The organism is Anoxybacillus sp. ST70, from assembly GCF_019553625.1.
Taxonomy (GTDB): domain Bacteria; phylum Bacillota; class Bacilli; order Bacillales; family Anoxybacillaceae; genus Anoxybacillus; species Anoxybacillus gonensis.
The window spans coordinates 114,895-172,565 of sequence record NZ_JAHZOF010000006.1; the positions used below are offsets into that span (position 1 = coordinate 114,895).

The window sequence follows — 57,671 nt, forward strand, 5'->3', positions numbered from 1 at the left end:
GGATATGTTGTGCTAATGAATGAATCTTCTTGGAATAATTTAACAAAAAACCAACAACAAATCATTATTGAAGCATTGAACGAAACAACAGACTGGATGAAAACTCACGCAAAAATTATTAACGAAAAGCAACTCAACGAAATTATTCACTCAAAACGCATAAACATTCATTGGCTCACTGACAAACAAAAGAAAGAGTGGCTTAATCATCTTCAACCACTTTATGATCGTACTCGTCCTCAAATTGGAGAGCAGTTGATGAAAGAAGTGTTGCGCATTCAACAAAAATATTTGCAATAAAAAATAAGACTGGCACATCGCCAGTCTTTTATTCCACTTCTCCTTCCCAACTCATCATGCCGCCGACCATGTTTTTTACATGGAAACCGCGTTCTGCTAGCCATTCGCACGCTAATGCACTTCGACCACCGGAATGGCAAACGACGATGTACGTTTTGTCCGGATCAAGTTCGTTTAAGCGAGCAAACAGCTGGCCGAGCGGAATATGGCGTGCGTTTGGAATTTTTCCTGCCGCTACTTCATGTGCTTCACGAACGTCTAGCACTTCAACATTTGCTTCATGACGCAATACGTCCGCTTGTGTTGGTAAAATATTTTCAAACATGTAAATCCCCCTTATTTTACACTTGAATACAGTTTATAACCACCGTCTAAATTTTTTGCTTGAAAACCATGTTCTTGTAAAATGCGCGTTGCTAAATATCCACGTAAACCGACTTGACATGTGACATAAATCGTTTGATCTTTCGGCAATTCATGAAGACGGTCGCGCAAATCATCAAGTGGAATGTTGATGCTTCCTGGAATCATCCCTCTTGTCTCTAATTCTTTCGGTGTGCGAACGTCAATAAGCACCCCACCGTTAGCGACAATGTCATCAATTTCATGCCATTGTACCGTCTCAACCATGCCATCTAGCACGTTTGACGCTACATATCCAGCCATATTGACTGGATCTTTTGCTGATGAGAATGGAGGCGCATAGGCTAACTCTAAATCAGGCAAATCGTATACAGTTAATCCTCCTTTTATCGCCGTTGCAATGACATCAATGCGCTTGTCGACTCCATCTTGTCCAACTGCTTGTGCTCCATAAATTCGACCTTGACGATCGAAAATTAACTTTAATGTCATTTGCGTTGCACCTGGATAATAGCTTGCATGGCTCATTGGATGAACGTGAACGACTTCGTAATCAACACCGTGATGTTTTAATATTTTTTCGTTCAATCCTGTTGCCGCTACTGTCATATGAAAAATTTTAGCAATCGACGTACCGAGCGTTCCGTTGTACTTTACATCGCGACCGTTAATGTAGTCGGCGACTAGTCGACCTTGACGGTTCGCTGGCCATGCAAGCGGAATAAACGTTTCAAATCCGTGAATAAAGCTTTTTACTTCAATTGCATCACCGATTGCAAAAATATTTGGATCAGACGTTTGTAAATGTTCATTTACTTTAATGGCACCACGAAAACCAAGTTCCAATCCTGCTTCTTTCGCCAACTGACTTTCCGGCTGAACACCAATGGCTAAAATGATCATATCTGTTTCGATCGTACGACCGCTTTTTAATACGACGCGTCGACCTTCGTTTTCAAACGATTGCACACCGTCTTCTAAAATTAAATCGACACCGTGTTCTTTCATATGTGTATGCACAATTGCTGCCATCTCGTAATCAATCGGTGCCATCACTTGATTTGCCATTTCTACAAGCGTCACATGTACACCGCGCTCTGTCAAATTTTCAGCCATTTCTACACCAATAAATCCCCCACCGATGACGACAGCACGTTTCGGTTTTTCGTTATCAACAAACGATCGAATACGGTCTGTATCCGGTACATTGCGCAACGTAAAAAGTGCTTTTGCCTCATCAATTCCCGGAATTGGTGGTACGATCGGCTTGGCACCTGGCGACAAAATAAGAACATCATACGGTTGTTCATACTGTTCATTTGTTCGTAAATTGGTGACAGTGACCGTTTTCCGTTCACGATTAATGCTTGTGACTTCACTTAAATTGCGCACATCAATGCGAAATCGTTTGGACATGCCATCAACCGTCTGTACAAGTAGCTTGCTTCGCTCTTGAATGACATCCCCAATATAGTACGGAAGCCCACAGTTTGCAAATGAAATATATTCACCTCGTTCAAACATAATGATTTCATCTTTTTCGCTTAACCGACGCAAACGTGCTGCGGCAGAAGCTCCTCCAGCTACACCGCCAACAATAACAATTTTTCTCATCATCTATCCCCTCCATATACAAGTACGTGTAACCGTATTATACCAAACAATCATTTCATAAAGTTTGAACAGTTAGTGACATTTTACCATCTTTAACGCATTTGCATGCTCATGTTCTTTTATATAATATCCTTGTACAGAAAAACGATAACGTCTAAGCAATCGAATCGCGACATTTTTCTCTAAATGGCTTTTTGCAATAATGATCACTTGACGATTTGGAATGGCTTGATAATGACGTTTTAAGTACGCAACCGGAATCCGGAGCGCTCCATTTATCTCATCTTTCTCATTGTAGTCACGCACATCAAGCAACGTCACATGTTCATATGATGATAAAGATGTCAACTCTTTGACACCACGAACAGGTACATAACGATAATACAAAGCATGTAGTACGAACAAAACAATGACTGTATAAATCATATTGTCTTACCTCCCTTACACATCATACCCTAACAGGTATATAAAATCAATAAAAAAGAGCTGATTTTATTATTCAGCCCTTTTTAACGTAAGTAGTCGTTGTTTTAATTGTTCTTCCATGTCGATAAGCTCTTGCTCTACTCGCTGACGCTTCATGCGACCTTCTTGTTGAATTTTTAACGTTTCTTCGAGTGTTTCTAATAAATTTTCTTGCGTCTTCTTTAACGTTTCGATGCTGACAAGCCCTTCTTCATTTTCTTTTGCCGCTTCAATTGTATTCATTTTTAACATTTCTGAGTTGCGCAACAACAGCTCATTCGTCGTTTTTGTTACCGCTTTTTGCGCTTCTACCGCTTTCTTTTGTCGAAGGAGTGTTAGTGCGATAACAAGCTGATTTTTCCAAAGCGGAATGGCTGTCAAAATGGACGATTGAATGCGCTCGACTAACGTTTGATTGACATGTTGAATGAGCCGAATTTGTGGTGCCGTTTGAATCGTAATTTGCCGACTTAATTTTAAATCATGAATGCGTTTTTCAAGTCGGTCAGCAAATTGAATCATATCATTTACTTCTTGCACATCCATTTGATTTTGTGACTGTAACGCTTTTTTCTCTAGCTCTGGAATCGTTTTTGTTCGCAGTTGTTCGAGCTTCAACTCAGCTGCGGCGATGTAAATGTTTAAGGCATCAAAGTACTCTTTATTTTTTTCATACAATGTTTCTAACATCATGATGTCACGAAATAACATTTGGCGATGTTTTTCAAGTTGATCAGCAATCCGATCAATGTCGACACCTAATTTTTGATATTTAGATAAAATATGTTGCACAGACTGTGTGACAGATTGAAACATGCGCGCGAAAAAGCTTTTTTTGTTCATTGCAAAATCTTCAACGTTTACTTCTTTCATTTTTGTCATTAGCTCTTGAATGACTTCTCCAACAGGTCCAACATCTTTTTTCTGCACATGGTTTAAAATCGAATGTGAGAAGCGTGACAACTCCGCTTGTGCTGCTACTCCATATTGTAAAATAGCTTGATGATTGCGGGGATCAATTTGTTCTGCAAGTGCTAACGCTTTTTGACGATGTTCTTCTTTTAATTGGTCAATGAACCGCGAAGATGATGGCTTGTCCGTTACTTCTGTCACTTCACCAAATGGATTAGCAAGCAACGAATCGATCGAACTTGTCCAAAGCATTTCATCGTTTTTGCTCATGCTTTTTCTCCTCCGTTATTGTTACTGTATGTTTTGTTGGTAAAGAAAGGGGATCCTCTGATGCAATCGTATGTTTCACAAGTTTTACTTCCGTCTTTAAATCAAACAAATCTTCTTCAAGCATGTCCAACAGTTCGTTTTCTGCTTTCGTTAGCGCAAGGCTAAGCGCTTCCTCTGCTTCATGAATTGCTTGACGAATCTCCTCGCTTTTTACGGGTTGTTTTGTTAAATAAATATATTTATCAATAATTGTAACAATGGAGTCCAATGTTGTGTTAAAAAACGGTTGCGCGACAGCGAGACGATCCGGTTGTTTTTCGACAATTTCAATTATTTTTTGACAGATGGAGTACAAACGGGAAAGTTTAGAAAACATCGCAACTGAACGAATTCTCCACAAACTTTTTCCGATTTTCCGAACCTTTTTTTTCGCATCTTTCAATCGCTCATCCTTAAAATCATATAATAGATTTTTCTTTTCTTTTTTCTTCATATACAGTGAATACATCACCCCTATGCTTGCACCGATCAAAAATGAAATAAAAAACGGCAAACGAAATGCAAGCAACGAAATGAGAGCACTAAATAATCCCACGTTCCATGACACAAACCATCGCCATATCGTTCGAATGAATCGTTTCATCGTTTTCCTCCAATCGTCTATGATCCTTTATTTTACTATGATTTTTTACTAAATGGAAACGCTGACTGTATTACGTACGAGCGAGAAGATATGTTTCAATTGTTCATAAAAAAAGACGCAACGTATCGCTGCATCCTTTTAATTGAAATCAAGACGGATCATCCGAATGCGTTCACCGCCGAAAAGTGATATTGTTTCCGTTCGTTCGTGTTCATCCGTAGCGATCTTCACTTCGTATAAGCCAGGAACATATGTCCCGACTTTCGTTAGCGGCACATTCGTTTCTCCAACATAATCGTTGTTAATAAAAATACGCGCCCCTTTCTCATTCGTTTGTACATAGACGTGATATAACGCGGGCTCAAATTTGTATGTTCCTTGCGACAATTTCATTAAAAAAATCGGCGGAGTTGACGTTAATCCTTTTATGTAAACTCGATCATCTTTTTGCCGCTCTAACTCTTTTCTTATTCGGTCATAGCCTTCTGGGTGTTGGCGCAAATACGCAAAAAGCGGTGAGAGCGACTTATGATTTAATGGTACATCAATAAATTGACGCAACGTATGTACATCTTCTTGACGCAACGCGATGATGAATTGCTCGATTACTTTTTGCTCATTCGTCTCTCGTTTCACCATTCCCCATGCCCCGACGACACACGCGCTTACAACGAATAATAAACACACAAAAACAAATTGTCGTTTTCGTTTTCGTCGTTCGCTTCGTGTCATCGCTTCTTTTTGTAATCCCCCTTGTTCATTCACACGTATTTCCCCTCTTTTTCTCATATTTACATCATCATATGTATGAGAAGAAAAGGGAAAATATGAGAAAAAGAAGGGGCTACACATCATATATGTACATCACGGTGTGCGCCTTGTCAACGACAACGTCACAGCTTCCCAATACGCCCATTTTTTCTTTTTTGCAAGCCAACCATATCGTCTGAGTTGCCGACTAACAAGCAAATGAAACCAACCATGTCCAATGACGACAACGGTTCCCGTTCGAGCATAGTGGACGAGCTGTTGTGCCGCTTTCATCGCTCGCTGCTTTGTTTTGGTATAAGGCTCCTCTCCATATCCACAAAACCATAGCAAGCGCAACAAAATAAGCCACATCCATAGCGGATATACACCTTTCATCCACTTTGGCGGTTGAGGGAGTGGGGCTTCATTTAGCCATTTGTGCTCCTCAATTGGACTTGCTGGTTGCAATAAAGACGCTGAATGGCGAGCGCGAGCAAGCGAACTAACAAGGACGACAGATGCGCATTTTATTTTTTCTTTTGCTTCCGCATACGATAGAGGCTCGTCATAAACGATCGCCTCATCGTATGCTTTTAACCAGTTGATTAATTGTTCTCTCGTCATCCATCCGCCTCTTTTACAAACAGGCTTTCCGTGCCGAATGAGAATAATCATGCTTGCTTTTCCTCCATCGCTCGAAACATGATCGCATACAGCCAAGCACTACATACGGCAAGTAACGTTAAGATAAAAAACGTCCAATGATACGCAAACGGCAACGTCAAAGCGAGTGGTGCCATCATGCGCCCAAGCGTAAAACGTAAGCTCGCTGCAGCAAAATATTGTCCGCGCATATGTTCAGGTGCTAATTTAGCAACAAACGTTTGTTGTAAGCCGACTGTCATCAGTTCTGCTAACGTAAATAAAGCAATTAAAAAGACCATCATCCATAGCGATGTGGTTTGGCCAAAAAGAAAAATGGCGATTCCGTAAAAGAGTGAAGAAAAGACAAACACCCATTTTTCTTTATAGTTTTCCATCCACTTCGTCACAGCTACCGTAAATAAAGCGACAAGCAATCCGTTTTCAGCAATTAGGACACTAAACGCTTTCTCCCCGCTCAACGAAAGTGACCATGAACCAACAGAAAATAATGTTTGTTTCGAAACAACTTCCTTTATGTAAACAGGAAGTAAAATGTCGAGTTGCATAAACGTTTGTGCCACAAGAATACCAGCAACAATAAATAAAAGGAACGTCCGATCTTTTGCAATGAGACGATAATTGTTGAATTGCTCAACAAAAAACATATACCACGTCCCTGTTGTTTTTCTCCATATCGGTGCTGTTTCCTCTAAATAAATGGAAAGAACAATCGCGACGATAGCACAAAACGTTCCCCCGATTAAAAATAGGAAAAAACGATGCTCAGGATAAAATATTCCACCGAGCAGCGGACCGATGACAACCATGACGTTATTCATCGTGTAAAACACGGCAAAAACGCGACTTTGATCTTTTTCCGAAACAACATCAGCCACCATCGCTTGGCTAGCAGGCCAATAAAGTGAACCACATACCCCTACAAGAGCAAAACAAATAAAACTCATGAACGGCGATGAAAATAACGGAGAATTGACCAATGCAAATAACAAAAAAGCAAGCGCTTGTCCACAAGCAGCAAACACCATCATTTTTTTTCTTCCGAATCGATCAGCCAAATACCCGCCAAGCAAATTAGCAATCACGGAAAATAATTGCGAAATAACAAGTAATATACCTGTTTTTTCTTTACCAAACATCTCTGAAAAATAAATAGCGATAAAAGGAAATATCATCCAAAATGTAACCCCGACCAATGACTCTCCAATTAAACGAATGCGTAAATTCCGATCCCAATCTCGTATTCGCACCGTATCCCCCCCTTTCAAACAACTATTTTTTTATTATACCATTTTCTTATAAACATTTTGCTTATAAAAAGAAGTTGACAAAATGACAGAAAAATAAGAAAATAAATTCAAAAGGAAGTGAGCACAGTGAAAATAGTGAAAAATATTATTGTCTCTTATGCGACGGTTGTGACAATTATTGCATTACTTCCTGCTTTTCTTATTACAAATGATGTAAGCATCGTGGATGCGTTTCTTTCCTCAATAAAAGATTAATCTCCTGCCTAGGCAGGAGATTTTTTTAACCACTTTCGTAATAGTCCGTGTTTCGGAGCGATCCATAAAGAGAGAAAAAAGATGACACCTGTTGATACAGCAATCGCTCCGGAAATAGATACATTGAATACCGTTGCAATCATGTAACCGATCATCGACGCTAACACACCAATGAGCGCACTGCATATAAGCATCACACTTAGCCGATCCGTCCATAAGTATGCCGTCGCACTCGGTACAATAAGCATCGCTACTACTAAAATGGCACCAACACTATCAAATGATGCAACGGTCGTTAATGACAACATTCCCATTAATACATAATGAATCAATACAACCGGAATGCCGAGCGTGACTGCCATTTCATAATCAAATGAGCTAATTTTTAATTCTTTGTAAGCAAAAACGATGCAAAATATATTGATAGCTAAAACAAATCCAAGCAACCAAATCGCTTTCGGACCGATGCTTTTGCCTCCGACTTCAAGCACATCCCAAGGCACAAATGCAATCTCTCCCATTAATGCATGTTCAACATCTAAATGGACACGATCTGCAAAGAGAGAAATGAGAACAACACCGATAGCAAACAAACATGTAAACACAACTCCGATTGCTGCATCATTTTGAACCCCTTTTTGATGCAGCCATTGAACGAGAAATGTCGTGAGCAATCCAACAATTAATGCACCAACGAGCATAGACACACCTTGCAGATGATGACTGACCATATACGCTCCAACAATGCCGAGCAACACACTATGGCTAATGGCATCGGACAGCATTGACATTTTTCGCAACACAAGAAATGTACCGACTAATCCGCAGTTGATGCCGACAAGAGATGCAGTGAGTAAAATCCACATCGTATAACTCATAGTTGCTCTCCTCGCTTATACATCAGTTGTTGAGATTGCAATTTTTTTCTTTCTATATGGCGCCGAATCATTTTGCTACATAAACCACGTTTCGGAGCGAATAGAAATGAAAAAATAAACAGCACCGTCGCAAAAATAATAACAAGTGGACCAGTGGGTGCATAGGCGATTAAACTAATATATGCCCCGGCCACCCCTGATAAAGCACCGAATCCCCCGGCTAATAACGTCATCCATTCAAGTTTTTCTGTCCAATATCTCGCAGCTAATGCGGGGGTAATAAGTAGTGCGGACATTAACACAACGCCTACTGCTTGTAAACCAATAACAACAACAGAAACGATTAAAAACATAAGCACACCATTTAACAGCGATACGGGTATACCAATTCCTTGCGCAAACGCTCGGTCAAATGTAATGATTTTAAACTCTTTAAAGAAAATGAGAATCATAATAATGACCGTTACAGCTGTTACAGTTAACACATTGACATCACTTCCAGTCAATGACGCTGCCTTTCCAAACAAAAAGTCATGAATTCCACTTTGATTTCCGCCTTCATGTTGATTAATCCATGTCAATAGCACAATGCCTAAACCAAAAAATACAGACAACACAATACCGATCGCGGCATCTTCTTTTACACGCGTATGTTTCACAATAAACTGAATGCATATCGTCGCAATATATCCCGAACAAGCAGCGCCAATGAGAAAAAGAAGTAGCGATTTTTGTCCATATAAAAGAAAAGCGATACAAATACCAGGAAGAGCAGCGTGCGCCATCGCATCTCCTATTAAACTTTGTTTTTTTAGCAAGGCAAACGTTCCGATCATCCCGCTGGCTAATCCAAGCAAAGCCATGCTTGTAAATACCCATTGAACATTAATATCCATCCTATTCACCCCACAATATGTGTGGAAGAAAGAAAAGTCACTTTTCCACCATACGTTTTTTGAATATGGTCATACGTAAATACACTTTCTGTCTCTCCAAATGCAACGACACGTTTATTTAGCAGTAAAACGTAATCAAAATAATCCCGTACCGTTTGCAAATCATGATGAACGACTAATACTGTTTTTCCACGCGTTTTTAATTCATTTAACAGTTGGACAATCGCTTTTTCTGTGGCTGCATCTACCCCAACAAACGGTTCATCCATAAAATAAATGGAAGCGTCTTGTGCTAGCGCACGCGCCAAAAATACACGTTGTTGTTGCCCACCAGATAATTGGCTAATTTGTCGCTTTGCATACGGCAACATGCCAACTTTATCTAAACATTGCATAGCCATATCTATGTCTTCTTTTCTCGGTCGTTTCCATAATCCGATATGACCGTATCTCCCCATTAATACGACGTCAAGCGCATTCGTCGGAAAATCCCAATCGACCGAATTTCGTTGTGGAACATATCCAACAAGATGGCGTTGCTTTTCATATGGTTGACCGTATACGAAAACATGTCCGTGCATGCGCGGAATAAAATTTAACATTGCTTTCATTAACGTTGATTTTCCCGCTCCGTTTGGGCCGATCACCCCGACTAACTTTCCTTCAGGAACAGAAAACGACACATTCTCCAATACAAGCTGCCGGTCATATGCAACTGTCATTTGTTCTACAACTAACGGATTCATCTTCATTCCCCTTTCAACGCTTGTGTAATCGTTTTGACATTGTAACGATACATACCAATGAATGTTCCTTCTTCTGTCCCTTTTCGCCCGAGCGCATCTGAAAAGAGCTCCCCACCAATCGAGACATGATGTCCACGCTGTTTCGCTCCCTCGACAACTGCTTCGATCGCTTTTTTCGATACACTACTTTCCACAAACACCGCTTGAATATTTCGAGACACGATTAAATCAACAAGTTGTTGCACATCTTTTAGTCCATATTCTGCATCCGTACTTAATCCTTGCAATCCAACTACTTCAATATCATATGCACGCCCAAAATAATGAAAGGCATCGTGCGCTGTAATTAAAACACGCTGCTGCTTTGGAATAGAGCTGATTTCTCGTTTTGCTTCTTCTTTTAATTTCATCAGTTGGGAGATATATTCTTCTGCTCGTTCTTCGTAAGTTTGTTTATGTTTCGGATCGATCGCACTTAACTCATCCTTTACTGTTCGAACAGCATAGCTCCATAAATCAAGGTCAAACCATATATGCGGATCATATACTCCATCTACGTCAATTAATTTTTCTTTTGGAATTGCTTCACTGATTGGGACAACCTTTTTCGTTTTTGACATTTTAGAAAATATTTCCCCTAGTTTCCCTTCTAAATGAAGACCGTTATAAAAAATGACGTCTGCTTGACTTAGCTTTTGAATATCTCCTTGTGTCGCTTTATACAAATGCGGATCTACCCCTGGCCCCATTAATGCTTCTACATGAACATGCTCTCCTCCGACACGTTCAACTAGATCAGCAATTTGCCCTGTCGTAGCGACAATATAGATGACGTCTTTTTTATGTTCTTTCGTTTCACACCCAAACAACAATAATAAAGCAGTCCACACAACTATCCACTTTTTCATATGCATCCTCCTCGAAAGTTGTATAAAGGTATAAAAGTTTCCTTAATGCAAAATAAAGTCAAAAAAATTTGTTTGCCGCCCATCATATGCATAAGCAAAAAATGTTGTGACATGTGGAACAAGCAAACAATGATGATTAAGGTTAAAAAAGTTTCTTTAAACCAACTTTAATTTTATCTTATTCGTTTCCTTCTATCGTGTCAATGTTTTAATTTTCAAAAAAAGAATTTTTTCTTCATCTCATGCTATAATAGCGATTGTTCGACACAAAAAAACATTTGTCCTTTAGAGGTGAACAACATGATGAACACAGAATTAAAACGCAGCATCGGCTTTATGACAGCTACAACCATTGTCATCGGCACAGTCATTGGTTCAGGCATTTTTATGAAACCAGCGATCGTCATCGACTCAACTGGAAATTCTACACTTGCTCTTCTCGCATGGATCATCGGCGGCATCATTACTTTAGCAAGTGGGTTAACGATTGCAGAAGTAAGTTCAAAAATTCCTGAAACAGGTGGATTGTATGTGTATATCGAAAAAGTGTATGGACGGTTTTGGGGATTTTTATGTGGATGGATGCAAACAATCATTTACGGTCCTGCCGTCATCGGTGCACTAGGGTTGTATTTTGGTGCATTGTTTGCAGGTGTTTTTGCTCTACCAAAAGAAAGTGAGCTTTGGATTGGAATCATTGCGGTCTTGTTTTTATCCGTTGTGAATATGCTTGGTTCGCAGTTTGGTGGAATGGTTCAAAGTGTGTTAACTGCGGCGAAACTATTGCCTATTTTTCTTATTATTATTTTTGGAGTAGTAAAGGGGAATGTACCTATTTTCAACATGGATAGTGGAAACAGCCAAACGATCAGTATGGGAGCTGCTGTTCTAGCAACATTGTGGGCGTATGACGGATGGATGAACGTTGGATTTGTTGCTGGTGAAATGAAAAATCCAGCAAAAACGTTACCAAAAGCGATTATCACTGGTATTCTTATCGTCATGTTTGCCTACGTGGCTGTGAATGTAGCATTGCTTCATGTGCTTCGTGCCGATGAAATTGTTGCACTTGGACCGAATGCAGCAAGCGAAGCGGCGACCATTTTATTTGGGGCATTCGGTGGGAAATTTATTGCTATTGGTATTTTAATTTCTATTTTCGGCTGTTTAAATGGAAAAATACTTACATTTCCACGTATGCCATTTGCTATGGCAACAGATGGTTTGTTTCCTTTTTCTAAATATTTGGCTCATATTCATCCAACATGGCGTACACCTGTCTTTGCGACACTTGCACAAATGGCAATTGCCATTGTCATGATGTTGCTTGGAAATGCGGATCGCTTAACGGATATTGCTATTTTTAGCGTCTTTTTATTTTATGGTTTTGCCTTTTATGCGGTATTTTTATTACGGAAATCATCCTTATTTAACAAACCATTATCTAACGAACCATTATATCGAGTGCCACTTTATCCATTTACTCCAATCGTCGCGATTGTCGGCACAGCATATATTATTATGAGTACAGTACTTCATGCACCGTTAGATACGTTTTTATCGATTGTTGTGACGTTATCTGGTATCCCAGTGTATTATGCTATGACGAAAAAGCGACAAGGATAATCCTTTGTCGCTTTTTTCAATAGTCTCTCCCTTTTCCAGAGTCCGTCACATCAAGCAATGGTTCTGGATAAGGCTGAAAATATCGTTGTTTCAGTAAATATTTATTTTGATAACGAATGGCCCACGAACGAATGACCGTTGTCACACTACTTAGCGGTAACTTGCCCGCGCGATATTTTTGTAACAACTCATGGACATAACGTTTTTCATCGCCGCTTAATTCATGTTTAAAATAACCGATCATATGTTCACAAACATTTATGTTTGAATTCCGGCGTGAGCGACGGGCAAACAGTTCATATAATGTTTGTTCATAATGTAAAAATACTTCTTCCATCGGTAAACGATCTCGATTCGCAACAATGTTTCCTAATTGTTTCAATTTTTGTTGATGATACGCCATAAATAAATATTTATGCTCCGCATGAAACTCAACGAGACGATGATGTGATTTTGACTCTTTGACCTCTCGAAACAAAGCAAGTGTAAATAACTTCGTCAAAAAATGTTCTCGAATAACAAAGTTCGTCAATCTCCCTTCTTCTTCCACAGCTTTATGTGCAAACATTTGTAACACATGTTTCGCAAACATCCCGCTTCCCTTTCCTGATGCAGGTCCTTTTTGTTCACTACGATATATTTTGACATCTTTCATTCCACACGATGGCGACCGACTTTTTAAAATAAAACCGTCTACATTCGTTAATTGCGTTAAAAACGAAGCAGAAAACTCGTTCATTCGCTCGGTTATATCCATTTCGGTCGATGGTTGGACAAGCCGCACTTGTTCTCCGTCTTGAACGAGCCGAATCGTCTCACGTGGCGTACCAAGCCCAATGCGAACTTCGGGACAAACAGGAATAAATTGCACAAATGGCGCGAGCTTATGTACTACTTCATCGTTTAGTTGATCACCGTTATACCGACAAGGAGAAAAACCGAGACATTCACTAACAACGACGATTGGTTTTGCATAATGCCACATCTGTTATTCCTCCTTTGCTTGTTTTTGCTTATCATATCGCACAAACAAAAAAAATACACGCATCGATGTGCTTACAAAAACAAAAAATTTCGAATTTGAACGTTTATACAAAAAAATGATTGATTATATGTTTATTTTGTTTTATTATGCTTTATGTTGCTTATTTTGCAATATTAAAATCGTTATTAATTCATAATTTTGTATGTATATAAGTGTACACTTTTATATTTATACATCCATGCAAAATAATTTATATTTCTGAATCATTTTGTTATATTGACTATTTTTATTTTTATATTACGATAGTAGTAATGTTATGTATCCGCTTTCAAAATATGTAGTGGAAAGGTGGTTTTTAAAAATGAATCATACTCAATCACACAAGCTTACTGACATACTAAAATTTCTCGTTCCATCACTTATTGGTGTATTTCTTTTTATGATTCCTGTCCCTTATAAAAGTGAAATGACTATTCCTGTAGCCATTTTAGCGAAGTGGGTCGAAGGGAATTTTGTTTCTGTCATCCCAGCCATCTCTGTTTTATTTATGTTTATCGCAACGATTGGCACAATTATCACAAAAATAGCACAGCCTTCTTTTATAATGAATAGCTCGTTTCTTCGTCGACTATTTGATGTTAATGGTTTGTTTGTCGTTGCCCGTATCGTTGGTACAATTTTAGGGGCAATGACATTATGGAAAATTGGTCCAGAATGGGTATGGTCAGAAAATACAGGTGCTTTGTTGTTATATAGTTTAATTCCAATTTTGTTTTCTGTCTTTTTATTTGCAGGATTATTTTTGCCGTTACTTTTAGATTTCGGCTTACTCGAATTGTGTGGTGCACTTTTAACAAAAATTATGCGTCCCGTATTTAAATTACCTGGTCGTTCATCTATCGACTGTATCGCTTCTTGGTTAGGAGATGGAACAATTGGCGTGTTGTTAACGAATAAGCAATATGAAGACGGCTTTTATACGAAGCGAGAGGCAGCAGTGATCGGAACAACCTTCTCTGTCGTTTCAATTACATTTAGCATTGTCGTCATTACGTATATGAAGCTTGAACATATGTTTGGAGCGTACTATTTTACTATCGTCGTTGCCGGTCTCGTAGCAGCGATCATTATGCCGCGTATCCCGCCATTATCTAAAAAGCCAGATACGTATTATCATGAACATCACGTACCAGTCGATGAAACAGTACCAGCTGGGTACACACCTTTTCAATGGGGACTAAAACAAGCAACAGACGTTGCTAAGCGCAATAGCGATATGGGCAAACTGTTAAAAAACGGCATCCAAACAGTCATTGATATGTGGTTAGGTGTATTACCTGTCGTCATGGCGATTGGAACAGTTGCATTAATTATTGCCGAAACAACACCGGTGTTTGAATGGCTCGGTAAACCGTTTGTACCACTTTTGACACTCCTACAAGTACCAGAAGCATCAGCTGCTGCACAAACGATGGTTGTTGGCTTTGCAGACATGTTTTTACCTGCCATTATCGGTAGCGGCATTGAAAGTGAATTTACTCGCTTCGTTATTGCTTGCGTTTCCGTAACACAGCTGATTTATATGTCTGAAGTAGGTGGATTGCTGCTCGCATCTAAACTACCAATTACGTTTAAAGATTTAGTTGTTATTTTCTTGCTTCGCACACTCATTACATTGCCAATTATCGTTTTTATAGCGCATTTCATCTTTTAAAGTAAAAGGGCGATCGTCTCGCCCTTTTTTATTTTTCCCTCATTTGTCCAACCCAATAGCACGATTGTTTCATAATATACAGAGAGGTGACAATATATGTTTAAGAAACATATGGGAAAAACAATCGGTTTATTCATTAGTCAACTTGTATTATTTTCGGAAGCGATCGCTATGAGTGATACGATTGATGTAACACAATTACATGGAACGGAATTATATGTTGTCGTCGGTTTTTATGTATTCCAAACCATTGTAGGTATTTATTTTGGTAATCGTTATGATCGAAAAACTTGCGTCAAAGATTTAATATATCAGCTAAAAAGCAAAGACTTTGCTACAAGTACATTTGAAAAAATCGCAGCACTCGTTGATCGTGATCCGGATAGTCGGTTAACCATTTATTTACTCCGTACGAAACAAAATAGCCAACCACAACAAAAAGCAGCATTTGAACAACTTTTAGTCGAAGAAACACGAAAAAGTGACATCATCGCTAAATGGTCAAATGATGAATACTTGATCATTGCTGTCGAAAATGCTGTGAAACCGTCTACAATGATTGAACGAATCAAACAAAATAGCCCCGTATCTTTTCTTGTCGGTTATGCGACATATCCGGTCGAAGGAGAGCAATTGCAGCAGCTTTTACAAGTCGCAAAAGAGCGCATGTATGCTACACGGACGACAAAATAAGCGGTTCAACATATATAAAAAATAGTTTGTCCATTTCGACAAATTATGATAAGATGACGACAAAGGCATTTCACCACATTCCTCTTCATATTCCTCGCCAGAAATGCCATATACCCCTAAGATGAAAGGTAGGTGAATCAGGCGTGCAAGAACAACTTCTCCTTCAACTTGTTAACCTCGTTCAAAACTTAGCAGAAGACATGCAATGGATGAAACAAGAGATTCAGACAATGAAGCAAGAGATTCAGACAATGAAACAAGAAATTGGTGAATTAAAAGCAATCGTTCATAGACATGACGAAGATATTCGTTGGTTGAAAGAGCAAATGAAGGAAAATACAGCAATGATTAAAGCCATCCGAGACAACCAGCTAGAGCAACGTAGCATTCAAGATGCAATGCGCCATGAAATTGCTCACATCCGAGGAGAAATGGCCACAAAACAGGACATCGCTTACATTCACGAACGACTCGACTATCAGCTTGGTCGTATTGCACGCACAGAAGAAGAATTGCACATGTTAAAAAAGGCAAATTAACAAAAAAACGTCGTTCCTATCACGCGGAACGACGTTTTTTTGGCTAACTTCTCAACATATGAAACACTTGCTCGACATCTTTATCGCCACGCCCCGATAAGTTGACGATCATGATTTGATCAGAATTAAGCGTCGGAGCCAATTTCATTGCATATGCAACGGCATGAGCACTCTCTAAAGCCGGTATAATTCCTTCTGTTTTTGAAAGCGTTTGAAATGCTTCTAATACTTCCTCGTTCGTGACCGTATAATATTCCGCCCGACTTGATGTTTTTAAAAAACTATGTTCTGGTCCGATTCCCGGATAATCAAGTCCCGCGGCAATAGAATATGTTGGTTGTGGATTTCCTTCTTCATCAAGCAAGACGAGACATTTAAAACCATGAATGACCGCAGGAACGCCTTTTGTGAGCGTAGCGGCCCGCTCAGGTTCGACACCGATTAAGCGCACACTCGGTTCATCGATATAATGAGCAAAAGCACCAATGGCATTACTGCCACCACCTACACAAGCGATCACGACATCGGGCAAACGTCCTTCTTTCTCGATCATTTGCCGCTTACTTTCTTCACTAATAATAGACTGGAAATGCTTCACGATCGTCGGATACGGATGTGGTCCAACCGCTGAGCCAAGCAAATAAAATGTATGTTCATAGTTTTGGACATAGTCGTTTAACGCCTCATCAACTGCATCTTTCAATCTTCCTTGTCCCTTTGATACAGAAACGACTTTCGCCCCTAACAGCTCCATCCGAAAAACGTTTAATGCTTGCCGTCTCGTATCTTCTTCCCCCATATAAATCACACAATCCATCCCAAACATTGCACAAGCTGTCGCTGTCGCCACACCGTGCTGTCCTGCTCCTGTTTCAGCAATAATACGCTTAGCACCCATTCGTCTCGCTAATAAAATTTGCCCGATGACATTGTTAATTTTATGGGAACCGGTATGATTTAAATCTTCTCGTTTTAAATAAATTTTCGCTCCACCAAGTTTTTCAGTTAACCTTGAAGCAAACGTGAGCGGATTTTCTCGTCCGACGTACTCTTTTAAATAAAACGTAAATTCCTCATGAAATGTAGGATCGTCCTTGTATCTTAAAAACTGTGTCTCTAAATAGTCTAACACTTCCTGTAACGCCGGTGGTACAAAACTTCCACCAAATTCTCCGAAATACCCTCTTCTCTGCTCAACTACGCTCATCTTCTTTCCCCTCTCTATTTTCAAATTTACTACAAGCATACCTATCTTTTTATCAGAAGTCAATGAATATTCAGAATTTTATTCTTTCACTTTTTCTAAAAATGTTAACATATGCTGAATATATTCATCTTTATACATCGCAAAACTTTTCACATGTTTCGCTTTGTCGGTGAGCCAAAGTTCAAATACGTCTGGATGTTTGTTATACATTTTTACACTTTCTTCATGTGGGATGGACGGGTCAGCTTTGCTATGAATGAATAAAATGGGACGCGGCGCAATCGCATCGACCGCTTGAATCGGAACGGATTCCGCTGGATCTAAATCAGTAATCATCGGAATAAGGGTAATGATTAAGTACGTAAACGGCACGTTTGGTAAGTTCGTCCATACAGGCATATATGTCCGCAAATATCCTTCTAAATCGCTAAACGCACTGTCGGCAATAACCGCTTGCACATCTTCATCCATACTTGCGGCTAAAATCGACGTTGCTGCCCCCATGGACACTCCGTAAAGCACAATTGGTTCGGAATAATGTTTTTTCGCGTAATCGATAACACCGAGCAAATCGTATTTTTCTTTCGCGCCAATCGTTGTCATCTCCCCTTCCGATTCGCCGCTGGCACGAAAATCAAACATGATGACGCGATACCCTTCGTCCATTAGTGCTTTAGCAATTGGGAAAAACGGCACGTTTGGTTCATAGCGATTGCCGCCATAACCGTGCGAAAAAATAACGGTCATTTTCGCTTGTTTCGTCGGTTCTATGACCCAGCCTTTCAGCTTCAAACCTTCGTCTTTACTTGTAAATGTCACATCTTGATAAGCCATTCCGTAGTCTTTTGGTGTCTCAACAACCGCTTTTCGCTCTTTGTGCGTCAAATTCCAGCCGACATAAATCGAAATGGCAACGCAAGCTACAGCCACAAGCAACAAGACACTGATCAACGACGGAACGAGCCATTTTTTTGTATTTCGTTGCCTTTCCACCTGTATTTGCATCGTCCTCACCCCTCTCTTTTTTCCCATTATATCGCGAACGAAAACAACAATGAACAAAAATGTCTTTCGATGTGATACAATAAACAAAATGTCTTTCGCGAAAGGAATGAGACTGTTGGCTTTTACACATACATTTACGAAAGAAGAAGAAATCGTTCATGCAATTACGCATGGGATCGGTGCACTATTTAGTATCGCAGCGCTCGTCGTGCTTACCGTTTTTGCTTCACTGCACGGAAATGCGTGGCACATTGTCAGTTTTACGTTATTTGGAACCACGATGTTGATTTTGTATTTATCATCGACAATCGTGCACGCCTTGCCAGAAGGACGATGGAAACGGATATTCGAAATTTTCGACCACTCGGCCATTTACTTTTTTATTGCAGGCACGTATACACCGTTTTTATTTTTAGCAGTGAAAGGAGCAATCGGTTGGACGCTGTTTGGCATCGTCTGGGGGTTGGCACTCATCGGAACAGTATTTAAATGCTTTTTCGTCAATCGCTTTTTATACACTTCAACGATGATTTATGTTGTGATGGGCTGGTTAATTGTGTTTGCATGGCAACCGCTCGTTTCCGGTCTTTCCCGAGAAGGAGTTGTGTATTTAGTGAGCGGTGGCATTTTATATACGATCGGTGCGCTTTTTTACGTATGGCGAGGGTTTAAATTTCATCATGCCGTTTGGCATATGTTTGTGTTAGGAGGATCTGTCGCGCACTTTTTCGCGGTGTTTGTATTGCTATAAGGCAAGGAACCGACTTGGCTCCTTGCCTTTTTCTTTATACTTCGACTTCCCTCGTTTCATTCATTACTAAATCAAAATGACGAGCCGGTAACATCTCGTCATCGAATAAATCGCTTCCCCAAATATGCTGTAGGAAAAGGCGGGCGATGATTTGTTTTCGTTCGCTTTCTTGTGCTTCTTTTAACGCGACGGCGCTTACATACAAGTCGCAAAGGCGGTTGGCGATTTTTTTAGCGTGATACGTTTGCACGTCTTCTCGTTGTCCGTGCAGTTTTTGGAGCGACTGAACCAATTCACGCAGCCCGCTTTCGACCGGTTTGGCAAATGGGCGTATTTCGCTAGGAAGTGCAGCTAGTTGTTCACTTATTGTTTGAATAAATGTTTCATGAATATGATATTTGCGAATAAGACGCAACACTTCCAGTCCTAAAATGTTTGCTGTTCCTTCCCACACCGTCAACACTTGGGCATCTCGAAGCAAACGCGGCGCAACAAAATCCTCGATATAGCCGTTGCCACCGTGCATTTCAATCGCTTCATGGGCAAATGCAATCGCTTCTTCGGCTGTACGCATTTTTAAAAGCGCAATTAATAAGCGATTCCATGCTTTCTCTTGCTCAGACGCTTGATCTGGCGCACGCATCACACGGTCAAAAAAGGAAATTAACTCAAAGCAAGCGCTCGTTTGTACTTCTTGACGCGCCGTTAAGTTCGCTAGCGTTTCTTTCACCATCGGATACGATGTAAGTGTATGCCCAAATGCTTGTCGATTTAGCGCATATTGCTTCGCTTCTTCTAGCGCTCGCTTCATGATGCCAATCGAGGCGACGGCATTGCAGACACGCGATAAGTTGAGCGCTTCCATCATATAATAAAACCCTTTTTTCCCATCGCCAATTAAATAAGCTTTTGCCCCTTCAAATACGACTTCCGCTGACGGCACAGCACGAACGCCAAGTTTATCTTTGAGGCGGCGAATGTGAATGCCATTTAATGTGCCGTCATCATTACGCCACGGCACTAAAAATAAACTAAGTCCTTTCGTCCCCGGCTCGCTTCCGTCGATGCGGGCAAGCACTAAGGCTACACCACACATGCCAGCGTTGCTCGCAAAATATTTTTCTCCATAAATTTTATAGTGGTCGCCGCATAAAACGGCGCGCACTTCATTGGCGCCAACATCAGAACCACCTTGCCGTTCCGTTAAAAACGTCGCTCCTTCATACAACTCAACTTCTCCTGTCGAAATGACGTGCGGCAAATATTTCGCTTTGATTCGTTCGTCAGCAAAATGCTCTAACACGTATGCCGTTGCCATCGTGAGCGTCACCGGGCAATAAAAGCCTGGTTCGACTTGTGATAACAAATAGCCTTGGGCATAGGAATAAATATAGTTTCCAACGCGACCAAGCGCGGGGATTGGCTTATGAACATAGCCGACAATGCCTGTTTCATACGTTTCTTTCACCGTTTGCTTATATCCTTCGTTCACCCATATTTCAGAAATATCGTTGCCAAAACGGTCATATTTGATAAGCCGTGGCTGGCCTTCGCGGTCTGTATGTACCGCGCGTCGGTCGATATCGGTCATGCAACGTTGCCAAAACTTCTCTAACTCTTCTTCCGCATACGCAAAAAATTCTTCGTCTAAATATTTTTTTAAATTAGCAAGTAAGTTCGGATCAACTTCTTGTAGCCGTTTCATGATCGATCCCCCCTTAACACTTGTTTTAATATTTTCCCTGTCGCATTGCGCGGCAGTTCATGAATGGCTTCGTATAGTTTTGGAATTTTATAGTCTGCAAGTTTATCCGAAAGAAAACGTTTACATTCTTCCGCAAGCTGCTCAATTGGCTCTTTTGTTACAACAAACGCTTTCACCGTTTCACCCCATTCACGATGCGGCACACCAACAACCGCCACATCGACAATCGCTGGATGCAGTTTTAGCGCATCTTCCACTTCTTTTGGGCAAATGTTCACCCCGCCGGAAATGATCATATCTTTTTTTCTGTCAACGATCCAAATGTACCCATCTTCGTCACGGCGCGCTAAATCGCCTGTATATAGCCAGCCGTTTTTCACCGTTTCCGCTGTTTTTTCTTCGTCTTTATAATAGCCTTTCATAATGCCTTCTCCAGCTAAGACGACTTCACCGATTTCGCCAGGTGGAACTTCTTTGCCGTGTTCATCGACAATTTTCACTTCGCAATGAAGGGCAGCATCTTTGCCCACGCTCCCTGCCTTTGTCGCATGTTCTTCTGGCGATAAATACGTCCCGTTCGGACCGGCTTCCGTTAGTCCATACAAACACATGAGTCGATCGGTGCGAAACTGTTTGGCGACAAATTGCACTTCCTTTGCCGATAGCGGTGCGCCGCCATACGTCCAATATTGGACGGACGATAAATCGTATTCGTGAAGGCGTGGATGTTGTGCCGTGAGTAAATAAGCGACTGGTGCTCCGAAAAAGTGGGTAATTTCGTGTTTCGTAATCAGTTGTAGCAATGCTTCTGGGGAAAACGTTGCTGATAACACATGGGTGGCCCCGACGTACATGCCGCCGATAAAAAATAAATGAAGTGGTGCGGAATGGCTAAGCGGCATCATATGCAATAGGCGGCTATGTTTATCCATTTTCGTTTCGAGCGCCATCATCGTTGCGACAGCTAAAATATTGCGGTACGTGAACAAGACCCCTTTTGGGCGGCCTGTCGTTCCTGACGTGTATAAAATCGTTGCTTCGTCATCTTCGTTCAGCGGACAAACGATGGGGGACGTATAGCCGTTTGCAATGAGTTGCGTGAGCGAACGCCAACCGTCTGTCGCTTCCCCTGTTTTCACCCAAATGACGTCAACCGTATGCACAAGCGAGGCAAGTTCTTCATAAATCCAATCGTGCGCAATGACAGCTTTTGCTTCACTATGTTCGATAATATATTGCACTTCTTGGGCAGTTAGTCGCGCATGGACGGGCACGATAATCGCGCCAAGTCGCAAGACAGCAAAATATGCATATACAAACTCTTTCGTGTTCGGCATATACAATACGACTTTATCACCTTGTGTGATGCCTAGCGAAGCGAGCGAAGAGGCGAGACGATTAACTGTATCATCTACTTCTTGATAAGAAAACGATACATCGCCATCAATTATTGCTATTTTATTCGGAAACTTTCGCGCATTGCGCGCTAACAACTCAGAAATGTTCATTCGCTTCCCTCCAGTTTTTGTAATCGTTCACGAAAGTCCGTCAAAATCGACTCCATTTCTTGTTTTAACTGCATTAAATCCTCAATCCGTTCCGTCACCTCCTTTAACTTTTGCTCGCCATATGCGATTGTTTTTTCAAGCTGTTTTCGACCGGTGCGATCGTTATCAAACAAGCTAATCATTTCATGAATTTCATCTAATGAAAAACCGAACCGTTTCCCACGTAAAATAAGCTTTAAGACAGCGCGATCCTTTTTTGTATACAGCCGCTGGCCTGACTCATTGCGAATGGGTGAAATGAGCCCACGCTCTTCATAATAGCGAATCGTTCGTGTGCTAACATCAAACTGCTCTGCAAGTTGGGAGATCGTATAATAGTCCATCCTCTTCACCTTTATTTTTAATTTTCTGAATTTTATTTTAGTTTACGTTTACGTAAAAGTCAACGAAAAAAAGAGGCGCCTTTCACAAATGGCGCCTCTTGACTAGACATTTGAATGTTCCCATTGCTTTGCAAGTTCAACAAAGAAAGAAAGTGCTTCAGGGTTTGCCATTGAGCCGACGTTCACCGCTTTTTCGAGGGGGAAGCCTAATAAAATTTTACGAATAGGAATCTCCATTTTCTTTCCGTTTAACGTTTTTGGGATTTGGTCGACTTGGTAAATCGCATCCGGAATAAAGCGCGGCGATACGTGCGCTTTAATAGCTTCTTTCACTCGTTGTTTTAACGCATCGTCTAGCTCTACCCCTGGCTGAAGGACGACAAACAATGGCATAAACGATTTCCGCCCCATCACTTCTAAGTCAATGACTAAGCTGTCGAGAATTCCTTCAACCGTTTCAACAGCACGATAAATCTCGCTCGTGCCCATCCGCACGCCCGCACGGTTAATCGTCGAATCGGAACGGCCGTAAATGACGCAGCTTCCTTCGTCGTCAATTTTAATCCAGTCCCCATGTTTCCACACGCCTGGATACGTATCAAAATAGCTTTCGAGATAGCGGCGGTCGTTTTCGTCGTTCCAGAAAAAGAGCGGCATCGACGGCATCGGTTCCGTGATAACTAATTCCCCGACTTCGTTGATCAACGAATGGCCGTGTTCATCAAACGCCTGTACGTTAGCCCCAAGCGAACGACATTGCAGCATGCCGGCACGAACGGGTAGCATCGGCGACCCACCGACAAATGCGGTGCATACATCCGTTCCGCCACTGCATGAAACGAGCCAAACATCTTTCACATGTTCATATACCCAAAGAAACCCTTCGGTCGTCAGCGGCGATCCGGTCGACAGAACCGCTTGCAACGGAGAAAGATCGTAAGTGTCTTTCGGCTTGATGCCTTGTTTCATGCAGACGTTAATAAACGCTGCGCTTGTGCCAAAATGGGTGATTTTTGCTTTTTCGACAAGTTCCCATAACACGTTCGCATCTGGAAACGTCGGGCTTCCGTCGTAAAGCACGACTGTTGCCCCGACTAACAGCCCGCCAACTAAAAAGTTCCACATCATCCAACCAGTCGTCGTAAACCAAAAAAACGTGCTATCGCGTGTAAGATTACATTCAATGGATAAAATTTTTACATGCTCTAATAAAATGCCACCATGTCCTTGTACAATCGGTTTTGGCAATCCCGTCGTACCGGAAGAATATAAAATCCAAAGCGGATGAGCAAACGGCACTTGTTCATACACAAGTTCGCCTTCTTCTTGCAACATATCCGTCCATAATAAAACAGACTCGTCCCACGCTTTCACATCGTCACGCAAATACGGAACGACAATCGTCTTTTTTAACGATGGCAATTTTTCTTGTAATTCCTTAACAGTAGGCACTTTGTCGAACGTTTTTCCGTTATATTGGCAACCGTCCACCGCAAATAAAATGGTCGGTTCAATTTGTTGGAAGCGGTCGATGACGCTATTGGCGCCAAAATCTGGCGAACAACTAGACCAAATGGCGCCAATGCTCGCGCACGCCAAAAACGCAACGACTGTCTCGGGAATGTTCGGCATATAAGCAACAACGCGATCGCCTTGTTTTACGCCAAGTTTTTTTAGTGCCGAAGCGACCGCCGCCGTTTGTTGTTTTAACTCTTCCCACGTCACTTCACGCAGTGAAACGCGCTCAGAACGAAACAAAAGTGCTGGCTTCTTCTGCATGTTACGAAAAATATGTTCCGCATAGTTTAACCGTGCTCCTGGAAACCAGTTTGCTCTCGGCATTTTACGCTCCTCAAGGACGCACGTATAAGGCGCGGACGATTGAATCTCCCCATATTCCCACACCGTTTCCCAAAATTGCTCAAGTTTCTCGACTGACCATTTCCATAGCTCCGCATGCGACTCAAACGTCAACCCTTTATTCGCTTCTAACCAATTCATATACTTTTTTACACTTGATTGTTCGATTTGTTCTTTCGTTGGTGTCCATAAAACATCCCCATCCGTAACCGCTTTCATTTTCCAACCTCCCCTTTTTAAAAAGAAAGAAAATTAAGAACATTTTTATTATACTATATGTATAGATGAAAAAATATATAAAAAGACGCATGGCGTTTATTGCCACTGCGCCTTTTTATCCAAATACAATTTCTTGACGTTCATCGTCCCATTTCATTTCAACATATTTTTTTTCTTCATAAAACGTATACGTCCTTTTACCGAATTGCACAACAGTTCCTTCCCGTGCGTGTTCAATATAAATGATCTCCCCTTTTGGCACAGCCAATACGGTCTTAACACCGAGTGAAGATCCGACTTCTTTCACTTTCATTCCTTTTTGAGCATACGCTTCTCCACCGCGCACTACCCCATGAACTATCAATGTCCCACCCGCATAAATATTGCAATTGTAACATCCTTTTCCTGTCACAATTACATCACCACTTCCATGAATGACGCTATTCAAGGCATAAGAAAGCTCAATCGCATCATTCTCTTCACGGTCATATTGTCCGATAAACGTATTAAGTTCACGCAATAAATTTGCCATCCCTTCTAAACAATGAAAATGATTCGGACGATCCGCAAGCAAACAGCTGTCCAACTGTGAACCGATATCAAACCATTGTTCGCCGATTTGTTCCCGCTTTTGCTCACACATTGTTTTATACTGTTTCATCGCCTCCATCATTGTTTTAAATTTACTTTCCATCAACTTTTTCGTAATTGGATAAATATCTTGTTCACGAATTTTAGACATGACCATGAGTTGTTGAATAGCAACAATCATTCGCTCGAGTGAATGGCGAATTTGTTGTAATAAACCAACAAGCTGTGTAACAAGCATTTTATTTTCGCCTGATGTCACTGTACCGCCAATGACGTTTTGTTGAATAAAAATCGATTGTTGTGCACGAATTTTTGCTCGATTGACATTTTGTAAAATCATAATGCTACCAAGTGCCTCAACAACCATTTCTTCTTGAACACTTCCTGTAATTTCAACATCACCTTTAAAATGAATGTTTCCTATTGATAAATCCACATCCCCTTGATGAACGAGCTTTGGAATAATGGAAACGATAACCGTTTTTCCTTTTTTTGCAATTTGCGGTCGTCCCCCCTGTATAGCTAAAATGCGATTCTCATCCATTGTTACCCCTTTACCAAGTTTAATCGTTACCGGATGCACTTCTTTCACAGGAATGACTTCGTTTGTCACTGTTAACCCTGGTTTCCCTTGTTGCGGTGGATGAACAACAGCAATTAAATCTCCTTCACCGACAGTCGCAATCGTTTCTATCTCCCTGTAATCAACCGTCCCGTCTTCACGAACTTTTGGCTTTTTTTTTCCCTCCCCTACTTTCACTTCCACCCAACCGTCTTTTCCTTCGATTGGTTCAATTCCTTTTGCGATCACAGCCGTTATTTTTTTCTCTGCCTGCAACGCCTCTCGAATAGCTTCTTCATTCACACCATACACAATGCCTAATTCTTGGAGTTTCGCCACCACTTCCTCATATGATACATCGTAGATGAGTTCTGTGTCCATTTTCGCTTGTATATGTAATTTGCTAGCTGGTTGCTGATCTTCAAGTACATATCGGCGCCTTACACCTGGCGCAAACGTCAACGTTGCCTCTAGCTTTTTAGCATCTATGTGAATTTTCCAAACAGATTGTGCGACGCTTTCTTCTTTTGGATAAATGCGAACGTCGTCTCCTTCTTGTAGCGTTATACTTCCTTCGATGGCTTTTCCGTTATGTAAACAGATGACTCCTTCACCAACAATAATCGTTGGACCTACATGCACACATTCATAATGTAAAACACCGTCTTTTATCCACGCTTTACCTTCTATTTTTTGGATAACTGATTCGGTTTGTTGTTTTTTTGTTAATCGGACAATAGCAGGTTGCGAAACGATACCAAACAACTTTTTACGCTCTTGTTGCACGATTTCGATGACAACATCTTCGCGCGTGACTTGAAGTTGTTTTAGCCCTTCTTCAATCGCTTCTTCTACCGTTTGTCCTTTTACTTCGATGCCATCCATTTTTTCCCCACCTTTTCCCTTATCATTTCCTATTATTTTTATTATAATAGTAAAAAGATAAAAGAAATAGTGAAAAAAGTCGGACAAAACGATGATTGTTGAAAAGGATGGTTCCATATGAGAAAACGATTTATGTTTAGTTCCATACTTTCCGTCAGTTTATTGTTCAGTGGTTGTGCACAAAAGGAAAATGATCATGTCGCTGAACATCAGACAGGCGATATTCGAGAAGAAACGGCCTCAGTTCATGAACTTCCGTCGTTTTTAGCATCTTACAATGAGTCGATGGCCCATTTATACGAACAAGTAGCAGCACGTCGAGCATTGTTAGAAAACATTCCTTGTTATTGCGGTTGTGGCGAATCGGCAGGCCATGAAAATAATTATGATTGTTTTGTATATGAAAACAAAAGCAACGGTGCAATCGTCTGGGACGATCATGCGACAAAATGTGGCGTTTGTTTAGAAATCGCATCCATTTCAATCGAACAATATGAAAAAGGAATGTCAATCAAAGATATTCGACATTTCATTGATGAAACATATAAAGAGGGATATGCGAAACCAACACCAACACCAACAAAACCAATGTAAAAAACCGAGCCAACCGCTCGGTTTTCATCTTTTCGTTAATTGCCACGCTCGTTTAAGGTCTTTCCATGAAGACGCTTGATTGTACATCAGCACACCGCCACGGTATATTTTTGATCCGAACACGAATAAAAAGGCAATGGTTCCAACGAGCAAAATGAGACTAAGGACAATTTCCCAAATTGGAACATTTAACATTCCAATTCTTAAAAACATAATCATCGGAGTAAAAAACGGGACAAAAGACATTACAGTAATAAACGGAGATTCTGGTACATTCAAACCAAACATCGCCATAATAAACGCGGCAACAACGAGCATCGTCACAGGACCGGCCATTTGTTGCACTTCTTCTACTCGGCTAACAATCGAGCCGAGCACAGCAAATAACATCGCATATAACAAATAACCGAGCAAGAAAAAGATCATTCCGTATACAAGTAAAGAAAGCGGTAGTTTTTCCATTCCAAGTAACTGACTTAACATATCGCTATTTTGCAGCGATGTATAACCGACAGTGAAAATCACAACAAACTGCGTCAAACTCAACAAAGCAATCCCTAAAATTTTCCCGAATAATTGTTGAACGGGTGAAATGCTTGAAATTAAAATTTCCATAATGCGTGATGACTTTTCTGTTGCTACTTCCATCATAATCATACTTCCGTACATTAACACGAACATATACATCGCAAACAGCAAAACGTACACGATCGTTCTAGCTTGATCTAATTGTTCTTCTGTTTTTGCGTGTTTTTCAAGCGCCACTTTCTCTATCGTAATTGGCGCATACAGCGCATTGATTTGGTCATATGTTAACCCGATTTGTTTCGCCATCATCACAATTTTTACTTGTTGTAGTGCTTGCTCCATTTCATGCGTGACATCACTATCTGCAATATTTTTTGCATAATATGCCACTTTTAGTTGTCCGTTCTGTACATGAAGTACAATATACGCATACCACTTTTCTGCTTGAACATATTTTTTCGCTTGTTCTTCATTTTCATTGTGGCGAACAAGTTTTATTTCTTTATTTGACTGCATTTGTGCTTGCAATGCTTCATACCATCCGTTCGTTTGATCGATCACACCAATTGTTTTTTGACCATTATCGCTAAACGCTTCAATGATGCGATCTAACTGACCAATACCAAATATAATGAGAGCAGTAATCATGGTTGAAATGAAAAAAGACTTTGATTTTAATTTCGTCATATACGTATGAGCAAAAACAATCCAAAATTTATTGTTCATACGCCGCACCTACTTTCTCAATAAAAATGTCGTTAAGCGACGGTTCTTCTAACGAAAACGTACGAATGAATCCTTTTGCATAAATGTGTTCAAGAATGTGCTGTGATACGTGTTCATCAGCTATTTGCAAACGAACTCCTTCAACCGTTTTCTCCATTTTCAATACGCCTGGAATTTTCCCTAACGTTTCAAACGGTAACTCTCCATGAATGATCACATTTTTTTTACCGAAAGATCTCTTTAACTCTTTTATTGATCCATGCACAATCGGTTTTCCTTTATGCATAATGCATATATGTTCACATAGTTGTTCGACATGTTCCATCCGATGACTGGAAAAGACAATGGTTGTTCCTTTTTGCTGTAAGTCAATCACTGCTTCTTTTAACATTTCTACATTTACTGGATCTAATCCGCTAAACGGTTCGTCTAAAATAAGCAGTGACGGACGATGTAACACCGCTGCGATAAATTGAATTTTTTGTTGATTGCCCTTTGATAATTGTTCTACTTTTTGATGTTCGTATTGTGGTATTTTAAAACGCTCAAGCCAATGACGCATTTCTTTTACAATGTCTTCTTTATGTAACCCTCGCAATCTTCCTAAATAAATGAGTTGTTCTCTTACTTTTAACTTTGGGTACAATCCTCTTTCTTCCGGCAGATATCCAATGAGATGGCTATGCTTATATGTGATGCGTTCACCGTTCCATGTAATCTCCCCTTTCGTCGGCTCAAGCAACCCTAAAATCATTCGAAATGTTGTCGTTTTTCCTGCTCCATTCGCTCCAAGAAACCCAAACATACGCTGTTCTGGAATAGATAATGTTACGTCATCCACTGCTACAAACGAACCAAACTGTTTTGTCACATGTTGTAAAACTAAACCCATGTTTCTCACTCCTCCTTTATTTCATTATAACGTATAAACCTAGGTAAAAGTTTCATATATTTACTTTTTATGTTCAAAAAATGATGAGAAACATACTTCTTTCTTGTCCTTCATTCATTTATAATGAAAAATAAAGAGGAGGTGAATCAAAGTGGAGAAAGAAACAATGGTAAAAGAAATTGTGAAAGCGCTCGAACTATTTTCAGACAAAATTCATGCTGAAATGCAAGAGATGGGCAATCAACTCCGGATGGAAATGCAGGAGATGGGTAACCAACTCCGAGCGGAAATGCAGGAAATGGGCAACCAGCTCCGGACAGAAATGCAAGAAATGGGCAACCAGCTCCGGACGGAAATGCAGGAAATGGGCAACCAGCTCCGGACCGAAATACAAGAAATGGGCAATCAGCTCCGGACGGAAATGTATGCGGTGGAAAGCAAATTAGAAGCAAAAATTGATGAATTGAAGCAAGAGACGAACGAACAATTTAAACAACTCAACGAAAAAATCGATCACTTACGAGACGAGCTATCAGATACACAAGAAACCGTTGATCTGCTTTCTTCCAAAACACTCCAACACGAGCGAAAACTTCGTCTTTTATCCAAACAGTCGTAAAATCCGTTGACATCTTCGCTTTTTTGTTTCATAATTCTAAAAAATATAATAAGCGAAAAAGGCACGGGACAAGTAAACCGATGGAATGTGCAAGAGAGTGGAACTCATAGGCTGGAAGGTTCCTCACAGGAAGTCGGTTGAACCTACCCTACATGGCCGCTTATGCAAACATAAGTCGTCTCCCCGCGTTACGGGGCAAGAGGTGGGCGCTTTGCGCCAAAAAAGGTGGTACCGCGGAAACAACGCTTTTCCGTCCTTTTCTATATAAGGGCGGAGAAGCGTTTTTATTTTAAGAAAGGAGAGAAATCGTGAAAAAGAAGCGAATTGTCGTTAAAATCGGGAGTAGCTCATTAGCAGAAAAAAACGGGACACTCTCAGAACAAAAACTACGCGGACATGTCGAAGCGCTTGCGTATATGAAACAACTCGGACATGATGTCATTCTCATTTCCTCTGGCGCGGTCGCCGCTGGGTTTGGGTTGCTTGGGTATCGTTCGCGGCCGAAAACGATTGCTGGAAAACAAGCAGCCGCCTCAGTCGGTCAAGGGGTGCTTATGCAAAGCTACATTTCAGCCTTTCGTTCATTTGGCATCGTCACTGGACAATTGTTGTTAACGCGCGCCGATTTTTACGACCGCGAGCGATTTCGTAACTTATTTGCGACGATTTCTACACTGTTAGAACGAGGCGTGCTTCCGATTATTAACGAAAACGACTCTGTTTCCGTTGAAGAGTTGACGTTTGGGGATAACGATTTATTGTCGGCGCTTGTCAGTGGATTTTTACATGCAGATGCCCTCGTCATTTTAACAGACATTAACGGGTTATACGACCAAAATCCAAAACATCCTGAAGCAAAAAAATATCATTTTCTATCAGAAATCACCGACGAACTCATTTCCCAAGCAGGTGGAAGCGGCTCAACGGTTGGAACTGGGGGAATGAAATCAAAACTTCTTGCGGCGCAAAAGGCTCTTTCTTTCGGTGTTAGCGTTTTTATCGGCACAGGGGCTGGCAAAGAAAAATTGCAACATATTTTAGAAGGAAAAGGCGACGGGACGTATATCGGCTCCCCTTTTCAAGAACATATGCAAATGCGTAAACAATGGATCGCGTACCATTCCGAAGTCGCAGGAGCAATTGAAATTGATGAAGGAGCAGAAACAGCCCTTTTGCATAAAGGAAAAAGTTTATTACCAGCCGGTGTAACAAACGTATTTGGCTCATTTCAAGCGCTTGATGTCGTCAATGTCGTCAATCAAAAAGGCGATGTAATTGCTAGAGGGCAAGTATATTATGCGGCGGGCGATTTAGCGAAAGTAAAAGGTCTTTCAAGCGAGGAAGCGAAACGATATTCTTTCCACCATCGCCCAGAAGTTATTCATCGCGACAACTTAGTATGCTTCAAAAAGACATCTGTCTGCTAAAAACGAAAGGAGCGAAAACGAATGAGTGAATTAATCATCAAAGCGAAAAAATTAAAGCAATCGGCCAGTCAATTAGCAATGTTATCAACAGAAGAAAAAAACAACGCGCTCGCGATGATTGCAGAAGCGTTAATTGCACAAACGGGGTACATTTTACAAGAAAACGAAAAAGACATGGCAATCGGAAAAGAAAACGGGCTCTCTCCTTCCTTGCTTGATCGGCTGCAACTCACGGAAGAACGCATTCAGCAAATCGCTGATGGTGTCCGCCAAGTCGTTGATCTGCCAGATCCGGTTGGGGAAACAATTGAACAATGGACGCGACCAAATGGGCTCATCTTAAAACAAATTCGTGTACCATTTGGCGTCGTTGGGATGGTGTACGAAGCGCGGCCAAACGTCACCGTCGATGCGGCTAGCCTTTGTTTAAAAACGGGAAATGCCGTCTTGTTGCGGGGCAGTTCTTCCGCCATTCACTCAAATAAAGCACTTGTTTCCGTGATGCAACAAGCATTAAAACAGTCGAAAATTCCGACAGACGCCATTCAACTGTTAGAAGATACAAGCCGTGAAACCGCTCAACAAATGTTTCGTCTAAAAGAATATGTAGATGTCCTCATTCCACGTGGCGGTGCAGGACTTATTCAGTCAGTCGTCGAAAACGCAACGATTCCTGTATTAGAAACAGGTGTCGGTAATTGCCATATTTTTATCGACGATTCCGCGGAAAAAGAAATGGCGATCGATATCGTCATCAATGCGAAACTGCAACGTCCATCTGTCTGCAATGCAGTCGAAACGGTGATTGTTCATAAACAATGGCCGTATATAAAAGAATTGCTTGAAACGTTGCACGAAAAAGGAGTCGAATTGCGTGCGGACAAACAACTTGCCGATACATATCCGTTTGTCCGTGAGGCAAAAGAAGAAGATTGGGCAACCGAATTTCTAGCACCCATTTTGGCGGTGAAGCTCGTTGAAGCGGTGGACGAAGCGATTGAACACATCGAACGATACGGAACGAAACATTCTGAAGCGATTATTTCCGAATGCAACGAACATGTAGAACAATTTTTTGCTCGCGTCGATGCCGCTGTATTGTACCATAACGCCTCCACTCGCTTTACCGACGGCGAACAGTTCGGATACGGCGCCGAAATCGGCATTAGCACGCAAAAACTGCACGCCCGTGGACCGATGGGCTTACGCGCCATCACAACAACGAAAACGCTCGTGTATGGGAGTGGACAAGTGCGAAAATAACAACCAGCCTCCGCGTGGGGCTGGTTTCTCTATTTCATTTTATCTAATGGGACATATTTTACAATGAGATTGCTTAGTTGTTTGATAAAAAAGACAACACGTTGTCCTTTGAATACGACTTTCTCCTTTCCAAAAACGATATAACGGATTTTGAGAATATGGACCGAACAACTTGCCATCTGCTTTTTGCACAACAAATAGAAAATCGTCATAAATTTGTTGACGTACATCGCAGCACTCGTTTTCCCCTATTAATGTTTCATATAGCCAGATTATATAAATCGAGACGTTTTCCCATAGGATTAACGGTGAAATATGCGTAGTTTTCCGCAACTGTTCAATTAACAAAGCAAGATGCCCTGCAAAAAGATGCTCAATGATTTGCGTACGCCATTTGTCACGATTTTCACTAACTGTTGTATATGTAAGAGACTCAAAGCGAAAAGTAGGCATCCACATTTTTGATTCAATATCTGTTTCCATCCATATTTGCTGAAAAGACGATGAAAGACGTTTATTCCATACAGACATTGCATATAAAACGATGGCTATAAAAAAGCTATATCTTTTCATGAATATAGAAGCAGAAACCATTTGATTTCGAGCACCAATTTTTTGCTGCACAAGTTGTAAATATATAGCGAGTTCCCTTTCATCATGCAGTTGATCAAGCCGAATAGATAAAGGAGAAATCATACGTTTTTTTGAAAAACGAAATCTCTCTAACTGTTTCACTTCATTTTCAGAAAGATTCATCATGATACTCCTTCCCTATCCAAAAGGTATCTACCTCTTCCATATGGAATACAAAGAGGTGTTCCAAATAAAGGGTCGTAAATTACTTCACAGTCAAGCTGAAAAACATCTTTGACAAGTTGACGTGAAATAATTTTCTCCGGTTTCCCTTGTGCATATACGGTTTTGTCGCGGATGGCAACGATATGATGGGCATAACGGCACGCCAAGTTTAAGTCATGAAGCACCATGACAATCGTTCGCTTTTCTTGTTCATGTAATGTAAACAATAAATCAAGAATTTCGATTTGATGTGCCACATCTAAATAAGTTGTCGGTTCATCTAGCAAAATGACTTCTGTATGTTGCGCCAATGTCATCGCAATCCATGCACGTTGGCGCTGTCCTCCTGAGAGAGAGTCAACCGAACGCTCTGCGAACTGTATCATGCCAGTTGCTTGAAGTGCGTGCTTAACCGCATCTTCATCCTCTTTTGACCATTGTTTTAACCATGTTTGGTGTGGATAACGACCTTGCTTAACAAGTTGCAAAACGGTCAAACTTTCTGGAACGGCTGGCGACTGCGGTAAAATGGCCATCTTTTTTGCTACTTCTTTTGTGGGCATTTTTGTGATCTCTTTTCCTTCCAGCAATACCGTTCCACCAATCGGTTTTAGTAATCTAGCTAACGACCGTAATAACGTTGATTTTCCACATCCATTTGCACCAATTAAAACAGTAATTTCCCCTTTTGGAATGCTCATATTTAGCTCATCAATGACGATTGAGTTTCCATAAGAAAGTGTAAGTGACTTTGTTTGTAAAATGGTCATATTTTCACCTCACTACGCATTTCGATTTTTATACAATAAATAAATAAAATAAGGGGCCCCAATTGCTGCGGTAAATACACCAGCTGGAATTTCTAGTGGAGCAAACAGTGTCCGTCCCGATAAATCCGCAAGCAATACGAGAATGCCGCCTAACAAAGCTGCTATTGGCAGCATCCCTCCAAAAGAAGATCCTACTAATCTTCGTGCCATATGCGGAGCCATCAATCCAACAAAGCCAACCCCTCCAACAAATGCTACAGCTCCCCCTGTTAGCGCCGTGCTTAATAAAAGGAGAAACAAGCGCTGTTTTTGCAAAGAAACACCTGCGCTAACCGCAAGCTCCTCACCTAATTCTTGAATATTTACTTGTCGAGCGGAAATGAAACTAATAAGTAACAACAAAAGAGCCCAAGGCATGAAAATCATCACTTGTTTCCAAGAAACCCCATATACACTTCCAGTAATCCAAATATTTGCTTGACTCGCCCGATAAATCGGTCCAATGAGCATGAGCATAGTAGTAAAAGCTTGCATGAGCGCAGATATCCCTATCCCGATCAAGACGAGACGAATCGGGGACACCCCGTTTTTCCAAGCTAGCATATACACAAGAAAAACGGCGATCGTGGCCCCTATAAAAGCACCTAAAGGCAACCAGTGAATACTAATGATAAGCGATCCATTTTTATCACTAAATATCGTTAAAAATAAAACAACGACTACGGCTGCGCCACTTGTCATCCCAAGTACATCTGGAGAAGCAAGCGGATTGCGAATCATTCCTTGAAGAATAGCACCAGCTACAGCTAAAGACATTCCCGCAAAAAAGGCGATAATCATTCGAGGTAGACGAAATGAATAAATTACAATCTCATCCATTTCACTTCCACTACCTAATAGCGTGTTTATAACATTTACTGGGGAAATATACATTTCTCCAATTCCTGTACTAAGAAGAAACAAAAAAATAGAAATCATTAGTAGCACTAAGCAAGTCGTCATCGCTTTTTTGTCAATTAAAAATGAAATATTGTTTCCCACTCGAAATGGTATGTACTTTCTCATTTTAAAATCCCCCTACGGGCAACATAAATAAAAAATGGAACCCCGATAAATGCCGTCATAATTCCGACAGGCACTTCTTGCGGCATCAATATATACCGAGCTCCAATGTCTGCAAAGTTTAAGAGACTTCCCCCAATGAAAGCACAATACGGAAGTAGCCAACGGTGATCATTCCCGACAAATGCTCGAGCAATATGAGGAACAATAATTCCTATAAAACCTATTGGCCCAGCTACTGCCACAGAACTTCCTGCTAACAAAACAATAAAAATAGCCATAATTAACTTGACAAAGTTCGTACGTTGTCCCAATCCTTTTGCTACATCATCTCCTAGCATGATAATGTTAATCTTTGAAGCTAATAAAAAAGAACCAATCCACGCAATGAGAAAGTAAGGAAGAACAGAAGTTAACATCTCTAACTTTCGTCCTGAAACAGATCCCGCCAACCAAAACAACACCTCTTCTAACGCTTTTTCATTTACAACTAACAATCCTTGTGTAAGAGAAGCAAAAAGTGTCGCTACAGCTGTTCCTGCTAACGTTAATTTAATCGGTGTCATCCCTTCTTTTCCAACTGAACTGATGATAAATACAATGATTGCTGCGAGTGTAGCACCAATTAAAGCGAGCGATGCGAACATGTGAAGCGAACTAACTTGAAAGAAGGTTACACATAACACAATTAGAAACCCCGCCCCTGCATTAATTCCAAAAATCCCAGGCGAAGCGAGGGGATTTTTAGTTAAAGCCTGCATAAGTGCCCCTGCCATGGCTAAACTTGCCCCAACAGCCGCGCCAATGAGGGCACGTGGCAAACGAACCGTATTAATAACAAGATGTTCGTTAGAAATACCTTTATTCATCAGCGCCTCGATTGCCGCTCGATAGCTTGTATCTGTGTAACCATAAATGATACTCATCCACATACTAATAAAAAATATAAGTACAAATAAAAGCAGTCCAACCAACCGTTTTGTACTGTTTTCTAACATTGTAGATAATCTCCTTACTATGATTTGTAGCCTCATATAAAGTCTATTTGATATCGAATATCAGTGTCAATGAATTTATTAGATTATTTGAAATCTCGGCAAGTAAATTATAATTCAATTATATAATTTAATTGACAATGATTATCATTCATATTATTATTTTATTCGTTAACGAAAATCATTTTCAAATAGGAGGCGTACATATGAAAAAACTTTCTTTTATGCTGATGATTGTTCTTCTTTTCGTTCTTAGCGCTTGCAACGGTTCGAACGAAGAAACAACGACAAAGCAAGATGAAGAAAAACCTGTAACTTATACAGTCGAGCATGCGATGGGCACAACTGAAATAAAAGGTGCACCTAAACGCGTTGTTATTTTAACGAACGAAGGAACAGAAGCTTTATTAGCATTAGGTGTAAAACCAGTCGGTGCTGTTAAATCGTGGCTTGGAGATCCTTGGTATGATCATATCAAAGATCAAATGGATGGCGTAAAAGAGATTGGAACGGAAAGTGAGCCAAATTTAGAAGCAATCGCTTCATTAAAACCAGACCTAATTATTGGTAACAAACTACGTCAAGAAAAAATTTATGAGCAATTAAACGCTATTGCTCCAACTGTTTTTTCTGAAACGTTAAAAGGGAACTGGAAAGAAAACTTCATGCTCTATGCAAAAGCAGTCAATAAAGAAGAAAAAGGAAAAGAGATCATGGCCGCGTACGACCAACGTATTGAAGATTTGAAAGCGAAGTTAGGAGACAAGCTACAGATGAAAGTTTCCATCGTCCGCTTTATGGCTGGAGATGTACGCATCTATCACAAAGACTCCTTCTCTGGCGTTATTTTAGATCAATTAGGATTTGCACGCCCTGAGTCACAAAATATCAACGATTTTGCGGAAAAAGGTGTAACGAAAGAACGAATTCCAGCAATGGATGGCGATATTCTCTTTTATTTCACATATGAAGAAGGAGATGGAGCAGCGACAAAAGTAGAAGATGAATGGATTAACGATCCGCTTTTCAAAAATTTAAACGTAGCGAAACAAGGAAAAGTGTACAAAGTGAGTGACGCCATTTGGAATACAGCCGGTGGGGTTCTGGCGGCGAACGATATGCTTGATGATATTGAAAAGTATTTCCTAAACCAATAGCACATATACAAAAGCCAGCCTCCGCGTGGGGCTGGTTAAAATCTCTTTTGAAAGAAAAGGAGCAATCAGACAATAGGCCATGCGATGAAGAAAGTAACGATAATAAGAAAAACACCTGTTACTAAAAATGAAAAAACAGCCTGCAATCCTCCAGTTCTCCATCTTAAGTATAATAAGGAGAGCAACTCGCCACCATTTTATGCGAAATCCACTACGCTTCATCCCCGCACAAATCCACCTTCCGAATGGATGATCTGTCCAGTAATCCATTCTGCTTCGTCGCTTGCTAGAAAGCGAACGAGACGCGCAGCATCGTTTGGTGTGCCGATTCGACCGAACGGAAATTTCGAAAGAAGGTACTGTTTTAGTTCTTCGTTCATCCATCCTGTATCGGTAGGTCCTGGGTTGATGGCGTTTACGGTTATCTTTTTTTCGGCTACTTCGACGGCGAACGTTTTGACAAACGCATCGATCGCCCCTTTTGTTGCCACATATGCGCTTTCTCCCGGCATTGGACCAAGCGACTGCCCCGATGTCATCATAATAATTCGTCCACCTTGTGGCTTTTCAAACATATTGGCAAATGCCACACTTAACATGATTGGCGCTCTGACATTGACAAAATAGTGTCGGTCGAGCATTTCGCTTGTTAACGATGAATATGGAAGCGAAACAGAATAGCAAGCGTTGTTTACTAAAATATCCGGTACACCAAACACCTCGCACACCTTATCGAGCAATACTTGCGGTGCTTCTTCTTTAGATAAATTGAGCTCGAAGGAATGGCACACGACACCGAGCGCTTCTAGCTTTCGTTGAATGTGAAGCGGTTCGTCTTGCTCCATCCCCCACGGCATCGTACGGTCGTATGCGCTCCAGTACGTGAAAAAAATATCTGCCCCTGCTTCGGCTAGCGCCTCACAAATTGCCGCACCGATTCCATGTTTCCGGCTCACCCCTGTGACTACTGCCTTTTTTCCTTTTAATGTTTTCAAACGTATTCACCTCTTACCGAATCGCTTCTAACACTTCCGCAAACCGCTTACGCTCATCATGCCATTTCGCCTCTTCCAACTCTAATTGAATCGGAATGTCACAATGAATGGCTGCCAGTTTGCGCGATAAATGAAGCAAGTCGAGATGTGTTGTTATTTTTTGTTGTTGCGCTTTTGTTAAGTTCGCTAAATTTGCGATGATTCCTTCAATTGATCCATATTGTTGAATGAGTTTAACCGCTTGTTTTTCTCCAATGCCACGTACACCTGGATAATTGTCGCTCGGATCACCCATGAGCGCTTTGACATCAATAAGTTGCTGTGGCTGAATCCCTTTTTCTTCAATAAAACGGTCGAGCGTATACGCTTCATAGTTGCCGATTCCTTTAGCCAATAAGTAAACCGTGACACGCTCGGAAAGAAGCTGAAATAAATCACGATCTCCGGTCATAATCGAAATGCGCATCTCCTCACGATATTGCTTCACAAGCGAGCCGATGCAATCGTCCGCTTCGGCACCGAGCACACCGATATTCGGAATACCTAACATCGCGACCACTTCTTTTGCCAAATCAAACTGCGGAATTAATTCATGCGGCGGCTCGCCACGATTCGCCTTATAGTCCGGAAACCATTCGGTGCGAAACGTCGTACTTCCCATATCCCAACAACAGACGACATGCGTCGGTTGAAGCACATTTGTCGCCGCTTCAATATGTTTCACTACCCCATATACCGCATTCGTCGGCACCCCACGGCTATTCATCATCCATCGCGGCGCCGTCGCATAAAACGACCGAAACAATAACGCCATCCCGTCAATCAATAACAAATGCTTTCGTTCCATCACTCGTTATCCTTTCTATGTATCGATGAAACAAGTATAACAAAAAACCACCCCAGATGGGATGGTGGAAATAATGAAGCTAGCCTTCTGCAAATAATCTTCTTCCGATATCGTATCCAACTGCTCCGATGTAAATCGGTACGACAAAAGCAACAGACGGATAAAACGGAATGGATACAAGCGTTGCAATGATAAAAACGACTGCCGAATGAAATTTCTTATCGAAAAACAAAAGAACACCTTCTGTCACTATACAAACAAGCAAAATGAGCAACAACGCAAATGGAAAAACAGCCCACGTAAACGACCATGAACTGAATAGTGAAAGCGCTAAGGAAAACAACACAATCGACAGGAAAACTTTTTTGAAAAATAGTTTCATAACTCACTTCCTTTATTATCTGGATAAAAGAAAAAGAGTGGCAAACTCCTACGCTTCTTTGACCATCCCTTTTTCTTCCAATCTGTGACCGAACGGACAATTTTTCTATTGATTAAACAATATAATCTCCCTAGCCTCAATGTCTCTGCTTTCTTTACTTTGACTCATAATCTGAGGAGTGGCAAGAATAACTTTCACAGTTACTTCTTCCGTAAAGTCGTCAACACTTCATTTGTTGCCATCTTCATCACTGAATTTTGTTTGATCTGTGATTCGGACTGTACAAGGATAGCTTATATCCTCTACGTTATTTTTCCTTTTCTTTACTTCATGGGAACAGTCCACGACAAAATAATTTTCTCCAATACTATAAAGCGTTCCTTCAAAAGACTTTGTTCCTGTACAACCAATCAAGAGTAAACTAACCAAGACGAAAACAACAGTTCTAATCATTCGAATAATACTCCTTTATTTTTATATATACACCAATCCCTTTTTTATAACAAATTGTATATAAAGAAACAAAAAACCACCCTACGATAAAGGGTGGCTCACATGAGAAGAACCGCGAATCGTTTGTTTTTTTGTTAGTTCTTCATCGACTGTTAATAACGCTTTTTTCTCCCAGCTGACGAAGTAATCTTCCCATAAGACGTGGCAACGATCATCGGTTACTTCTAGCACAATGCCTCTCGTTCCATCCAGATAGACGACGCAGTCTCCGATGTGAAACATAGCGATCACCCTAGACGGAAGACGATGCCATGACCACCGCGTGGATATTCCCACCGAATGTTTTCGTGCGGACAGCCAATGCGACAGCTGCCGCACTCATGACAGCCTTCATAGCCAACATGCATGCGAATATCTTCCCATTTATAAACAGCTGCTGGACAAAAAATGGTACAAATTTTATCGGGACATTTCGTTAAACAAATGTTGTCATCAAGCACGTGAAGATGCGATTTCGTATCCGCATTAAAGCGAACTAAATATTGCTTTTCTTCAATCGTTTGCGCCTTCATCATTTCATCACCTTCCATGCTTTCATCATATCGCGTGCCAGCTTAAACTTTTGTTTCGTCGAGCCGAGATCACGCCAAATTTTTTTCTGTTTTTCCCATTTCGATGCCCCGTCCACCGTAAACATTTGGCTTGCTGCGCGGTTGAGCATCGGGATGTATTGTTCAAAATATTGTGGGAACGATTCAAAATGATGGGTCGCATCTTTATATTTTTTCAAGTCTTGCCCAATAAAGCTTTCCATCAGTTTCATTCGGTATTGATCAAGCATGCTTTCGGAAAAGTCGTTTTGCTCTTTTGCCATAATGATTGTTTCTGCCGCTAACCGACCAGAAGTCATCGCCATATTGGAACCTTCGCGATGAATCGCATTGACAAGCTGTGCCGCATCCCCAACAACAAGCACTCCGTTGCCTGCCACTTTCGGAATGGAATGATAACCACCTTCTGGGATCAAGTGCGCTAAATATTCGACAGGTTCACTTCCTTGAATGTATGGACGAATCATCGGATGATTTTTCACATACTCAAGTAGCTCATACGGCTTGATTTTATGTTTAATTAATCCAGATAAAAGCGTACCGACACCGATGCTGAGCGTATCTTTATTCGTATATAAAAATCCTGTTCCTAAAATCCCCTTTGTCGCATCGCCAAAAATCTCAATTGTACAGCCTTGGTCGGCTTCAAGATTAAAGCGGTCTTCAATCACGTTTTTATCTAGTTTTAAAATTTCCATCGTCGCTAAAGCGACTTCATCTGGCCGCCATTCGCGATGAAACCCAAGCTGTTTCGCTAAGAGCGAGTTGACGCCGTCTGCTAACACGACTACATCCGCGTAAATGTCGCCATCTGGTCTGTCTGTGCGGACACCGATGACGCGGCCGTTTTCGACGATACATTCGACCGCTACCGTTTCACAAACGAGCAATGCTCCTTGTTCGACTGCTTTTTCGGCAAACCACTGGTCAAATTTGGCGCGCAATACGGTGAAATTGTTATACGGCTCTCGTCCCCACTCTAATCCTTTGTAACTAAACGTTACCGCCGATTCTTTATCCATCATCATAAACCGCTGCTCGACGATTGGGCGTTCTAGCGGTGCTTCTTTATAAAACTCTGGGATAATATCTTCCATCATTTTTCGGTATAATACACCGCCCATGACGTTTTTCGCTCCTGGATATTCACCGCGCTCTAAAAGTAGCACGTGAACCCCTGCTTTTGCTAGTTCATAGGCACAAGCTGTTCCAGCTGGTCCTGCGCCAACAACGATACAATCAAATTTTTCAGGCATGGCGGATCTCCTCCTTCACATCGGCAGCTGCTTTTATCTTCGGAATTTCTTCTTTCAATCGTTCAATTAAAAGCGGGACAATTTCAAACGCATCGCCGACTATACCGTAGTGGCATGATTGGAAAATCGGAGCGTTCGGGTCTTTATTGATGGCGATAATGAGCTCCGAATTTTGCATGCCTACAACGTGCTGAATTGCTCCAGAAATGCCGATCGCAAAATAAATTTTCGGCGTGACAGTCACACCGGTTTGCCCGACTTGGTGATGATGGTCAATCCATCCTGCCTCTACAACATCACGGCTCGCTCCAACGGCACCACCAAGCACTTCTGCGAGCTGATGAATGAGTTGGAATCCTTCTTTGCTGCCCATCCCTTTTCCGCCAGCAACAACAATGTCCGCTTCGTCAATACGCACTTTTTTCGCTGTCTCTCTCACAATCTGTAACACTTTCGTCCGCATTTCTTCTTCGTGTAACTCAATATGCTCCTCGATCACGCGACCTGTGCGCGACGGATCTGGCGGTAGCGCTTTCATTACTTTTGGACGAACAGTTGCCATTTGTGGACGATATTTTTTACATAAAATCGTTGCCATAATATTTCCGCCAAACGCCGGGCGGCTCGCTAACAATAACCCTGTATCTTCTTCAATATCAAGTATTGTCGTATCCGCTGTTAACCCTGTCGGTAAATCGGTTGCGATGGCGCTCGCTAAATCTTTTCCAGATGGCGTCGCCCCATATAAAATGACTTCTGGTTTATGTTTATGGCAACAATCGAGCAAAGCGCGCATATATGGTTCTGTTCGGTAATGTTCAAAAATTGGATCATCATATACATATACAACGTCTGCACCATATTGAAAAAGTGTTGAGGCAAGTGCTTTTACACCTCTACCAATTAAAACTCCTGCGAGCTCTGTTTTACGTTTATCTGCCAGCGCCCGTCCTGCTCCTAATAATTCTAACGATACAGGAGCAATTTGCCCATCTTTCACTTCAATGTATATCCATATCCCCCGATAATCATCGAAATTCATGCGCTACTCCCCCTATACAAAAAGCTCTTTTTTCTCAAGTATAATAGACAACAGTTCGTTTACTTGCTCTTCTTTTGTTCCTGTTAATATTTTTCCACCTTCTGGCTTCGGTGGTGCCCATACTTTTGATACAATTGTTGGAGATCCTTTCAATCCTAGTTGTTTGCGGTCAACATCTTCTAAGTCGTCTGCAGTCCAAATCGTTGGTTGATATCGTGCGGCTTTAATCATGTTTGGCAATGGTGCAAAGGAGATGTCATTGATGTCTTTTTCTACAGTAAACAAACAAGGTAATTGCGATTTCACCACTTCATAACCATCTTCTAATTTACGATGAACGATCGCATACCCTTTTTCTTTATTCACTTCAACAACTTTGTTTACACCAGTTAGAGGAGGAATGTTTAAACGACGGGCAATGCCAGGTCCGACTTGACCTGTATCCCCATCGATCGTCATTTTTCCACAAATGATGAGGTCAATCGGACGATGTTTGGCGATTTTTTCGAGCGCCTTTGTAAGCGCATAGCTTGTAGCGAGCGTATCAGCTCCGGCAAATGCTCGGTCTGAAATCATATACCCTTCATCTGCCCCGAGCTCGATACATTTTTTAATGGCTTTTACTGCTGGTGGAGGACCCATTGTTAAAACAGATACGATTCCACCGTACTTCTTTTTTAAACGAACAGCTTCTTCTACCGCATGCGCATCATACGGGTTTAAAATAGCAGGAGCACTCGCCCGGTCCATCGTGTTCGTTTTCGGGTTCATTTTAATAATTTTCGTATCTGGCACTTGCTTAATACAAGCTACAATATGTAGCATATGTTCACCTCCAAATCTATTTCATGTATACATATTCTAGCATAATAAATAAATTAGCCGTCATAACAATCAGAAAATTTACCATTTTGTTCACAATTTCAATGAATAGTCGCACGAATAACAACACCGCGACGAACCATTTCTTCAATATAGCGATCTCCCGGAACAATTTGTTCTGGTGGATACGCCCCACGCTTTTGAATCGTTCCGTCGCCAATCATTTGTGCAACGACAGAAACTGTATAGGCCGTTGAACGTGCCATTGCCGTGACTTGTTTTTGACGGTCTTTCTCCGTTACCATTTCGTACTCGTACGTTCTTTCTTTCCCATCTTTTTCCCCCGATACAATTACGCGCAATAAAACGACATCGTCTTTTTCTTTTAAATCTAAAAGTGGCGTAAGTACTTTTAACAATACGTCACGCGGACGTACGATCACTCCATCGACTTCTACTTCGTAGTCTCGACGCGTGAATTGTAAATCGACAAGAAGCTGAAATTTTTCTGCATGACCAGGATAGCGAATCGTTTTATATTCCAAACATTTTACATGCGGGTAAGAACGCGACAACGTCGATGTTCCTCCTGAGGTATGGAACGCTTCAAGCGGTCCAAAACGCTCAAAATAAATCGTTTCAACTTCCGATAAAGACGGTACTTGTTGCTTTTGTCCATCACGAATAATTAAGGATGGATCGGTGTAATGATCGAGTAAACCTTCAAGCGAAAAGACGTGATTATATCCAAGCGGCGGTTCTGGCCGAAGAGGAATACCGCCAACATATAATTTAATGGTATGAACGCGATCCAGTTGACTCGCTCCATATCCTGTTAAAATATTAATCATTCCGGGAGCAACACCTAAATCTGGAATTAACGTAACGCCTGCTCGTTTTGCTTGTTCGTGTAAAGCGAGGACACGATCTGTCATATGCCCGATATGCCCACCCAAGTCTACTGCGTGCACACCCGTTTCAATGGCCGCTTTCGCTACCTTTTCGTTAAACGTATAAAAAAGTGCATTAATGGCTACATCATGCCCATGCATCGCAGCCTGCAGTTCTTGATCATTCGCTGCATCCACTCGCTTCACTTTCACTTTTTCTGATGCCAACGAACGTTGAACGTTTTTCGCTTTCTCCTCATCGACATCCGCAAGTGTTACGGATAATACCCCTTGCTGTTCAATTAAATCTCGCACCGCTTCTTTTCCCATTAAACCTGCTCCAAGAACAATGACATTCATCGTCTAACCTCCTTCACACATCAATTTGAGCGCGTTGTAATTTGCCACTATAGTCAACGTAAATGCTTTTCCACTCCGTAAATACATCGAGTGCTGCGACACCTGAATCACGATGTCCGTTGCCTGTTCCTTTCGTTCCACCAAAAGGCAAATGAATTTCTGCTCCTGTCGTTCCTGCATTCACATATACAATGCCCGTATCAAAATCACGCATCGCCGTAAACGCTCGATGAATATCACGTGTAAAAATGGCACTAGAAAGCCCATAATCAACGCTGTTATTCACTTCAATCGCTTCTTCTAAACTACGAACGGATATAATCGATGTGACTGGACCGAAAATTTCCTCTCGCGCAATTCTCATCGTCGGTGTAACGTTTGTGAACAACGTTGGAGCGTAATAAAATCCACCTTTGTATGGCTCATCTTGCAGCATATACCCACCTGCAAGTAACGTTGCCCCTTCATTTCTTCCGATTTGAACGTAATGATGAATTTTTTGTAACGCATCTTGATTAATAACTGGTCCGACTTTTACTCCTTCCTCTAAGCCGTTCCCAACTGTTAATGTGCTTATCGCTGCGAGTAACCGTTCTTCTACTTGTTTTTTTACATGTTCATGAACAATAATTCGGCTACATGCGGTACAACGCTGACCTGATGTACCAAAAGCACTCCATATAATGGCTTCTACAGCAAGCGCTACATCGGCATCATCCATGACAATAATGGCATTTTTCCCACCCATTTCAAGCGATACTTTTTTCAAATGACGTCCACACGTTTCCGCAATGCGCCGTCCAACTTCATTGGATCCTGTAAACGAAATGACTTTTACATCTCGATGCTCAACAAGCGCTTCACCCACTACAGAACCGCGTCCATGTACCACATTAAATACACCGTTTGGTAAACCTGCCTCCTCAAATATTTGCGCAAGTTGCTGTGCCATGATTGGTGTTTCTAGCGCTGGTTTCCAAACAACTGCATTGCCGGCAACGATAGCAGGAAATGACTTCCACGTTGCAATGGCGATTGGAAAGTTCCAAGGGGTGATTAATCCGACGACACCAATCGGCGCACGGACGCTCATTGCGAACTTATTCGGTAACTCTGACGGAGTTGTATCGCCAAATAACCGTCTCCCTTCCCCTGCCATGTAAAACGCCATATCAATTCCTTCTTGTACTTCTCCACGCGCTTCCTCAATCACTTTTCCCATTTCCATCGTTAATAGGCGAGCCATTTGTTCTTTTCGCTCTTGTAGTAACATGCCCACCTTATAAAGCACTTCAGCTCGTTTTGGTGCAGGAACGAGTGCCCATGCTTTTTGGGCTCGTTTTGCCGCCAACACCGCCTGTTCGACATCTTGTTCGTTTGATATCGTCACTTCTCCAATACACTCACCATTCGCAGGATTCACAATCGGCACAAACTGATTGCTGACCGATGACACCCATCGTCCGTCTATATAGTTTAATACTTTCATTGCTTTCCACCCCTCGCCTGTTCAATTGTTAAAAATGGAGATAATATGTTCGGATCTGTCATGACTTCAATCACAGTTGGCTTATTGTTTTGGAGTGCTGTAGTAAACGCGGATGAAAATTGTTCTCCTGTTTCTACACGCATACTATCAGTTCCGAAGCAACGCGCTATACTTGCAAACGATATATTGCTGAAATCTGTTCCAATGACGCGCTTTGGATAACGAAGCTCTTGATACATGCGAATCGTTCCGTACATTTGATTGTTAAACACCACACTAATGATAGGAATGTTATATCGAACGGCTGTTTCCAGCTCTTGGATCGTCATCATAAACCCGCCATCTCCGCTTAATGAAACGACGGGACGATGTGGATTTGCCAATTTCGCACCAATCGCTGCTGGTAATCCGTATCCCATCGCTCCTGATGTTGGCCCAATATATGTATGTTGCTGAAATTGAAAAAATGAATGGAGCCAACTTGCGAAATTGCCCGCATCATTTGTAATGATCGCTTCGGATGGGAGAAGATGTTGAAGGATGTGGATCATTTCTTCGTTTACATTCCGTTTCATGGACGGAAGTGACGAAAATCGTTCGTATGTTTTCCGCCGTTCTTGTACCCAATCTGTCCATGACGGGTGAAGTTGAATATTTAACAACCGACTTAACGCCTCTTTCGCATCAGAAACAACACCAATATGCGGAGAATATGTTACACCGATGACATCGTAATCGATATCAATATGAATGAGCTGTTGCGTCGATAATAACTTATAATCTTGTGTCGTCACTTCTGACAAGCGCGTACCGATGGCTAAAACAACATCTGCTTGTTCCACCGTTTCAATGATCGCTCGTTGCGTTCCTAAACCAAGATGACCAACGTAAAGAGGATGATCGTTTGGAAATACATCATGTCGACGAAAAGAAGACATGACGGGAAGTGACCATTTTTCCGCAAATAAACGAAGGACGTCTATGGCTTTTGACCATATAATTCCTCCACCCGCAATGACAACCGGTCGCCTCGCTGACCGCAACGACTGCTCAATGCGTTGAATATCCTCCTCGTTCGGTGCTGGTTTTGGAACAATCGTTTTTGAAAACGTCACGTGATCGACTTGTTCATGAAGAACATCTTCAGGAAGCGCAACGACAACGGGCCCAGGCCTTCCTGTTTGAGCAATTCGAAACGCCCGTGTCAACAGCTCCGGCAACCTTTGTGCATCGTCAATCTCTACTGCCCATTTGGCTAGAGGACGAAAACATGCTTCAACATCTATTTCTTGAAAGCCTTCACGCCCCCGAAACGATCGCGCAACTTGTCCTAACAATACAACCATTGGCGTCGAATCTTGTCTTGCTGTATGAATACCGATGGCAGCATTTGTTGCTCCTACCCCTCTTGTCGCCATCACCACACCGACTTTTTTGCTCGCTTTCGCATATCCTTCTGCCATAAATGCGGCGCCGCCTTCATGACGAGCAGAAATGAGTTGGATCGTTTTCTCAGAAAAAAGGGCATCAAGGATCGGTAAATAACTTTCCCCCGGCACACAAAAAACATGAGAAATGTCCTCACTTTTTAAACATTGAACGATCGCCTCCGCTGCATTCACTACAAGCCCTCCTTTCTTTTTGTATCATGTATACACAAATGAAATCGTTTTATGACCTCACAAACAAAAAGAGGAGCATATTCGCCCCTCTACATCCGATGTACATGTTCTGTTTGCTCCATTGTTTTCGTTTTTATTCGCACGATAAAAAATGCCCCAATCACCCACCATCCCATAAATATGAGCCACTCATACGGCCAGACAAGCTGAGATGGCATACCTGGCATGTATAAGAAAATAAATCCGATCGACAATACGAGCGCGATCCAACCGACAGCTGATGATTGACCGACTTGAAACGGACGTGGCATATTTGGTTCTTTTTTGCGCAATGCAATAAATGATAAAGCAACAAGGAAATAAGCAATGATGATTGAAAAACCTCCTGCATCTACAAGCCAAACAAGCATTGGTCTGCCGAGTAGAGGAGCGAATGTGGCGAGCGTTCCAATGAATAAGATCGCATTGGATGGTGTTTTGTATATTGGATGAATGCGGGCAAACCATTGTGGAAGAAATCTTTCTTGTGCCATCGCATAAAGCACGCGGCTACCCCCGATAATAAACGCGTTCCAGCTTGTTAAAATGCCAGCCAATCCTCCGATGATGAGCACCTTTGAGAAAAACGAACTACCTAATGCTACAGCCATCGCGTCCGCTGTTGGAAGCGATGAGTTTGTCAAGACATCATCCGGCAAAATGTATGATACTGCGAAAACAACCGCGACATAAAACAAAACAGCTAAAGCGACAGATAAAATGAGAATTTTTCCAATCGAACGTTGTGGAATTTTCATTTCTTCTGCTGTTTGAGGAATGACGTCAAAACCGACAAACATAAATGGAGTCATAACTAACACAGCGAGTAAGCCGGCCGACCCATCTTTAAATAATGGCTGTAAATTTGATGTTTCTCCATTTATGAGTGAGCCACTTAAAAGTGCCATACCAACAAGAAAGATGACAAACGTCAATACGACTTGCAAAAAGGCTGCGCTTTTTACCCCACGATAGTTGATCCATGTAATGATGATTGAACCGATCATGCCAATCATCACCCATGAGACATTCACATCCCAACCTGCAATCGTCCAAAGATAGCCAAATTTAAATGTTGGGAATAAGTACTCAATCACTGTTGGGAGCGCAACAGCTTCAAATGCTACAACTGATAAATAGCCAAGAGCAATTGCCCAAGCAGCGATAAACGAAGCCTTAGGTCCGAGAGCTCGCAAAACGAAATAATGTTCCCCGCCGACTTTCGGCATGGCTGATGACAACTCCGCATATGTCAAACCAACAAAAATAACAAGAATTCCCCCGATTAAAAAGGCAATGATCGCTCCGAGTGAACCTGCACTCGTAATCCACGTACCTGAAAGCACAACCCATCCCCAACCGATCATCGCTCCAAATGCCAATAACAACACATCTAATTTCGTTAATACTTTATGAAACTGTTGATCCATTACATATCCCCCTTTCACATATTTGGATGTGGCCGAATAGAAATCGTTTGATACGCAGTAAAAAATTCGATGGCCGCTTGCCCTTGTTCACGCGTGCCTGAGCTGGACTGCTTCATCCCGCCAAACGGTGCTTGCGGTTCCGCACCGCCTGTCTCGCCGTTCACTTGCACCATTCCCGCCTCGATATGTTCAATAAAGTAAAGTGCTTTCGATACATCATTTGTAAATAGCGACGCGCTTAAACCGTAAATGCTGTCGTTTGCCATTTCAATCGCTTCATCAATGGATGCCGCTTCTACAATCGATAGGACAGGACCAAATATTTCTTCTGTCGCAATAATGGAGCGATGGGAAACAGAATCAAATACAGTTGGCTCAATATACCAACCTACATCATCGTTCGCTCCCCCTCCAATCAGTAGCCGTCCTTCTTGTGTTCCAATATGGATATAACGCTGAACCGTTTCAAATTGTCCTTTCGAGACAACCGGCCCCATCGTCACTTGTTCGTCCATTCCATTTCCAACTCGAATACGTCTCACCTGTTCCATCACATGCGTTCGAAATACATCGATAATCTCTTTCTCAACAAATACGCGACTCGTTGCCGTACAACGTTGCCCCGTTTGTTTCATCGCTCCTTCTACAACGAGTCGAGCCGCAAATTCGATATTTGCATCTTTTAAAACGATAGCTGGATTTTTTCCACCGAGTTCAAGTTGATATTTCGCCCCACGAGCTGCTGCTTTTTTTGCAATTTCACTACCAATCGCATTCGAGCCTGTAAACGTAATCGCATCGACATCTTTATGTTCGACAATGGCATCACCAATCGTGCTTCCACGGCCGACAACAAAGTTTAAAACTCCTGGAGGTAAGCCTGCTTCTGCAAACAATTCAACAATGCGAGCCCCTGTAGCGCTTGCTTCTAATGCAGGCTTAAATACAACCGTATTTCCATAAACGAGGGCAGGGGCAATTTTCCATATTGGAATAGCTAGCGGAAAATTCCATGGAGCAATCACAGCTACAACCCCGACAGGCACACGTTTTGTAAAAAATAAATTTTTTGCATCAAGTGACGGTAACACTTCCCCTACTTTTCGCAACCCTTCGCCGGCATAATAACGTAAAATAGCTGCGCTACGATATACTTCTCCTTTCGTTTCAACAAAACGCTTCCCCATTTCTTTCGTAGCCAATTCCGCCAATTCATCCGCGTATTGCTCAAATAAATGAGCGACTTTTTGCAAATACGCGCCACGCTCCGGGGCAGCCGTTTGCGCCCACTTTTTCTTTGCTTTCACCGCAGCAAACACCGCCTCATCCACATCATGAACAGATGAACCGGCCACGATCGCAACGAGCTCTTTTTGATCAGCTGGATTGTATCGCTCAATCGTTTCACTTTTCCCTTTCAGCCATTGACCATCAATGTAGTTTTTCACTTCACGCATCATTTCACCACCTTTTGTTGTACTTCTGCTAATAGTTGGTGTAAAATAGAAAAACCTTTCTGTAGCTGCTCATCCGTCATCACAAGCGGTGGTAAAAAGCGTACAACGTTGCTGTATAATCCAGCGCTTAAAAAGATCGCTCCGCGCTTCCATGCCTGGGAAACGATATATGCTGTTTGTTCTTTCGCTGGCGTTTTTTGCTCCCGATCTGTTACAAGCTCGATCGCGCACATCGCTCCAAGCCCGCGCACATCACCAACGATATCAAACTGTTGCTTCATTTCTTCTAAAAGCATCATCATTTTTTCACCAAGATGACGGGCACGCAAAATAAGCTGTTCTTCTTCAATGACATCTAAAACAGCGAGTGCAGCTGCACATGCCAATGGACTTCCAGAAAACGTACCACCAAGCTGACCAACTTTAGGGGCATCCATTATTTCACTTCGGCCAACGACTGCACTGATCGGCACCCCCGCTCCCATCGACTTCGACAATGTCATTAAATCAGGTGCTACACCGAAGTGTTCCATCGCAAACATACGCCCGGTTCGAGCAAAACCAGTTTGAATTTCATCAGCAATCATCACGATGCCATGCTCGTCGCAAATGCGACGAATCGCCTGCATAAATTTCGCCGATGGAACGACAAATCCACCTTCTCCTTGTACAGGTTCAATAATGATCGCGGCCACATGATCAGGCGCTACTTCCGCAGTAAAAAACTGTTGCAGTGCTGCTATTAACTGTTCATCCACCTCATCTGCCGTTTGCCCGTTTGCCCGATAATAGTATGGATATGGAAATTTATACACCTCAGGAGCGAATGGACCAAATCCTTTTTTATATGGCATCACTTTGCTTGTTAGCGACATCGTTAATAGCGTCCGACCATGATATCCACCTGTAAATGACACAATCGCCGGGCGACCTGTATACTTTCTTGCAATTTTCACAGCGTTTTCTACTGCTTCAGCACCACTATTTAAAAAAATCGTTTTTTTCGGAAAGTCACCCGGTGTTAGCTCATTTAATTTTTCTGCTAATAACACGTACGATTCGTAAGGCGTCACGTGAAAACATGGATGAATAAACGCTGCTGCCTGCTGCTGAATGGCAGCGACTACTTTTGGGTGACAATGTCCAACGTTTTGTACACCAATCCCCCCTGCAAAGTCGATATATTCGCGACCATCTATGTCGCGAATCATTGCTCCTTTTGCTTCTTTAATAAAAATTTCCGTCACATTGTATGGCGCTCTTGCAACCGCTTCTCTTCTTCGTTCCATCCAATTCGACATGATCTCTCCTCCTTCGACAAATAAAAAGCCAGTTTAATCATCGTGATGACACAATGACTAAACTGGCTGGTGCTTATGCGTTGCTCGCCGATCAGACGAGTAAAATAAGCTCCACAGTTTTTGCTTATTTGCTTTTATTTTAAGACAATCTTTTTGATTTTGTCAAACTATTTTTAAAATAAAAAATATTTACAAAATAAATGTGTTGTTTTATACTGAAAATAGCTAACCCCACCAAACAACTGACCGTTTGGCTTCGGGTAGCAACGTAACTTTTTTTGTTAAAGAACTGTTCCGATTCGACCGACTTTCTTTTCGAAAGGCACGCTCGAATCGTTTATGCCAGTTCCTTTCCTGTACGTTGTAGGGAGGGACTGGCTTTTTTATTACGAAAATGGAGGTGAACAAATGGCCGGAGCTTTAGATGGGATTCGAGTAATTGACTTAACGCGCGTTCTTGCTGGTCCATATGCCACAATGATTTTAGGTGATCTCGGGGCAGATGTCATAAAAATCGAGGCACCTGGTGGATCAGATGATACGCGATTTTGGGGACCACCGTTTCAAAACGGGATGAGCGCCTACTATGCAGCGGTCAATCGAAACAAGCGAAGCATAACTGTCAATTTAAAAGATGAAAGCGGAAAAGAAACGATTCGTCAACTTTCGAAAACAGCCGACATCATCATTCACAATTTTAAAACCGGAACGATGGAGCGGCTTGGGCTCGGGTATGATGATCTGTCAGTCATCAATCCGCAACTCATCTACTGTTCAATTACTGGATTTGGTGAAACAGGCCCGTATCATCATTTAGCTGGCTATGATTATATTATTCAAGCGATGAGCGGCTGGATGAGCATTAACGGGACAGAACAATCCGGACCATTAAAAGTTGGTGTTGCGGTCACAGATATCTTTACCGGTCTGTATGCAGCGATCGCCGTACAAGCAGCACTCATCGCCCGACAAAAAACAGGGAGCGGACAAAAAATTGATTTAAGTTTATTTGATTGTGCCATTAGTGCACTTGTAAACGTTGCGTCGAATTATTTAATGTCCGGTGAAGTGCCAAAACCGTTAGGAAACGATCATCCAAATATCGTTCCATATTCGACATATGAAGCAAGCGACGGTTTGTTTGTTGTCGCAGTCGGAAACGATCGGCAATTTCAGGCGCTATGCGAATTGCTAGAAGATCAATCGATCGGTGCAGATGAGCGATTTCGAACAAATGCCGGCAGAGTCGCTCATCGTCATGAGCTAAATCGCCGGTTAAACGATGAATTAAAAAAGAAAACGCGCGCACAATGGCAACAATTGTTTGAACAAAAAGGCATTCCTTGCGGCCCTGTGCATACGCTCGATCAAGTGTTTCAACATGCACAAACGCGCGCACGAAACATGCTTATCCACATGAATCATCCAGATGTTGGAGCGTTAAAACTTGTCGGCACACCGTTAAAGTTTTCACACACACCGGTCACATATCGGTTCGCACCACCCCTTGCAGGAGAACATAACGATTTATTTATTAAAGGAGGAAACAAACTTGATGAACTTTGATTTTACTCCAGAACAAGAAATGTTGCGACAAACTGTAAGAAAATTTGTTGATAAAGAAATTTTACCCCACATAAAAGAATGGGATGAACGAGGCTATTTCGATCCAAACATTTTAAAACGTCTTGCGCAATTAAACTTAATGGGCGTATGCATTCCAGAGCAGTACGGCGGAATGGGGATGGATTACAATTCGCTAGCCATCGTATGTGAAGAGCTTGAACGTGGAGATACTGCGTTTCGCACAGCAGTTTCTGTCCATATTGGACTTAATAGTTTAACACTACTTCAATGGGGAACAGAAGAACAAAAACAAAAATATCTCGTGCCACAAGCAAAAGGGGAAAAAATTGGGGCATTCGGATTAACCGAGCCAAACGCCGGTTCAGATGTTGCAGCTATTTCCACAACCGCTGTACGCGATGGAGATGACTACATTTTAAACGGACAAAAAACGTGGATTTCTCTTTGTGACATTGCCGACCATTTCATCGTTTTTGCTTACACAGATAAATCAAAAAAACATCGCGGTATTTCTGCTTTTATCGTTGAACGGACGATGCCTGGTTTTTCATCACGTGCCATCAAAGGAAAACTTGGCATTCGTGCAGGCAATACAGGTGAGCTGTTTTTCGACAATGTCCGCGTCCCAAAAGAAAATTTACTCGGGGAAGAAGGAGAAGGATTTAAAATTGCGATGTCCGCGCTCGATAACGGACGATTTACTGTTGCTGCTGGGGCTTGCGGCTTAATTATGGCTTGTTTAGAAGCAAGCGTGAAATATTGTCACGAACGAAAAACGTTCGGAAAAGAAATTGGCCGCCATCAACTCGTACAACAAATGATTGCGAATATGGAAGCAGGGTTGCAAATGAGCCGTTTGCTCGTATATAAAGCAGGATTTTTAAAAAATAAAGGAAGACGAAATACGCGCGAAACGTCGTTAGCGAAATGGATGGCATGCGACTTTGCAAATAAGGCAGCTGACGACGCAGTACAAATTCACGGGGCTTACGGCTATTCCAATGAATATCCTGTAGAACGATATTTACGAAACTCAAAAGCGCCAGTCATTTACGAAGGAACGCGCGAAATTCATACGATTATGCAAGCGGAATACGTGCTTGGCTATCGTCAAGATAAACCGCTCCGAAAAATGCTTCCAGCTTGGGAAGAAAAATAGAAGGTGGCTCGTGTCACCTTCTATTTTTCTGCATGCATCTTTTCTTCTAGTTTACAATATTGTTTATACAAATCTTTTAATGCTGCACATAACGCTTGATTTGCTTTTCCTAAATACCCTTCATGTAATTGAGCGAGCGGCTCGTCAATCCCATCTTTTAATGAATGTCCTTTTAACAACCGCGCCACATAATCACGGCCGTGTTCTGTTGCTAACGTACAAGAAGCATCAACGATGACACCGTACTTTTTATCTACCTCTGCCGTAATTGTCAACGTATCAAACACGCTTTTTGCCGCCATTCCTGAAGGCAATCGTGCATGACCGGCAATGAATTGCGTATTCATTTTTTTCACTCCCATCATCGTTTTACTTCTTTCATTATAACGGAAGCTTGTTTTGCATTTACGAACAACCTTTCGACAAAATTCTTTAAATTTTCATAATTCCACCTGTACTTGCGGACGTGACGAGCTTCGAGTAGCGAGCTAAATAACCTGTTTTTACTTTTGGTTCAAACCCTTTCCAATTCATTTTTCGTTTTCCCCACTCTTCTCCTGGAACATGTACATCAATTGTTCGTTTAACAATATCAATCACAATATGATCTCCATTTTCCACAAATGCAATCGGGCCTCCTTCAGCCGCTTCTGGTGATACGTGCCCAATCGATAGTCCACGGGAAGCCCCTGAGAAACGGCCGTCTGTAATGAGCGCTACTTTCGTCCCTAATCCCATCCCGACAATTTGTGATGTCGGTGCTAACATTTCTGGCATACCCGGTCCACCTTTTGGCCCTTCATAACGAATAATGACGACATGCCCCGGCTGTACTTTTCCTGCTGCAATTCCTTCAAGTGCTTCTTCTTGAGAGTCAAATACAATCGCCGGTCCTTCATGGCGTGTAATTCCTCCTTGAATGCCACCTGTTTTAATAATTGCACCGTCTGGGGCTAAGTTGCCGAACAATACAGCTAGTCCACCTGTTTCAGAATACGGACGGTCAATCGGACGAATGACTTCATAGTTTTTCACTTCGCACCCTGCAATGTTTTCGCCAAGCGTTTTTCCAGAGACCGTCAACGCATCTAAATGAAGTGTGCCTTCTTTTTTGGACAATTCATGTAATACGGCAGACACTCCACCTGCTTCATGTAAGTCTTCAATATGCATATCTGAGGCTGGTGCAAGTTTTGCTAAATGCGGTACGCGGGCCGCAACTTCATTAATGCGCTCAAGCGGATAATGAATGCCTGCTTCATTCGCAATCGCTAACGTATGTAGCACCGTATTTGTTGAACCACCGAGAGCCATGTCAAGTGCAAACGCGTTATCAATTGCTTTTTCGGTCACAATATCACGTGGTTTAATATCGTGCTCGATTAAATACATTAACTGTTGAGCCGAACGGCGCACAAATTCTTTTCGTGCCGGATCAATGGCTAAAATCGTACCGTTACCCGGCAGAGCTAAACCAAGCGCTTCAGCTAAACAGTTCATCGAATTGGCTGTAAACATCCCTGAGCAAGAACCACATGTCGGACAGCCGTACTGTTCAAGTTCTTGTAACCCTTTTTCGTCAATTTTTCCTGCTTGATACGCCCCCACTCCTTCAAATACAGAAGAGAGCGAAATTTTTTTCCCATCGCTTGTCACACCTGCTTTCATCGGCCCCCCGCTTACAAAAATGGTTGGAATGTTTAAGCGCATCGCAGCCATCATCATACCAGGTGTAATTTTATCGCAGTTTGGAATGCATACCATCCCATCAAACCAATGCGCAGAAATGACAGTTTCAACAGAATCAGCAATGATTTCACGGCTCGGCAACGAATAGCGCATGCCAATATGTCCCATCGCGATGCCGTCATCCACTCCGATCGTATTCATTTCAAACGGTACACCGCCTGCTTCACGAATCGCTTCTTTCACAATTTTCCCAAACTCTTGTA

At 41.8% G+C, this 57,671-nt stretch carries 57 protein-coding genes (2 of these 57 only partly in view); 14 read left to right on the forward strand and 43 right to left on the reverse strand.

Annotated elements, in window-relative coordinates; genetic code table 11:
- Window positions 1–300, forward strand: the end of a protein-coding gene (locus K1I43_RS09790; RefSeq protein WP_019417757.1) for a DctP family TRAP transporter solute-binding subunit. It extends 756 nt beyond the left edge of the window; the window shows 300 of its 1,056 coding nt (coding positions 757–1,056); the start codon falls outside the window, past its left edge; it ends in the stop codon at window positions 298–300.
- 28 nt (window positions 301–328) lie between these two features.
- Here K1I43_RS09790 and K1I43_RS09795 read toward each other — a convergent pair whose 3' ends face one another.
- From K1I43_RS09795 to K1I43_RS09830, 8 genes are all read right to left on the reverse strand, one after another.
- Entirely contained in the window at window positions 329–625 is a 297-nt protein-coding gene (locus tag K1I43_RS09795) for a rhodanese-like domain-containing protein (protein ID WP_009361361.1), read from the reverse strand.
- An 11-nt stretch (window positions 626–636) separates the two neighbouring features.
- Window positions 637–2,277, reverse strand: a complete 1,641-nt coding sequence (gene cdr / locus K1I43_RS09800; RefSeq protein ID WP_019417758.1) for a CoA-disulfide reductase — start codon at window positions 2,275–2,277, stop codon at window positions 637–639.
- Window positions 2,278–2,349: 72 nt separating this feature from the next.
- Window positions 2,350–2,703: a rhodanese-like domain-containing protein gene (locus tag K1I43_RS09805; protein ID WP_019417759.1), complete on the reverse strand. Its 354-nt coding sequence runs from the start codon at window positions 2,701–2,703 to the stop codon at window positions 2,350–2,352.
- Window positions 2,704–2,772: 69 nt separating this feature from the next.
- Complete coding sequence (locus K1I43_RS09810; RefSeq protein WP_019417760.1) at window positions 2,773–3,924, reverse strand: toxic anion resistance protein; 1,152 nt, start codon at window positions 3,922–3,924, stop codon at window positions 2,773–2,775.
- Window positions 3,908–4,567: a 5-bromo-4-chloroindolyl phosphate hydrolysis family protein gene (locus K1I43_RS09815; protein WP_019417761.1), complete on the reverse strand. Its 660-nt coding sequence runs from the start codon at window positions 4,565–4,567 to the stop codon at window positions 3,908–3,910. The genes K1I43_RS09810 and K1I43_RS09815 overlap by 17 nt, the downstream gene beginning before the upstream one ends.
- A gap of 138 nt (window positions 4,568–4,705) precedes the next feature.
- Window positions 4,706–5,332, reverse strand: a complete 627-nt coding sequence (locus K1I43_RS09820) for a PEGA domain-containing protein (RefSeq protein ID WP_009361366.1) — start codon at window positions 5,330–5,332, stop codon at window positions 4,706–4,708.
- Window positions 5,333–5,431: 99 nt separating this feature from the next.
- Window positions 5,432–5,992 (reverse strand): histidine phosphatase family protein, encoded by a 561-nt coding sequence (locus K1I43_RS09825; protein ID WP_019417762.1) that lies wholly within the window; start codon window positions 5,990–5,992, stop codon window positions 5,432–5,434.
- Entirely contained in the window at window positions 5,989–7,230 is a 1,242-nt protein-coding gene (locus tag K1I43_RS09830) for an MDR family MFS transporter (RefSeq protein WP_026011692.1), read from the reverse strand. Before K1I43_RS09830 ends, K1I43_RS09825 begins: the two co-directional genes overlap by 4 nt.
- A 126-nt stretch (window positions 7,231–7,356) precedes the next feature.
- Between K1I43_RS09830 and K1I43_RS15695 the strand changes: the two genes are divergently transcribed.
- Window positions 7,357–7,485: a hypothetical protein gene (locus K1I43_RS15695; RefSeq protein WP_009361369.1), complete on the forward strand. Its 129-nt coding sequence runs from the start codon at window positions 7,357–7,359 to the stop codon at window positions 7,483–7,485.
- A gap of 8 nt (window positions 7,486–7,493) precedes the next feature.
- Here K1I43_RS15695 and K1I43_RS09835 read toward each other — a convergent pair whose 3' ends face one another.
- From K1I43_RS09835 to K1I43_RS09850, 4 genes are read right to left on the reverse strand one after another with little or no spacing between them, the layout of a single operon-like run.
- Window positions 7,494–8,363 carry a metal ABC transporter permease gene (locus tag K1I43_RS09835; RefSeq protein WP_019417764.1) on the reverse strand — a complete coding sequence of 290 codons (870 nt, stop codon included), beginning with the start codon at window positions 8,361–8,363 and terminating at the stop codon, window positions 7,494–7,496.
- Window positions 8,360–9,259 (reverse strand): metal ABC transporter permease, encoded by a 900-nt coding sequence (locus K1I43_RS09840; RefSeq protein WP_019417765.1) that lies wholly within the window; start codon window positions 9,257–9,259, stop codon window positions 8,360–8,362. Before K1I43_RS09840 ends, K1I43_RS09835 begins: the two co-directional genes overlap by 4 nt.
- A 5-nt stretch (window positions 9,260–9,264) precedes the next feature.
- Entirely contained in the window at window positions 9,265–10,005 is a 741-nt protein-coding gene (locus tag K1I43_RS09845; RefSeq protein WP_019417766.1) for a metal ABC transporter ATP-binding protein, read from the reverse strand.
- Window positions 10,006–10,007: 2 nt separating this feature from the next.
- On the reverse strand, window positions 10,008–10,913 hold the full coding sequence (locus K1I43_RS09850) for a metal ABC transporter solute-binding protein, Zn/Mn family (protein WP_019417767.1): 906 nt from the start codon (window positions 10,911–10,913) through the stop codon (window positions 10,008–10,010).
- 300 nt (window positions 10,914–11,213) lie between these two features.
- Between K1I43_RS09850 and K1I43_RS09855 the strand changes: the two genes are divergently transcribed.
- Complete coding sequence (locus K1I43_RS09855) at window positions 11,214–12,539, forward strand: APC family permease (RefSeq protein ID WP_026011693.1); 1,326 nt, start codon at window positions 11,214–11,216, stop codon at window positions 12,537–12,539.
- Between the two features lie 16 nt (window positions 12,540–12,555).
- On the opposite strand, the gene K1I43_RS09860 is transcribed toward K1I43_RS09855, so the two are convergent.
- Window positions 12,556–13,524, reverse strand: a complete 969-nt coding sequence (locus K1I43_RS09860) for a YbgA family protein (RefSeq protein ID WP_009361375.1) — start codon at window positions 13,522–13,524, stop codon at window positions 12,556–12,558.
- Window positions 13,525–13,885: 361 nt separating this feature from the next.
- Between K1I43_RS09860 and K1I43_RS09865 the strand changes: the two genes are divergently transcribed.
- The 3 genes from K1I43_RS09865 to K1I43_RS09875 all read left to right on the forward strand — a co-directional run bounded on the left by K1I43_RS09865 (window position 13,886) and on the right by K1I43_RS09875 (window position 16,470).
- Window positions 13,886–15,238, forward strand: a complete 1,353-nt coding sequence (locus tag K1I43_RS09865; RefSeq protein ID WP_009361376.1) for a YjiH family protein — start codon at window positions 13,886–13,888, stop codon at window positions 15,236–15,238.
- A 96-nt stretch (window positions 15,239–15,334) separates the two neighbouring features.
- On the forward strand, window positions 15,335–15,931 hold the full coding sequence (locus K1I43_RS09870) for a nucleotidyl cyclase domain-containing protein (protein WP_019417770.1): 597 nt from the start codon (window positions 15,335–15,337) through the stop codon (window positions 15,929–15,931).
- Between the two features lie 143 nt (window positions 15,932–16,074).
- Window positions 16,075–16,470: a hypothetical protein gene (locus K1I43_RS09875; RefSeq protein ID WP_009361378.1), complete on the forward strand. Its 396-nt coding sequence runs from the start codon at window positions 16,075–16,077 to the stop codon at window positions 16,468–16,470.
- Window positions 16,471–16,513: 43 nt separating this feature from the next.
- On the opposite strand, the gene trpB is transcribed toward K1I43_RS09875, so the two are convergent.
- Together trpB and K1I43_RS09885 are read right to left on the reverse strand one after the other, a co-directional pair.
- The gene (gene trpB / locus K1I43_RS09880; protein WP_019417772.1) at window positions 16,514–17,677 is read right to left on the reverse strand and encodes a tryptophan synthase subunit beta; all 1,164 of its coding nucleotides are present in this window, start codon (window positions 17,675–17,677) and stop codon (window positions 16,514–16,516) included.
- 78 nt (window positions 17,678–17,755) lie between these two features.
- Window positions 17,756–18,682 (reverse strand): alpha/beta hydrolase, encoded by a 927-nt coding sequence (locus K1I43_RS09885; RefSeq protein WP_026011694.1) that lies wholly within the window; start codon window positions 18,680–18,682, stop codon window positions 17,756–17,758.
- 115 nt (window positions 18,683–18,797) lie between these two features.
- Between K1I43_RS09885 and trhA the strand changes: the two genes are divergently transcribed.
- Window positions 18,798–19,433, forward strand: coding sequence for a PAQR family membrane homeostasis protein TrhA (trhA, locus tag K1I43_RS09890; protein WP_026011695.1), 636 nt, complete (start codon window positions 18,798–18,800; stop codon window positions 19,431–19,433).
- A gap of 34 nt (window positions 19,434–19,467) precedes the next feature.
- On the opposite strand, the gene K1I43_RS09895 is transcribed toward trhA, so the two are convergent.
- The 5 genes from K1I43_RS09895 to K1I43_RS09915 all read right to left on the reverse strand — a co-directional run bounded on the left by K1I43_RS09895 (window position 19,468) and on the right by K1I43_RS09915 (window position 27,146).
- Entirely contained in the window at window positions 19,468–21,138 is a 1,671-nt protein-coding gene (locus K1I43_RS09895) for an acyl-CoA dehydrogenase family protein (protein WP_019417775.1), read from the reverse strand.
- Window positions 21,135–22,646 (reverse strand): class I adenylate-forming enzyme family protein, encoded by a 1,512-nt coding sequence (locus K1I43_RS09900; protein ID WP_026011696.1) that lies wholly within the window; start codon window positions 22,644–22,646, stop codon window positions 21,135–21,137. The genes K1I43_RS09895 and K1I43_RS09900 overlap by 4 nt, the downstream gene beginning before the upstream one ends.
- Window positions 22,643–23,029: a MerR family transcriptional regulator gene (locus K1I43_RS09905; protein WP_009361384.1), complete on the reverse strand. Its 387-nt coding sequence runs from the start codon at window positions 23,027–23,029 to the stop codon at window positions 22,643–22,645. Before K1I43_RS09905 ends, K1I43_RS09900 begins: the two co-directional genes overlap by 4 nt.
- Before the next feature lie 102 nt (window positions 23,030–23,131).
- Window positions 23,132–25,108, reverse strand: coding sequence for an acetoacetate--CoA ligase (locus K1I43_RS09910; protein WP_019417777.1), 1,977 nt, complete (start codon window positions 25,106–25,108; stop codon window positions 23,132–23,134).
- A 115-nt stretch (window positions 25,109–25,223) separates the two neighbouring features.
- The gene (locus K1I43_RS09915) at window positions 25,224–27,146 is read right to left on the reverse strand and encodes a FapA family protein (protein WP_019417778.1); all 1,923 of its coding nucleotides are present in this window, start codon (window positions 27,144–27,146) and stop codon (window positions 25,224–25,226) included.
- Between the two features lie 117 nt (window positions 27,147–27,263).
- On the opposite strand from K1I43_RS09915, the gene K1I43_RS09920 reads away from it, so the two are divergent.
- Window positions 27,264–27,740 (forward strand): PCYCGC domain-containing protein, encoded by a 477-nt coding sequence (locus K1I43_RS09920; RefSeq protein WP_019417779.1) that lies wholly within the window; start codon window positions 27,264–27,266, stop codon window positions 27,738–27,740.
- A 24-nt stretch (window positions 27,741–27,764) separates the two neighbouring features.
- Here K1I43_RS09920 and K1I43_RS09925 read toward each other — a convergent pair whose 3' ends face one another.
- Together K1I43_RS09925 and K1I43_RS09930 are read right to left on the reverse strand one after the other, a co-directional pair.
- Window positions 27,765–28,994, reverse strand: coding sequence for an ABC transporter permease (locus K1I43_RS09925; RefSeq protein WP_220382659.1), 1,230 nt, complete (start codon window positions 28,992–28,994; stop codon window positions 27,765–27,767).
- On the reverse strand, window positions 28,984–29,886 hold the full coding sequence (locus K1I43_RS09930; RefSeq protein WP_136260210.1) for an ABC transporter ATP-binding protein: 903 nt from the start codon (window positions 29,884–29,886) through the stop codon (window positions 28,984–28,986). The genes K1I43_RS09925 and K1I43_RS09930 overlap by 11 nt, the downstream gene beginning before the upstream one ends.
- 151 nt (window positions 29,887–30,037) lie before the next feature.
- On the opposite strand from K1I43_RS09930, the gene K1I43_RS09935 reads away from it, so the two are divergent.
- The 3 genes from K1I43_RS09935 (at window position 30,038) to K1I43_RS09945 (ending at window position 33,195) form a co-directional block, all read left to right on the forward strand.
- A complete protein-coding gene (locus K1I43_RS09935) occupies window positions 30,038–30,505 on the forward strand; it encodes a DUF1640 domain-containing protein (RefSeq protein WP_136260211.1) in 468 nt (155 codons plus the stop codon).
- A gap of 308 nt (window positions 30,506–30,813) precedes the next feature.
- Window positions 30,814–31,932 (forward strand): glutamate 5-kinase, encoded by a 1,119-nt coding sequence (gene proB / locus K1I43_RS09940; RefSeq protein ID WP_019417783.1) that lies wholly within the window; start codon window positions 30,814–30,816, stop codon window positions 31,930–31,932.
- Window positions 31,933–31,953: 21 nt separating this feature from the next.
- Window positions 31,954–33,195 carry a glutamate-5-semialdehyde dehydrogenase gene (locus K1I43_RS09945; RefSeq protein WP_019417784.1) on the forward strand — a complete coding sequence of 414 codons (1,242 nt, stop codon included), beginning with the start codon at window positions 31,954–31,956 and terminating at the stop codon, window positions 33,193–33,195.
- Between the two features lie 39 nt (window positions 33,196–33,234).
- Here K1I43_RS09945 and K1I43_RS09950 read toward each other — a convergent pair whose 3' ends face one another.
- Genes K1I43_RS09950 through K1I43_RS09965 form a run of 4 tightly spaced genes read right to left on the reverse strand, consistent with a single transcriptional unit; the run spans window position 33,235 to window position 36,823 of the window.
- Window positions 33,235–33,951, reverse strand: a complete 717-nt coding sequence (locus K1I43_RS09950) for an IucA/IucC family C-terminal-domain containing protein (RefSeq protein WP_020424554.1) — start codon at window positions 33,949–33,951, stop codon at window positions 33,235–33,237.
- Window positions 33,951–34,763, reverse strand: a complete 813-nt coding sequence (locus tag K1I43_RS09955; protein ID WP_019417786.1) for an ABC transporter ATP-binding protein — start codon at window positions 34,761–34,763, stop codon at window positions 33,951–33,953. The genes K1I43_RS09950 and K1I43_RS09955 overlap by 1 nt, the downstream gene beginning before the upstream one ends.
- Window positions 34,764–34,775: 12 nt before the next feature.
- Window positions 34,776–35,828, reverse strand: a complete 1,053-nt coding sequence (locus K1I43_RS09960) for a FecCD family ABC transporter permease (protein WP_019417787.1) — start codon at window positions 35,826–35,828, stop codon at window positions 34,776–34,778.
- Window positions 35,825–36,823 carry a FecCD family ABC transporter permease gene (locus K1I43_RS09965; protein ID WP_026011699.1) on the reverse strand — a complete coding sequence of 333 codons (999 nt, stop codon included), beginning with the start codon at window positions 36,821–36,823 and terminating at the stop codon, window positions 35,825–35,827. The genes K1I43_RS09960 and K1I43_RS09965 overlap by 4 nt, the downstream gene beginning before the upstream one ends.
- 203 nt (window positions 36,824–37,026) lie before the next feature.
- Here K1I43_RS09965 and K1I43_RS09970 point away from each other — a divergent pair, with 203 nt between their 5' ends.
- Entirely contained in the window at window positions 37,027–37,977 is a 951-nt protein-coding gene (locus K1I43_RS09970) for an ABC transporter substrate-binding protein (protein ID WP_026011700.1), read from the forward strand.
- Between the two features lie 218 nt (window positions 37,978–38,195).
- Here the strand turns inward: K1I43_RS09970 and K1I43_RS09975 are convergent, their stop codons facing one another.
- From K1I43_RS09975 to gabT, 15 genes are all read right to left on the reverse strand, one after another.
- On the reverse strand, window positions 38,196–38,972 hold the full coding sequence (locus K1I43_RS09975; RefSeq protein ID WP_019417790.1) for an SDR family oxidoreductase: 777 nt from the start codon (window positions 38,970–38,972) through the stop codon (window positions 38,196–38,198).
- Between the two features lie 13 nt (window positions 38,973–38,985).
- Window positions 38,986–39,819: a 5'-3' exonuclease gene (locus K1I43_RS09980; RefSeq protein WP_019417791.1), complete on the reverse strand. Its 834-nt coding sequence runs from the start codon at window positions 39,817–39,819 to the stop codon at window positions 38,986–38,988.
- Window positions 39,820–39,898: 79 nt separating this feature from the next.
- Complete coding sequence (locus K1I43_RS09985; protein ID WP_019417792.1) at window positions 39,899–40,201, reverse strand: hypothetical protein; 303 nt, start codon at window positions 40,199–40,201, stop codon at window positions 39,899–39,901.
- A 228-nt stretch (window positions 40,202–40,429) separates the two neighbouring features.
- Complete coding sequence (locus tag K1I43_RS09990; protein WP_019417793.1) at window positions 40,430–40,654, reverse strand: hypothetical protein; 225 nt, start codon at window positions 40,652–40,654, stop codon at window positions 40,430–40,432.
- 81 nt (window positions 40,655–40,735) lie between these two features.
- On the reverse strand, window positions 40,736–40,936 hold the full coding sequence (locus K1I43_RS09995; RefSeq protein WP_019417794.1) for a hypothetical protein: 201 nt from the start codon (window positions 40,934–40,936) through the stop codon (window positions 40,736–40,738).
- A gap of 5 nt (window positions 40,937–40,941) precedes the next feature.
- Window positions 40,942–41,244 carry a ferredoxin family protein gene (locus tag K1I43_RS10000; RefSeq protein ID WP_006319754.1) on the reverse strand — a complete coding sequence of 101 codons (303 nt, stop codon included), beginning with the start codon at window positions 41,242–41,244 and terminating at the stop codon, window positions 40,942–40,944.
- The gene (locus K1I43_RS10005; protein WP_009361404.1) at window positions 41,226–42,521 is read right to left on the reverse strand and encodes an FAD-dependent oxidoreductase; all 1,296 of its coding nucleotides are present in this window, start codon (window positions 42,519–42,521) and stop codon (window positions 41,226–41,228) included. The genes K1I43_RS10000 and K1I43_RS10005 overlap by 19 nt, the downstream gene beginning before the upstream one ends.
- Complete coding sequence (locus K1I43_RS10010) at window positions 42,514–43,563, reverse strand: electron transfer flavoprotein subunit alpha/FixB family protein (protein ID WP_009361405.1); 1,050 nt, start codon at window positions 43,561–43,563, stop codon at window positions 42,514–42,516. Before K1I43_RS10010 ends, K1I43_RS10005 begins: the two co-directional genes overlap by 8 nt.
- A gap of 12 nt (window positions 43,564–43,575) precedes the next feature.
- Window positions 43,576–44,388 (reverse strand): electron transfer flavoprotein subunit beta/FixA family protein, encoded by an 813-nt coding sequence (locus K1I43_RS10015; protein WP_019417795.1) that lies wholly within the window; start codon window positions 44,386–44,388, stop codon window positions 43,576–43,578.
- Window positions 44,389–44,486: 98 nt separating this feature from the next.
- Window positions 44,487–45,635 carry a saccharopine dehydrogenase family protein gene (locus K1I43_RS10020; RefSeq protein ID WP_019417796.1) on the reverse strand — a complete coding sequence of 383 codons (1,149 nt, stop codon included), beginning with the start codon at window positions 45,633–45,635 and terminating at the stop codon, window positions 44,487–44,489.
- Between the two features lie 13 nt (window positions 45,636–45,648).
- Window positions 45,649–47,124 carry an aldehyde dehydrogenase family protein gene (locus tag K1I43_RS10025; protein WP_019417797.1) on the reverse strand — a complete coding sequence of 492 codons (1,476 nt, stop codon included), beginning with the start codon at window positions 47,122–47,124 and terminating at the stop codon, window positions 45,649–45,651.
- Window positions 47,121–48,746 (reverse strand): thiamine pyrophosphate-binding protein, encoded by a 1,626-nt coding sequence (locus K1I43_RS10030; RefSeq protein WP_019417798.1) that lies wholly within the window; start codon window positions 48,744–48,746, stop codon window positions 47,121–47,123. The genes K1I43_RS10025 and K1I43_RS10030 overlap by 4 nt, the downstream gene beginning before the upstream one ends.
- Before the next feature lie 89 nt (window positions 48,747–48,835).
- On the reverse strand, window positions 48,836–50,215 hold the full coding sequence (locus K1I43_RS10035) for an APC family permease (RefSeq protein WP_033383436.1): 1,380 nt from the start codon (window positions 50,213–50,215) through the stop codon (window positions 48,836–48,838).
- Between the two features lie 14 nt (window positions 50,216–50,229).
- Entirely contained in the window at window positions 50,230–51,672 is a 1,443-nt protein-coding gene (locus K1I43_RS10040) for an aldehyde dehydrogenase family protein (protein ID WP_019417799.1), read from the reverse strand.
- A complete protein-coding gene (gene gabT / locus K1I43_RS10045) occupies window positions 51,672–52,973 on the reverse strand; it encodes a 4-aminobutyrate--2-oxoglutarate transaminase (protein WP_019417800.1) in 1,302 nt (433 codons plus the stop codon). Before gabT ends, K1I43_RS10040 begins: the two co-directional genes overlap by 1 nt.
- A 408-nt stretch (window positions 52,974–53,381) precedes the next feature.
- Here gabT and K1I43_RS10050 point away from each other — a divergent pair, with 408 nt between their 5' ends.
- Window positions 53,382–54,539 carry a CaiB/BaiF CoA transferase family protein gene (locus tag K1I43_RS10050; RefSeq protein WP_026011702.1) on the forward strand — a complete coding sequence of 386 codons (1,158 nt, stop codon included), beginning with the start codon at window positions 53,382–53,384 and terminating at the stop codon, window positions 54,537–54,539.
- On the forward strand, window positions 54,529–55,719 hold the full coding sequence (locus K1I43_RS10055; RefSeq protein ID WP_021095283.1) for an acyl-CoA dehydrogenase family protein: 1,191 nt from the start codon (window positions 54,529–54,531) through the stop codon (window positions 55,717–55,719). The genes K1I43_RS10050 and K1I43_RS10055 overlap by 11 nt, the downstream gene beginning before the upstream one ends.
- A gap of 20 nt (window positions 55,720–55,739) precedes the next feature.
- Here K1I43_RS10055 and K1I43_RS10060 read toward each other — a convergent pair whose 3' ends face one another.
- Window positions 55,740–56,066, reverse strand: coding sequence for a DUF3870 domain-containing protein (locus K1I43_RS10060; RefSeq protein WP_003395822.1), 327 nt, complete (start codon window positions 56,064–56,066; stop codon window positions 55,740–55,742).
- Between the two features lie 85 nt (window positions 56,067–56,151).
- Window positions 56,152–57,671 carry the 3' portion of a dihydroxy-acid dehydratase gene (ilvD, locus tag K1I43_RS10065; RefSeq protein WP_026011704.1) on the reverse strand. It continues 163 nt past the right edge of the window, so the window shows 1,520 of its 1,683 coding nt (coding positions 164–1,683); its start codon lies off the right edge, out of view — the gene reads right to left on this strand; its stop codon occupies window positions 56,152–56,154.

Bases quoted from the DNA above. Each gene is read 5' to 3' on its own strand.
- K1I43_RS09795 (WP_009361361.1), bottom strand. From the start codon at position 625: ATGTTTGAAAATATTTTACCAACACAAGCGGACGTATTGCGTCATGAA.
- cdr (WP_019417758.1), bottom strand. From the start codon at position 2,277: ATGAGAAAAATTGTTATTGTTGGCGGTGTAGCTGGAGGAGCTTCTGCC.
- K1I43_RS09805 (WP_019417759.1), bottom strand. From the start codon at position 2,703: ATGATTTATACAGTCATTGTTTTGTTCGTACTACATGCTTTGTATTAT.
- K1I43_RS09810 (WP_019417760.1), bottom strand. From the start codon at position 3,924: ATGAGCAAAAACGATGAAATGCTTTGGACAAGTTCGATCGATTCGTTG.
- K1I43_RS09815 (WP_019417761.1), bottom strand. From the start codon at position 4,567: ATGAAACGATTCATTCGAACGATATGGCGATGGTTTGTGTCATGGAAC.
- K1I43_RS09825 (WP_019417762.1), bottom strand. From the start codon at position 5,992: ATGATTATTCTCATTCGGCACGGAAAGCCTGTTTGTAAAAGAGGCGGA.
- K1I43_RS09835 (WP_019417764.1), bottom strand. From the start codon at position 8,363: ATGAGTTATACGATGTGGATTTTACTCACTGCATCTCTTGTCGGCATC.
- K1I43_RS09840 (WP_019417765.1), bottom strand. From the start codon at position 9,259: ATGGATATTAATGTTCAATGGGTATTTACAAGCATGGCTTTGCTTGGA.
- K1I43_RS09845 (WP_019417766.1), bottom strand. From the start codon at position 10,005: ATGAATCCGTTAGTTGTAGAACAAATGACAGTTGCATATGACCGGCAG.
- K1I43_RS09850 (WP_019417767.1), bottom strand. From the start codon at position 10,913: ATGAAAAAGTGGATAGTTGTGTGGACTGCTTTATTATTGTTGTTTGGG.
- K1I43_RS09855 (WP_026011693.1), top strand. From the start codon at position 11,214: ATGATGAACACAGAATTAAAACGCAGCATCGGCTTTATGACAGCTACA.
- K1I43_RS09860 (WP_009361375.1), bottom strand. From the start codon at position 13,524: ATGTGGCATTATGCAAAACCAATCGTCGTTGTTAGTGAATGTCTCGGT.
- K1I43_RS09865 (WP_009361376.1), top strand. From the start codon at position 13,886: ATGAATCATACTCAATCACACAAGCTTACTGACATACTAAAATTTCTC.
- K1I43_RS09870 (WP_019417770.1), top strand. From the start codon at position 15,335: ATGTTTAAGAAACATATGGGAAAAACAATCGGTTTATTCATTAGTCAA.
- trpB (WP_019417772.1), bottom strand. From the start codon at position 17,677: ATGAGCGTAGTTGAGCAGAGAAGAGGGTATTTCGGAGAATTTGGTGGA.
- K1I43_RS09885 (WP_026011694.1), bottom strand. From the start codon at position 18,682: ATGCAAATACAGGTGGAAAGGCAACGAAATACAAAAAAATGGCTCGTT.
- K1I43_RS09895 (WP_019417775.1), bottom strand. From the start codon at position 21,138: ATGAAACGGCTACAAGAAGTTGATCCGAACTTACTTGCTAATTTAAAA.
- K1I43_RS09900 (WP_026011696.1), bottom strand. From the start codon at position 22,646: ATGAACATTTCTGAGTTGTTAGCGCGCAATGCGCGAAAGTTTCCGAAT.
- K1I43_RS09905 (WP_009361384.1), bottom strand. From the start codon at position 23,029: ATGGACTATTATACGATCTCCCAACTTGCAGAGCAGTTTGATGTTAGC.
- K1I43_RS09910 (WP_019417777.1), bottom strand. From the start codon at position 25,108: ATGAAAGCGGTTACGGATGGGGATGTTTTATGGACACCAACGAAAGAA.
- K1I43_RS09915 (WP_019417778.1), bottom strand. From the start codon at position 27,146: ATGGATGGCATCGAAGTAAAAGGACAAACGGTAGAAGAAGCGATTGAA.
- K1I43_RS09920 (WP_019417779.1), top strand. From the start codon at position 27,264: ATGAGAAAACGATTTATGTTTAGTTCCATACTTTCCGTCAGTTTATTG.
- K1I43_RS09925 (WP_220382659.1), bottom strand. From the start codon at position 28,994: ATGAACAATAAATTTTGGATTGTTTTTGCTCATACGTATATGACGAAA.
- K1I43_RS09930 (WP_136260210.1), bottom strand. From the start codon at position 29,886: ATGGGTTTAGTTTTACAACATGTGACAAAACAGTTTGGTTCGTTTGTA.
- K1I43_RS09945 (WP_019417784.1), top strand. From the start codon at position 31,954: ATGAGTGAATTAATCATCAAAGCGAAAAAATTAAAGCAATCGGCCAGT.
- K1I43_RS09950 (WP_020424554.1), bottom strand. From the start codon at position 33,951: ATGAATCTTTCTGAAAATGAAGTGAAACAGTTAGAGAGATTTCGTTTT.
- K1I43_RS09955 (WP_019417786.1), bottom strand. From the start codon at position 34,763: ATGACCATTTTACAAACAAAGTCACTTACACTTTCTTATGGAAACTCA.
- K1I43_RS09960 (WP_019417787.1), bottom strand. From the start codon at position 35,828: ATGAGAAAGTACATACCATTTCGAGTGGGAAACAATATTTCATTTTTA.
- K1I43_RS09965 (WP_026011699.1), bottom strand. From the start codon at position 36,823: ATGTTAGAAAACAGTACAAAACGGTTGGTTGGACTGCTTTTATTTGTA.
- K1I43_RS09970 (WP_026011700.1), top strand. From the start codon at position 37,027: ATGAAAAAACTTTCTTTTATGCTGATGATTGTTCTTCTTTTCGTTCTT.
- K1I43_RS09980 (WP_019417791.1), bottom strand. From the start codon at position 39,819: ATGGAACGAAAGCATTTGTTATTGATTGACGGGATGGCGTTATTGTTT.
- K1I43_RS09985 (WP_019417792.1), bottom strand. From the start codon at position 40,201: ATGAAACTATTTTTCAAAAAAGTTTTCCTGTCGATTGTGTTGTTTTCC.
- K1I43_RS09990 (WP_019417793.1), bottom strand. From the start codon at position 40,654: ATGATTAGAACTGTTGTTTTCGTCTTGGTTAGTTTACTCTTGATTGGT.
- K1I43_RS09995 (WP_019417794.1), bottom strand. From the start codon at position 40,936: ATGTTTCACATCGGAGACTGCGTCGTCTATCTGGATGGAACGAGAGGC.
- K1I43_RS10000 (WP_006319754.1), bottom strand. From the start codon at position 41,244: ATGGAAGGTGATGAAATGATGAAGGCGCAAACGATTGAAGAAAAGCAA.
- K1I43_RS10005 (WP_009361404.1), bottom strand. From the start codon at position 42,521: ATGCCTGAAAAATTTGATTGTATCGTTGTTGGCGCAGGACCAGCTGGA.
- K1I43_RS10010 (WP_009361405.1), bottom strand. From the start codon at position 43,563: ATGAATTTCGATGATTATCGGGGGATATGGATATACATTGAAGTGAAA.
- K1I43_RS10015 (WP_019417795.1), bottom strand. From the start codon at position 44,388: ATGCTACATATTGTAGCTTGTATTAAGCAAGTGCCAGATACGAAAATT.
- K1I43_RS10020 (WP_019417796.1), bottom strand. From the start codon at position 45,635: ATGAATGTCATTGTTCTTGGAGCAGGTTTAATGGGAAAAGAAGCGGTG.
- K1I43_RS10025 (WP_019417797.1), bottom strand. From the start codon at position 47,124: ATGAAAGTATTAAACTATATAGACGGACGATGGGTGTCATCGGTCAGC.
- K1I43_RS10035 (WP_033383436.1), bottom strand. From the start codon at position 50,215: ATGGATCAACAGTTTCATAAAGTATTAACGAAATTAGATGTGTTGTTA.
- K1I43_RS10040 (WP_019417799.1), bottom strand. From the start codon at position 51,672: ATGCGTGAAGTGAAAAACTACATTGATGGTCAATGGCTGAAAGGGAAA.
- gabT (WP_019417800.1), bottom strand. From the start codon at position 52,973: ATGTCGAATTGGATGGAACGAAGAAGAGAAGCGGTTGCAAGAGCGCCA.
- K1I43_RS10050 (WP_026011702.1), top strand. From the start codon at position 53,382: ATGGCCGGAGCTTTAGATGGGATTCGAGTAATTGACTTAACGCGCGTT.
- K1I43_RS10055 (WP_021095283.1), top strand. From the start codon at position 54,529: ATGAACTTTGATTTTACTCCAGAACAAGAAATGTTGCGACAAACTGTA.
- K1I43_RS10060 (WP_003395822.1), bottom strand. From the start codon at position 56,066: ATGAATACGCAATTCATTGCCGGTCATGCACGATTGCCTTCAGGAATG.